This is a genomic window from Novipirellula sp., assembly GCF_041583735.1.
Classification (GTDB): Bacteria; Planctomycetota; Planctomycetia; order Pirellulales; family Pirellulaceae; genus Novipirellula.
The window spans coordinates 1-40,991 of the sequence record NZ_JBFHFD010000012.1; the positions used below are offsets into that span (position 1 = coordinate 1).

The following is a 40,991-nucleotide window of genomic DNA, read 5'->3' on the forward strand; positions in this document are numbered from 1 at the left end:
CCAGCGATGTATTGGTCGATCCGGGCTCAATTGTGCCGGGCCACCGGATCAGCATCGGAACATGATGACCACCTTCGTAAAGGTCTCGCTTCAGCCCCCGAAACGGCTTGCTCGACCAATGATCGAATTTTTGGTCACGTGCGTAAGCATATTTCTCGGGGCCGTTGTCGGCGGTGAAGATGACTAGCGTGCTGTCTGCTTGGCCCGATTCATCCAGAGCGGTCAACAACCGTCCGATGGCGTCGTCGGTTTCGTAAACAAAATCTCCGTACGGACCCGCGCCCGATTTTCCATCAAACGGATCATTGGGAATGATTGGAGCATGTGGCGATGGAAACGCAAAGTACAAAAAAAATGGCTTGTCGCTCTGCTTGCGTGATTTCAAGAAGTCGACGCCACGCTGTGTGATCGTCGGAATGTTTTGGTAAGGATCCCAATCCGAAGCCATCGGCCCTGGGCGGCATTCCCAGTTGCCCTCTTTGATCGGCTTCCACTTCGATGTGTCCATCATCGTATCGGGAGCTTTGACAACGTGATCATCCTCGATCCAACAATAAGGCGGAAAATTGATCACGGTGTCACCAAAATAAGCATCAAACCCGTGAGCCAGCGGTCCATCGGGAATCGGTTTGTCCCAATCAAAGTCCTCGGGCCCCCAAACTTTGTTGCGTCCTTGCTTCTCGCTCACCGCATTCGGTTTACGAATCGCATCCCAGTCCCAGCCCAAATGCCATTTTCCGATCGCAGCGGTGTCATAACCGACTTGCTGCAACATTTCAGCAAGGGTCAGTCGTTCGGGGGCGAAGACCGAACTACCAAACGCGTTGACAATTCCGTGAAAATCACGCCAATGGTGACGCCCCGTTAACAGGGCATAGCGGCTCGGAGTACAAATTCCCGACGAGGAATGCCCGTCGGTAAATCGCATCCCTTCGTTTGCTAATTGCGACAGATTGGGTGTGGGTATCTTGGAATCAGGGTTGTTGCAACGGAGATCTCCATATCCAAGATCATCGGCGTACAGGATCAGCACGTTCGGTTTCTCTGCCATTGCGGCACCATGCACAACGAAGATGGTCGCAAACAAAAGAGCTGCGTATCTCATGGATTCCCTTTTGGAAAAGTCAGTGGGTTGAGGGGGGAAAAGGAGAAAACGATTCGATCAATCGAGGGACCGGTTAGTGTAGTCGAAATCGGAATGAGTTTGTATTTCACAACGTGTCAACCATTGATCACGAAACAGCGGCGTGGGACAATGATGCGATGACAAACGTCCCCGCGACGTTCGCCGCTGCAGGCACGAAATGACCTGCCACGATCCCCTGACCTACACCTAACGCAAACCCGCCTCGACCTACCTATGACCAAAACACTCTTTTGCGCCGCACTTACACTTGCATTTTCGACAACGCTGTTTTCGTTACCAACCAATGCGGCCGACCTCGGTAAGCTTATCTTTTCGGATGACTTTGAACGGAATGAATCACAAGAACAAGCCGACGAAGTGGGCAACGGTTGGGGCACCAACAGCAAGTCACGCGCGGGGGGAAATAAACAAGTCGATCTTCGTGACGGTGCGATGTACATCTACATTCACAAAGATGCCGACCATGCTGTTTCAGTGACGCACCCTGTAGAATTCCAGAACGGTGCGGTGCAGATGAAATTCATGCTTGAGCACGAGAAAGACACGTTGGGGCTGAACTTTGCTGACCTGCAGTACAAGAAGGTATGGGCGGGTCATTTGTTTAAAGTCACGATCGGCGTCAAGCAAACCGAGATCACCGATCTTAAGACTGGCGTGATGGACCTCAAAACCCGCGAGGCACGACAGAACAAAACCATTTCTGCCGAGCAACAAGCGGAGCTGAAAACAAAGACCAAACGCTTCCCACACAAATTGGAAACGGGAAAATGGTACACCGTGCTTGCCAAAATCAACGGTGATACGCTAACCGTCTCGATTGATGGCAGCGAGGTAGGCTCGTTTGCATCGCCTGGGATCGCCCATCCGACCAAACGGATGCTGCGACTTTCGATCCCCCGAAACGTCGTCGTCGACGATGTGAAGATCTACAACGCACCCTAAAAAGTCGCACCCTAAAAGTCGCACCGTCTTCCAATCCGTTGGCGTGCAGCACGCGTGATCGTTGCGGCGCGAGCGTGCTTACTCTTCGTCGGCTTCCAACATTGCTTGCTCTCGTTCAAGCTCGGCCTTGGAATCGGCGATGGCTTGTTCATCGGCATTATCCATCGCGTTGGTGGGGCCTGTCTCGCCACATCCCGTCATGCAACCCCATGTAAACAAACTGACCACCCGACATAATTCACGAGTCATTCGAGTCTCCATAATCAAACAGCGGAGTTGTGAAAAATCAAGTTAGGAGAGCAAGGGAGATGAAAAAGAAGGTCCTGAAGCGAAATCACTTCAGGACCTCGTTGCTAAAATCAATCAAGCAATGATCTAAAATTCGGAATCAAACGTTTCACGCGTAGCAGGTGTGCCCAGCGATCCCCACGATTCGCAGCACGTCAGTGTTTGGAGGGGTTCGTTCTCGCTAGTAATGCATTATTGCGTGGCCGGTTATGCAGTTGCCGTCCGGAATCACCCAAACAGGCAGCATAATTGGTTCGGCCAAACGCCGGCAAACCAGTCCCAGGGTCACTTGGACAGCGTGACGTTGGCAATTCGGTAACCCACGCCGCATAGTTGATGTTGTCGTTGTTTGTAGGCACTTTGATAGTTGTGGATGCCAAGACATAACTGATTGAATTTGTCGCTGCACCGTCCGCAAAAAAACAGAATGGAGAAAGCCGTTTGTCAAAGACAAAGCCCACATTACAAGCCGGTAAGATGCCGCGTGTCGCGGTTTTGGTGGACACTTCGACCGAATGGGGGCGTGATTTGATTCGGGGGATCACGAGCTACGCTCAGCACCATGGCCCGTGGCAGCTGCAAGTCGAACCACGCGGCCGCGACAACATGTTGCAGCTACCAAGCCAATGGAAAGGGGACGGGATGATCGCTCGTGTCTCAAACCCAAAGATCGCCGCCGACTTACAATCGCGTCACGTTCCCGTCATCAACATCTCGGGAATTGAACTCGAGGGCTATTCGTTTCCTCGAGTCGCGATCGACTACGACGCCACAGCAAAGCTCGCTTCGGAACATTTCAAAGCTCGCGGTTTTCAACGATTTGCCTACGTTGGCCCTTTGCACTACTCGTACATCGAGAAACACGCCGATGCGTTTCAGGATCAGATCGGAGCGGACGTAGCGACGCTGGAACGATTCCACTACATCCACGAATCGATGGGAAGCGAAAAGTGGCGCAAGCAGCGTGCAAGAATCGAAAGTTGGTTGCAACAGCTAGAGAAGCCAATCGCGGTGTTTGCTTGGGGAACATCCGCATCTTGTCAATTATTGGACGCATGTTGGTGCATGAACATCCAGGTTCCCGATGACGTCGCCGTGTTGGCAGGCGCGGAGGACGCATTAATCGCACAAACAACCGTGCCTCCGATGTCTGCGGTGCTGAACCCGTCAAAGCAGATGGGATATCGCGCCGCCGAGCGACTTGCAAACCTCATCAGCGGCGGCAGCGATAGTGGGACGGAGGACAGAATCGCGCCGATTGAGATTGTGACGCGTCAATCCACCGACATTTTGGCAATCAAAGACCCCGAATTGTCCAAGGCGGTTCGGTTTCTTCGTGAAAATGTCTTCACGGAGCTGACAGTGGCCAAGGTCGCAGCATCGGTACCGATGAGTGTCCGCAGCTTGCAAGTCAAATTCCGAGACGCGTTCGGACACCCTCCGCTCGCCGAAATACACCGACTTCGTGTCGCCCGTGTCAAAGAACTGCTTGCTTCGACCGATTTACCCGTTGCCAGCATCGCGCAGGCGACAGGGTTCGGTACCGCCGCCTATATGGCAACAATGTTCAGACGTCAAACAGGGATGACGCCGCTGCAATTCCGATTGGAAACCCGACTGCGGTAATCCGATCGTCAATCGGCATGATTCATGCACACGGCATCTCATTGTCCTATTTTCTAATCGTCCCATTTTCTAATGGTCCCGATTGCCAGCCGCCGTTCGCGTGACGATTGCACCAGCAGCAACGCACCGAAAAAACACGAGCCTTCGAATGAACGAACCGACCGAAGCGGAATTGACTGAGTGGATGAGTGCCGTTCTAGCCAAAGGATGGGAAGGAGTCCGAGCGGGTCAGAACCCCTTCGCAGCAGCGATCTATACGCTGCAAGGCGAGCCCATCACGTGTGAATTTAACCAGGTCAAACGAACGGGGCATCCTTCACGGCACGCTGAGGTTTGTGCGATTGATCGTGCGTGCGAGCAACTTCAGCGAACGACGCTCCAGGACTGCGTGCTGATCAGCTCGGCGGAGCCATGCCCAATGTGTGCCGCGACCGCGGGAATGACACAAATACCGCAGATCGTATACGGCGCCCCCGCCGGCGTGGTTAAACAAGCCGGCTACGGTACTTTAGGACTCGGTTGCCAGTCGTTCTTCGCCGCAGCCAATCCCAGTGCAGTCATTCAGGGTGACATCTTAGCGGACCAATGTTCGCAGTTGTTGCTGCAGAATCCCAAGCCGTGATTCATCGCGGGGAGTTGCATTGGATCACGCTGTTTCCGCGATTGGTTGGTCTTCTTTGATAGGATCACATTCTTGTCCTACCCGGCATGCATCCTCGCCCAACACCGCCGCCAACGGAAACGTGAGCTGAAAGCTTGCGAAGATTTTTCGCTGTACAATCAACAGAGGCACTGCCACGAAGATTCCCGGAATGCCCCACAGGAACCCCCAAAACGCCACCGCGACCAAGACAATGACGGGGCCAACCCGCAATGTTTTCCCCAAAATGGCGGGCGTGATGAACTGACCTTCAATCGCGGTGATTGACCAGAAAGCGGCCGCGGTTAACACGGGGCGGAGCAAGGAATCGAACGTGCTCGCCGCAGCCATGAAGACAAATGCAGTCGCCGCCAATGCACCAACATACGGGATAAAGTTGAACAGTGTTGCCAAAACTCCCCATAACACCGGAGTCGGCATCCCAATCGCCGACATCACAAGCGACACGACGATACCGAGCCCTACATTGATAAAGGTGATCTGAGCGAGATACTTGCCAACGGACTCTTGAATATCGCCAATCTTGTTCAATAGTTCGTGACGGCTATGCTCGTCGGGCATTACATTGAGCACCCGATTGAGAAGATCGTCACCGGACGACAGCATAAAGAAGGTGAGCACAGCGACGGCGGCAATGAAGGCCAGGAAGCGTCCTGTTTTGTTGATCAGCACGCTACGGTCAAGAATTCGCGGCTTCTTTACCGAAACCTCCACTGTCGGCTCCTGCTTCGCAGTAGGCGCCGCTTTGTCGAGTTCCTCTTCGGCTCGATCCAACACCGTCAACGGCTCTTCGATCGCGGCAAAATTTGCCTTGATGTTACTGATACTTTCCGGCGTCGATGCGATCCACGTTTGCGCCGGCGAATACAACATACCGGCGACAATCCCCAAAGTCACGAAGATGCCTAGAATGAGCAACCCGCTGGCGACGGTCTGCGATAATCCCCAATGGCACATACGAGCGGCAATGGGTCGCAACGAAAGATAAGCTAGCGTCGCAATAACAATGGGCACAAACAAACTGCTGGCGACAAACAATGTCCCGCAGACCAAAGTCACCGCAATCAGCCCGACCAAGGCGAGCAAAAGCTTCTGATCAGAAACCGACTCTCCAAACACGCGGCCAGCCGACCGCGGTGAGGATGCGACGTGATCGACCGTGTTAGCTGGATCGGGGCGATTAACGCGACGACGCTCCGGTGCAACGGACGTGTGGCTTTTGTCGCTTCTGAGCGTATCGTCCATTGTCAATGAATCCCCAAAGTTTAATACGACCACGTGACGCTGGCGGTCGCGTTACTAGAAAAGTCGGCAGCCCATCGGTCATCGATCCACCACGGTGAACGAGATGCACCCAGCTCGGCGGGCAACACCGATGGATGCAAATGACATACCGCTGTGGCGCGCGATTTGCGTCGATTGATGTTTCGTTAACCAGAATCGCACGCACACGGGGCTTCCGTATTATGAACTTCTTGAAACAAACATTTTCCGAATTTTCAGAGGACAATTGCAGCACGCTTGCGGCGGCATTGGCGTATTACACCGCGTTTGCCCTGCCACCGCTGCTCTATTTGCTAATGACGGTGCTAACCTTTGGCATGTCCGTGATGTACGACAGCGAGCAAGCAGAGCAGAAGGCTCAAGGCTTGCTGACATCCCAGGCCGCACAGATGATGGGGAACCAAGCGGCGAGTGAACAAATATCGACAATCATCGAAAATCACGAACAGTCGCGAGGAAAGTGGTGGAAAACGCTGCTCAGTTTCGCCGGGATTGTCGTTGGTGCCACCGGCGTGGTTGCGGCACTGCAGGCCGCACTGAATCAGGTTTGGGAGGTAAAACCGGACCCCAAAAACACCGGAATCATGGACATGGTGATGAAACGTATCATGTCGTTCGGGATGATCTTGGGGCTCGGATTCATTCTGCTCGTTTCGCTTGTCGTATCGTCGGTACTTGCCGGGATCGGCGACCAACTCGGGGGCATGTTAGGCATGTCGGGAATCGTAGCTTCGGTGGTCAATTTCGCGGTTCAAGCCCTCGTGGTGTTGGTGATCTTCGCCGCCATTTTCAAATTCATGCCCGACGCGGTGGTCAAGTGGCGTGACGTGTTGGTCGGGGCAATCATCACCACGGCATTGTTTTTGCTCGGGCGTTTTGTCATGCAAATCTACTTTTCGTATAGCGAACCTGGTGCCCAGCTTGGCGCAGCCGCAGCCTCGTTGGCGGTCCTGTTGGTATGGGTCTACTACAGTGCCATGATCGTGTTGCTCGGTGCCGAAGCGACCCAGGTCTATGCAGTTCGTTACGGCGAAGGCATCCGTCCGGAACCCAAAGCGGTCCGCGTGGTCGAGAAGATTGAACGCCCTGGAACCGCAGCGAACTAGCGGCTCCTAGACTGCCGGTCGATCTTGCCAATCGCCCCTGCAGTCCGATCTTGCCGATCGAAGTCTTAGGGCGTAAGCACAAAAAACTCGCCAAGGCAGCAGAATCTATGCTTTTCGCTGCCGATCCCGCTGGGTCGCAGCGACCACCTCCGCCATCGCCGAATCGGGAATCAAGCGGTGCTCGATTGCGATTCGGGCGACATCGATACTGTCGTTTACGATGTACATCGGGACACCCGCCTCATCCGCTTCACGCAAGTAAACGCTGACTCGATCGTCATGGAAACTAGCAAGACCTGGATCGATGTCCCGGATAAAGATGGCTTTGATCCGCGATCCAAATTCCTTGGCTGCGGTTGCATAGAGCCTCGCGTCCTGTTGGCCAGAGTCTCCAAAGAGCACAAACGGCAGCGAGTCAAACTGTTGTAACAAACGTCGCGTTTTGACCAACTTGTGCTCGTGCCCTTCTTTCAAAAACTTGTTTTCATCGAACCCCAAATCCCGCAATAAAATGGGTCCTTTGGGGATTGCGTTGAGTTCAAGGAAGTCTTCAAGCAAATCGTGCAGATTCCATGGCGAGCTGGAGACGTAGAAGATGGGATTCAGCGGATCACTTTGCGTGTTTCCATCGTGCTGCAACACCTCATACAACTTTGCCACACCACATAAGGGAGCTCGCGTACGCGCGTTGCCTAGAAAGGTAAGCTTGGCCATCGTCGCGATATCGATCGCCCCGGTATGCAAAATCGTATCATCGATATCGCTGATGATGCCAAACTTTGCATGATCGGGCACATACATAACATCACACGTGGTCGTGCTTGATTGCGTCGGCGATCCCCGCTCGTCAGCAATCTGCAGCAACGCGGGGGACCAGAAAAGCTGGTCGCCGTCTCCCGTTTCACGCGACAGATCAAAATGGAAGTAGCCTTCATTGTCGCTCACGCTGCTACCCGCACTGCCGCCTGCCGTAGCCTTGATCTGCACGTTGGGCACTTCATCGCTAGCGAATCGACCAATGGCATTGGAGAAGTTATGCCACCACCTGTCACTTTCAAAGTCGGGATCGAGCGGCGGGTTGGTCAGCACGCGGCCGTGTAACCGTATCGCATCACCACTTGCATAACCAATGTAAGGCTGGATTTTCGGCACGCCACTGCGTCCCAGCCGCTTTCGCAGCCGCCGAATTCCCGAGTCCATCACGTCATCGGCAGACGAAGCGGTCTGCGTCAGCCAAGTTTTAAAAACATCTCGCCGATTCGGTGATTCATTGTCGCCGGAGTCGCCAGCCATTGTGCTTTAACCTGTTGCGGAAAGCTCGGAAGCCTTGGAAATAACAGCGTGACAAAGCAAAAGATGTTCCCCCTTCTTGCGGACAAAGTCGTCTTTGATCGATGTTTGTTCGAAAAACCGGGGGTGAAGTGCAATCACTTCCGACGCCGTGAATCGTGTTGACCGTGAATCACAGTCACCTGAACCGAAATCAATCAGACTGAGCGACTAGCGACCATTCTGGGTGAACCATCGTTGGCGGCTTGGCTGCCATTATCAAGTTCTCAGGTTGACGAGCGACCGCGATTGGTTGTCCCTGCCAATCGTGGCACGTTGATTGCGACGTCTAGAGTCGAGGACAGTGCACTAACAGAAATTCACAGCACTTCACAGTGAATGCAACCACGGGGAATGCAACCACGGGGCCTTGGGCTCATGCCTGGAAGCGATCGCGTTTTTGGGTGGCAATAACTTGGAAGTGGCATTTTCAAAACATTACCTTAAACGAGAGAGACGTTATGTCTAGCACTATGGAATCAATTCATGACCGTTACGATGATTTGCGTAATCGAGTCGACGAGTATACCGGCCGCGATCAACCCGACGGGCGCAACCCAGGCATTGGCCGCACTGAATCTGCAATCGCTTTTGTCGCAGCGATCGGTGCCACGTTCGTCGCACGCAATCTGCTCGAGGCGGCTTGGCAAACGACGTTGGACCGTGATCCCCCTAAAAACCCAACCTCACGCGAAGTGGCATGGCGAGACGCGCTGCTATGGGGGGCGGCATCCGGTGCGGTCGTTGGCCTCGCCCGAATCGCCTCGCGACGTGCCAGCAGCGGCGCGTATCGCAGTTGGAGGTCTTAACGACGGTGTCACAGCGCCCACCGGACAAGTTCGCGATTAGCAATTTCGAGTGGCTCGACCCCTTCGAGCCTCACCGCTGGTGTCGCGGCGGTTGGCTACAAACGCTTTCCATCAAATCGCTCCGTCCCGATCTGGACGTCGATCGCTACGAGGGCTGCGTCGCCTTTGATGTCCCCGGCGACCAGACGCCACCCGACGTGCTTAGCGGTTTCTATTTGCCGGTGGCCCGCGAGACGAAGAAACCGACCGTGATCGTTTTTCACGGGATGGGGGGGCATGCGCAAAGCGGGTACATGCGTTCGATGGCCGAGCGACTACTCGCCGCCGGTTATCCGGTCGTGCTGTGGAACAACCGCGGGGCCGGCAGTTCGGCGCGAAATTGTATCCGCTTTCATCACCCAGGCTACACCGACGACATTTCCCTGTTGGTCAATTACTTGCATGAACAGCGAACCGCGTGGACTCGCAACGGGCTTGCAGCGGTCGCGTTCTCATTGGGTGCAAATGTTTTGTTGCGGTATCTTGCCGAAACCGAAGGCAACTGTACCTTCCGTGCCGCTGCCGTCGTCTCGGCACCGCTGGATATGGAGACAACCTCGATCAATTTGCAATCGGGACTGAACCGCATCTTCGATCGCTATCTACTGAAAAAACAGCGTGACGAATTGCTTCGCGAATCCGCCGAATTAACGGACGATGAACGCAATGCCATCCAAAACGCATCGTCGGTTTGGGAGCTAGATGATCGGTTCACTGCAAAGCACCTCGGCTATGACGGTGCGAAGGAGTTTTATCGAGAGAATTCGGCAATCTATGTTCTCGACAAAATAAAGACTCCCACCCTGCTATTTCATGCAGCGGATGATCCGGTGGTGGATGAAACGGTCTTTACCGATCGCGACTGGAGTACCGAGGGACCGCTGTATCCGGCGTTAGCAGTCTCGGGGGGCCATACCGGATTTCTGGATCGTCAAGGGAAACGATGGCACGAGCGTGCCACGACCCGATTCTTCGATGCGATGCTCGATTGAGGAACAGCGTTTGCTTGGACAGCGTTTGCTCGGTACGTGCGGAATCCGACAGCAGAGATTCTCGCTGTCATCCAAAATCGGACATCGATCGTCTCCATCCGCTCCACTTTCCTAACCTCAAGAAAGATCCCTGTAATCATGGCAAAACAAACACAATCTAGCGGCAAAACCAATGTGGGACACGGCGGCGAGCCGCATCAAACTGTCTCGGGCGATGGTGTTCGCTTGACAACAAATCAAGGCCTCGTCATCGCCGACGACCAGAACACTTTGACCGTGGGTGAACGCGGACCGCAGCTACTCGAAGACCATATCATGCGTGAAAAGATCACGCACTTTGATCACGAGCGAATTCCGGAGCGGGTGGTCCACGCCCGCGGCTATGCTGCGCACGGCTATTTCCAAGCCTACAAATCGCACGCGAGTCTGACGAAGGCCGGTTTTCTGCAGGATCCATCGGTGCAGACGCCTGTATTCTGTCGCTTCTCGACCGTCGCCGGTCGTGCCGGTTCGTTCGATACCGCACGTGACGTGCGAGGATTCTCGGTCAAGTTCTATACCGACCAAGGCAACTATGATCTTGTTGGCAACAACATCCCCGTTTTCTTTATCCAAGACGCAATCAAGTTTCCCGATCTCGTTCATAGTGTCAAACCTGAGCCGGATCGTGATTTCCCGCAGGCTCAATCCGCTCACAACACTTTTTGGGATTTTGTCTCGCTCAATTCCGAATCGATGCACATGTTGATGTGGATCATGTCCGACCGCGCCATTCCTCGTTCCTTCCGTATGATGGAAGGATTCGGCGTTCATACCTTTCGAATGATCAACAAAAAGGGCGAATCGAAGTTCGTCAAATTTCATTGGCGTCCTAAACTCGGCACGTTCTCGTTGATTTGGGACGAGGCGGTGAAGATCGGCGGCGCGGATCCCGATTTCCACCGTCGTGATTTATGGAACGCGATTGCGGCCAACGATTTTCCTGAGTGGGAACTCTCGGTCCAAGCGTTTAGTGAAGCGCAGGCCGCCGAGTTTGACTTTGATGTGCTCGACCCCACAAAATTGATTCCCGAAGAACTGGTGCCGTTAACGCCGCTCGGAAAGATGGTGCTCAATCGCAATGTCGACAACTTTTTCGCGGAGACCGAACAGGTGGCTTTTTGTCCTTCGCATGTCGTTCCGGGGATCGATTTCAGCAACGATCCGCTGCTGCAAGGCCGCTTGTTCTCGTATCTCGACACGCAACTTTCGCGACTGGGAAGCCCCAATTTTCACCAGATCCCGGTCAACAAGCCGAAGTGTCCATTCGCTAATTTCCAACGTGACGGGCACATGCAAACCGAAGTGCCAACGGGGCGAGTTGCGAACGAGCCAAACTCACTCGACGATGGGCAACCACGCGAAGATCCCAAGAACGGATTCACTTCATTTGCAGCGGAAGAGTCAGGCAAAAAGTTGCGTATCCGTCCAGAGAGTTTCGCGGATTATTACACGCAAGCTCGATTGTTCTGGAAATCGATGACGGAACCCGAACAACGACATATCGTGGGCGGTTTTGCTTTTGAACTCGGCAAATGTGATGAAATCAAAATCCGCACGCGAATGCTGGGACATCTGAAAAACATTGACAAAAAGTTGGCGGAACAAGTGGCAACCGCACTTGGCATGAAAGGCCAGGGCGATGCAATCAAACCTCGAGGGCCCGTTGGCGATCCTGCGCCATCGAAACCGTTATCACAATCCGCTGCGGCGCCAAAATCATTGTCGGGGAAAAAGATTGGATTGCTACTCACGACGGGAGCCGATGACAACCTACTCAAAGAGATCCGCGAGACGGCTCACGCCGAAGGGGCGATGTTGTCGATTGTCGCTCCGACCGTGGGCGAGATTGAAACGAGTAAGGGTGAAAAGGTGACGCCCGAGCATTTTTTGGCCGGTGCCCCTTCGGTGCTGTTTGACTGCATCATCGTCGCGCCGGCAAAGGAGAAAGCTGATTCATTGGCTCAGCAAGCCGACGCGGTGGACTGGATCCGTAACGCGTTTGCCCATTTGAAGGTGATCGGGTACACCGAGGCAGCGACAGAGTTGTTCGCAAAGGCATCCGTTGCACTCGATGCCGACGACGGCATCGTCAACGTCAGCAATGCAAAGCTCGACAAATTTGTCGAGCAAGCAAAACAGTATCGTGTCTGGATTCGCGAGCCCAAAGTGCGTCCGATGTAATCTGAAGCGAGGCGTGGCACGGATGCCCGCGTTTCCAAATCGAGTCTTTTAGGTGTGGCGGAAGGCATCAAGACCTTGGTTCGATTGGCTCATGATCCCCCGAAACTCTTAGCGAGTTTCGCTTAAGCTACCCATACCTGCGACAATGCCAGGATACGTAGGTGTAAAATGCAGGATAGGTAAGCGAGAGGATTAGCAGTTCCGAAGAGGGACGCGGGTACTGCCACAGAATCGCGATCAACGTGAGCGTCCATAACGCCGCACCGCCCAAAATCCAAATTCGCCACCGCTGGGGTGCCAAGTTGGGATAGATCACCCAGACGGGCATCACCGTCAAAACGGTCAAGCCCCACATCGTGATCGCGGTCAACCACGGACTGTACAGCGAACTGAAAACACCAGCGTACAACGCAAACGCATTCCAGTACGATGGAAACCCACGAAAGAAACCTCGCTGTTCATCTTTGGCATGCACGTGGGCGAAACCGAGCAGACTGGCGGCCATCGCCAACATCACCGTCCATCCGGTACCGAGCGGCAACCATTCCATTCGCCAGATAAGCAGCAAGGGGATAAAGGCGAAAGTTAAATAGTCGATTAAATCGTCAATCGTCCGCCCGTCAATATTGGGGGCAAATCGCTTGACATTGTATTTCCGAGCCAATGGTCCATCGAACGCATCGATCAGCGTCGCCAATAATAACCACAGAAACACAATGCGGGGATCGCAATGGGGCGAGCCGATTTCGCGAACGGCAAGTGCGGCTGGAATGATCCCGGATGCGGTAAAAAAATGCACTCCATAAGCGGCAGCACGACGCGTCAAACCATTTTCGTGTTGCATGAAGGAAATCGATTCGTGCCTGGGCATTGTTTCTGGAGCGGACTGATCAATAACAGCAGCAATAAAAAGAGCAGCGAACTAACCCTCATGAATCGCAGTGCTGAAAACTAATTTTGTTCAACGCTGTGATCACGAAAGTCCGTCCGCTGCCCCCACCACTCTCGTTCTTCATTGCGAGGTCCGTCGCCAGATCGCTGGGTGCGTTTTGTTGTAATCGATAACCATCCGCACTTTACATGACGACGATCAAAGCGTGGATGATACCAATGATCCAGAAGCCCACGATGGTGAGCACCAAATTGAGCCAGAACTGCGTTCCCAATCCCGAGTGCATGAACACAGCGAGAGGTGGCAACAAAAAGGCAAGAATGATTTTAAGTACTTTGTTTTCGTTAACGGCGGTGGTGGCCATCGTTGTTCTCCGGGTTAAAGTAGATTCGAAAAGACGTCAAGCGTGTTGCTTCACGTGGTTACCTCATCAGGAACGCGAATCGTGTGCCACGATTAAACTTTGGACACATTAAATACGCGAAACCATCCTCGCATGATGGAGTGCACCGCGTAACACATCAGCCCAAAGCCGGTCATAGCCAACAAGACCTTGCCGTAGGACTGAGCCGCTATGACTGCCAACGCGTCGGCAAGCCCGGTCACGTCCTCGCTACTTGCTCCCTGAACGGCCGAGTTGAGCAGAAAGCCGCCAATTAGAAGGAAAGCGACACCACGCGTTGCCAACCCAACACGTCCCGAATAAAGAGCGACGGACCGCATTTTCTCACTCATCGCAGCGAGATCGTATTTTTCCATAAACTTTGCCTTATAGGCTTTATAGCCAAACGCAATTCCCGCTCCGACGACGACTGCCCCGACGACGCCTAAGATTGCCCGCCCCCAAAGTGAGCCGAGCAAAAAACTTTGATGTGCATCGGATTGGCCCGAGCTTGTCGCGATTCCGAGTGCCAACGATGCGGCGAAAAAGCCGAGCAATACATAGCTCAACCCGCTGATCACATAACCAATCCGTTTCACGATCCCTTTTGCATCCGTACCATCGCCTTCGGTGTCTTTTCCAGCTTGCACCAATCGCCATGCGGTGTAACCAAACAAACCAATCGCAATCAAGCCAAGCAGAACGCGTCCGAAGGGCTGTTGTCCAATTTCCCGAATCGCCCCTCGTGCGCCTGAGATTTGTCCCCCTGCGCCGATCGCCAATTGAAACGCAAGATAGCCGACGACAAAATAGACAACGCCTTTTGCAATGTAACCAGCACGACCAAGCAACTCGACCCAATGAGGCACGTCGGGAAGTGACGCGGTTTTGAAACCTCGCCATGTCAAAGTGTCATGCGGAGAAGCCGCCAAGGTGGAAGTGGAGGTTGCCATAACAATGGTTCCGTGATTCGGTGGATAAGTGGACTCGATTTCTGCGGCCTCCGAGATTGTCGAGGTGCCGTATTTGCTAGACGCAATCAGTGTGCCGTCGCAATAAAATCCAACAATCACAGGACCGTGACCGGCTAAGCGTTAGCGCCCGATTCGCTCGCCCGATGAATCAATTCTTCCGCCTCTTCGTGATCCTCCTGCGTATCGGCCATTGCGGGCTGTTCGTGTTTCTTCTCGGGTTCGAGTTGCAGTTGGATCAGAATCGGAAAATGGTCCGATCCCACCTCACGCAGACGCTGAATTGCTCGCACGGTAAAGTGTCGCGAGTGGAATATGTGATCCAGCGGAAAGCGGAACCAAACATGTTGAGCATGAAAAGTATTGAAGAAACCACGACCGCGGCGAGGGTCCAATAGATTGCTGATCTGCAGGAACAATCGCGTCGTTCTTGACCACGCGACATCGTTCAGATCGCCACCGACGATCACTGGCAGCGTCTCCTCACGCAACGCTTCGGCATGCAGCAACAACTCCGCATCACGTGGAACGGAATCTTGATCCCGCACCGGTTCCGGCGGTCGCGGATGAACACCCACAACCCGAATCAACTCGCCCGATTTGATTCGAATGACGGCGTCAATCGAAGGTATGTCCGACTGTACCAAATTGCGGATTTCAGAAGACTCGATCACAAAGCGGGAGGCCAGAATCATGCCATAGCAGTTCTCTTGCGGACACGCGATCACGTGCGGATAGGTTGTCGACAAGGATTCAAGTGCGTCCGCCCAGCGTTGATTTACCTCTAACGCCACAATGACATCGGGATCGACATCGCGGATTGTGCTCAACCACCCTTCGTGCTGCTGATTTTCCTGCAACAGATTCGAGACCACGATGCGGATCGAGCGATCATCGTTGATGTGCTCAGTCGACAGCGACTGGCGTGGGGCGATTCGGGTGTAAGGGAAAATGCGGATCCCATGCCAGATCATCAAAAAAACGAAGAGCGTCACCATCACAACGTCGGTGATCGTGCCAATCGGTTTCGCAAATATCGCATGGCTGATGAAATAGGCAACCGTGATGACGAAGCTAAGACCCACGATCTGAGTGCGAGGAAAATCCCAGCCGCGAACAAACCAATGAGGATGGTTACTCAAGTTCAGCAGGGAACCAGCCACGAGCGCAGCCATGACGATGATGCATAGGGTACTGATAATGGTGGTGATCATAGGAAAGGCCTCGGGATGTCGCCAAAGTCTGCTGGAGCGAATCCTGTTCCGAGCGACGGAACTTTCAAACGAGATCGCTGGAATTCACCGTCAACCATTTTTACACTGGTCGTGGACAAGGATCTGCCATAACAGCGTGCCACCAAGGATGACGGAAAGCAGCAAAAAGAGTGAAGCAAACGCCGGATATCCGAACACCATCCAACCTGTCTGCATCGACATCATCCTGGACGCTGCCAGAATCAAGGCGGCGATTACCAAGCCCGCGGTGATCCGATTCGCTATTTTTTGCATCCCCGTGATGATTTTGTCCTCATCAAGCGAATCGACTTGCACACGAAAGTCGCTTTCGGCAATACGCCGACTAATCTCGTTCATTCGCGACGGCAAATTCTGAATCAAATCAGCAGATTCGATGATCGCTTGATAAGCATCGTTTAGCGACAGTCGCTGTGACCCATGTTGGCCCACCACATGGTTTGCGTGGTCGCGAATCGCTTGAGTCGGATTGAACTTGGGGTCAAGCAGCTTGACGACTTTGTCAAGGTTCATCAACGTTTTACCGAGCATCGTGACTTCGTTCGGTAGAATAATTCCCGCGTCACAGGCCGCCCCTTGCACATCCATGATCATGCGGCCCGCGTTCAGCTCCTCGATCGCTGCGCCATGACCAACCGAAAAGACTTCCGCGATACGGCGTTGCAGTCGATCTCGATCATATCGCGTCGACTTTTCACCGATGTGATGAGCGATCTGGGCGGCGGTTTGAGCGTCGCCGTTCCCGACCGCTAAGAGTAACTTCAGCAAATCACGCTGCATCGCCGGAGCCACATGAACGACCAACCCGAAATCAAGTAACGCAATCCGGCGGTCTTGCGTCAGCCATAAATTGCCGGGGTGCGGATCGGCGTGGAAATGGCCATCCACGAGAATCTGATGCAAGTAAGCCGCGAAAATTTCGTCTGCAAGCTGGTGTCCGTCGAGCTCCAACAGCACCACAGGGCTAACGTCAGTGATTTTGACTCCCGAAACCCGCTCCATCACAAGCACGCGCTGGCGACAAAGATCCATCACAGGTTCAGGAATCGCGATCGAACGAAAGTCAGCGAGCGAGTTCTTCAATCGCATCGCATTTCCCGCTTCTCGCCGGTAATCCAGTTCGCTGAGGATCGACTTCTTGAGCGTCGCAACCAAGTTAACCAGCTGATACCTTTCACCAAACTCCGTCGATGAGTGCAGCAAAGCCGCCAATTCTTCAAGCGCCCGCAGATCATCGTCAAGATCGGGCTGCAAATCAGGTCGCTGGACTTTGACAATCACCTCTCGGCCGTCGCGAAGTGTCGCGTGATGGACTTGTCCCAGCGATGCAGTGGCTGCGGGACACTCGTCGATTTTCGCAAAAATCTTGTTTGGATCCGTTTGAAATTCACTTGCTAATAATTCACGAACGTCCCGCCACGGTACCGCCTCGTTGTCATCCTGCAGTCGCGAAAGCGCCTCGAGATAAGGCTCAGGCAAAAAGTCGCCTCGTGTCGAAAGTAGCTGGCCGAGCTTGATGAAGGCCGGACCGAGTCGTTCGAGATCACTCGCCAATTCGTCGGGCGTTGCCGTGTCGCTACGGACGAGACCATCACGGTCGTCGGCCTCCAAATTGATCCCCGTCGATTTCAGCAGGTCGCCATGGCCGTACTTGTGCAATAGCAACGCGATGTCTTTGTAGCGTCGCAGATATTTGGTTTGCAGTGGAATCATGGGAAACTCGTTTCGTTCCAGTCCAGTGTTGTTTCAATGAGGTTCGTCTTGGTTGGATCTGCAGCGGCGTCACCCTGTGCTAGAACGTTCCAGCGGCCTTCGCATGCGGTGATCGACGTCAACAAACAAGGACGTCAACAAACAAGGACGTCAACAAGTTAGGGGGAGCAGTTCTCATGCCGCCCCAAAATTTCGCGGCGCATGATTGCATGTGGGAGACTTTTTCAGCGTGAGTCTGGATCACTCCGCCGCAGCATGTCGCCGGTTTTGGCACGTCAATTGCTCGAAATTCGGCACCAGAGCAAATTCGGCATCAGTGCGAATTATGTGCGGTGACAGGTAGCCGCCGCGGGGGCGCATGCCCAATCACGATCGATGTCTCACACTGCCTTTCCAGGAACATCACCTCTTCGTAGGAGCGTCACCAACCACACCCTCTGAACGATTTCCCTCGCCCTGCTTTCATCCTGATATATTTCATCCTGATATAGTCGCGGCAGAGCACCGCTGCGATCCACTGAATCATCCACCCGCAGACGACCAAGTCGGCGACCACGGCGCACCGTGGAGTGCTGCGAACGCACGCAACTGGCCAAACGGGTCAATCGCAGCCACGTCGGCTTGGTGTCGCGGGACCAGCAACCGAATCGAAGTATCTCGCTGAGGTTGTCATACGAATTGCCACCTAGATGGACGGCGGATGCCACTTTAGAATCGAATCTCTCCTAGATGCTTCTGGACCGCAGAGGCACGAGACTGAAAAATTGAATTGTCGGATGGAAAAGCGGCATGAATGACGGTGACGATCGGTCAAATAACGCGATGGCGGACGAATCCCCTTCGCTTCCCAAAGTATTGACGGGAATCCAAGGGTTTGACGAGATTTCGGGGGGCGGTTTGCCAGCAGGGCGGCCCACGTTGGTGTGTGGTAGCGCAGGATGCGGCAAGTCGCTCTTTGGCATGGAATTCCTCGTTCGCGGCGCGACTGAGTTCGACGAGCCAGGAGTCTTTGTTTCCTTTGAGGAAACGGAGCATGAATTGACCGCGAATGTCAGCTCGCTGGGATTCAACCTGCCCGAATTGATTCAAAACAACAAGATGGCGATCGACTACGTTCGCGTCGAACGAAGTGAAATCGAAGAAAATGGTGAATATGATCTCGAGGGATTGTTCATTCGCCTGGGGTACGCCATTGACTCGATTGGCGCGAAACGCATTGTCTTGGACACCATCGAGACACTCTTTAGCGGGCTCTCGAATCTTGCCATCGTACGCTCTGAATTGCGACGTTTGTTTCGCTGGCTGAAGGAAAAGGGGGTCACGGCGGTCATCACCGGCGAACGTGGCGATGGTCAATTGACACGGCAAGGCCTCGAAGAATACGTCTCGGATTGCGTCGTCATCCTCGACCATCGGATCATCGATCAGGTATCGACACGCCAGTTAAGGATCGTCAAATATCGCGGAACGTCCCATGGAACCAACGAGTATCCGTTTTTGATCGACCAGGAGGGCATTGTAGTAATGCCGTTGTCCTCGATCAGCCTGAACCACACCGTTTCGGCAGACCGGATTTCATCGGGGATCGACGCCGTCGATGAAATGCTTGGTGGCAAAGGGTTTTATCGAGGCAGCAGCGTGTTGGTCTCGGGAACGGCGGGCTGCGGAAAATCATCGCTGGCCGCTCATCTGACACACGCAGCTTGTCGTCGCAACGAACGAGTGCTGTACATCGCGATGGAGGAGTCGCCCGACCAAATCGTGCGAAACATGCGTTCCATCGGGCTCGATTTAGCTCCCTTTATTTCCAAGCGATTGCTGCAAGTCCATTCCATTCGTGCGACATCCAGCGGGATCGAGCAGCATTTAGTCCAGTTTTACAAGATGGTCCAACGTTTCCAACCAAGCGTGGTGGTGGTTGACCCCATCAGCAGCCTTGAGCGTGGAGGAACCTACATCGACGCCACTTCGATGGTCACACGTCTGGTCGATTTTTTGAAAACCGAAGGCCCTACCGCCTTTCTAACGAGTCTGACCAGCGGGGATGCGGCGATTGAGAAAACCAGTTTGGAAATTTCTTCACTCGTCGATTCATGGTTGCTGTTGCGAGATGTCGAATCCGAAGGTGAACGCCACCGAGTGCTATACGTGTTAAAATCGCGAGGAATGGCTCATTCTCATCAACTCCGGCCGTTCCAGATCACCGACAATGGGATCGTGCTGTCGGGCGGTCAATCGAAATATCAATGATTTTGTCGTCACGGTGGTTTGCAATGTGCAATAACCAAATTCGTGATGTTCTATTCTAAACATTCTTTCTAAACCCCCTGCGTCTTTTGCCAAGCCATCGCCCTACGGGATCCCCCCTCATGGAATCGTTCGAATCACTCACGCAAAACGTTGACCCGGCGACCGCCGAAGCGGTGGAGCGATGGGAACTTCGGCTCTATGTGGCGGGTAAAACTCAGAAATCGGTGACCGCATTTAACAATCTCAAGCGGTTATGCGAAGAACACCTCAAAGGCCGTTACAGTATCGAAGTCATCGATCTGGTTGAAAGACCCCAGCTCGCTGCGGGGGATCAAATTGTCGCGGTCCCCACGGTGGTACGAAAATTGCCCGAACCCCTCTGTCGTCTGGTAGGTGATTTGCGAAATACGGAAAAAGCTTTGGTCGGGCTGCAACTGCGGCCGCTGCCAACCGTCGACAACGCCTAGCAACTTGATGGAGGGCGTGTTGCGAGCCGCGTGCTAATGATTTTCGTCGCGGAACGAACGCCCGCGTTGCAGCCAGCAAGAAGGTTCAAAGTTAAACCGGGTGCCTCGCGCCGAAGGCTGCTTGATGCGGAAGAGGTTGGTTTCCTCGTTCCTTAGGCACGGCAACCGCTTTGGTAATTGAAATTAGCATGACGCTAATTTGACATGAGAGTCGTTTGTAAAGTGAGCGAATGGACAACAGCCTGAACGATCAGCGACCACCTGTACCCGCGTGGGACGAGGGCACCGACGGTGGTTCGCCACGTTTCATCTTGCGTTTGTATGTAACGGGGATGACGCCGCGGTCGCTTCGCGCGATCGCGCAAATGACATCGATTTGTTCGGAATACTTGCCAGACCGCCACGATCTTGAGATCATCGATATCTATCAACATCCCTCCTTGGCAAGCCAAGATCAAATTATCGCTTCACCGACGTTGCTAAAGACTAGCCCGCCGCCGGAAATCCGGTTGATAGGGGAACTATCCAATCGACAAAGAGTCTTGAGCTCACTGGGCATCGCGGGATCGGAATAAGTTCAGATGGACGACGCTCTGTTGCAAGCACAGATTGATGAACTGCGCCGACGCCTGCTTGAAGCCGAAAACACGATTGAGGCGATTCGAGGAGGCGAGGTCGATGCCTTTGTGGTAACCGAGGGAGGAACCCAGCGGATCTACACGCTCCAGGGGGCTGACCGTCCCTATCGGTTGCTGGTCGAACAAATGCAACAAGGTGCGGTCACATTGACCGATCGTGGCGACATTGCCTACTGCAATCGTCGGTTTTCCGAGCTGCTGGATTTTCCCCACCACCGCTTGATCGGCACCCCGCTGGCCGACTTTGTCATCCTCGAACAACCGCATAGTTTCCCTGCGTTGTTAGAGGCTGGTCGCACCTCGTCGGCACAAACCGAAGCCGAACTGGTCGCGTCCGACGGCACCCATATCCCCGTGATCTTGACCTTCAACGCATTGGATCCCGAGAGCGGGGTAGCCATCGGCGTGTTGATCACCGATCTGACCAGCCAACATTCGCACGAGCGACTGCGTGAGACGACCGAGCAACTGCGGATCAATGAAGAGCGTTATCGCACTCTATTCCAGTCGATCGACGAAGGCTTCTGCGTCCTGGAAATGATCTATGACGACCAAGGGCGGTGTTGCGACTATCGTTTTTTGGAGGTGAATCCGGCATTCGAAAAACAATCCGGGTTGTCCAATGCGCTAGGTCGGACGATTCGGGAAATGGTCCCGGACATCGAAGAGACATGGCTACAGATTTACGGCGAAGTCGCTGAATCGGGAATTCCAAAGCGATTTGTCAACGAAGCAGAAAAATTGTCCCGCTGGTTCAACGTCTACGCGTTTCGCTTAGGGGGAACGCACAGCCGACGCGTCGCCATTCTGTTTACTGACATCACGCAACAGCGTGCAGCCGAGATTCAACTAAAATTCGCCCGTTCACGACTTGAATCGACGTTGCATGCGGCAGAGATTGGCACGTGGGAATTTGACTTGATCTCGCAGTCCGTTTCTGCCGATGCGAACCTCGCACGCATTTTCGGCTTTTCCCCTAACGATACCGACGAACGTCCCTTATCGGCCTATCTTGCCATGATTCATCCCAACGATCGTGGCACGGTGAGTGATGCGATTAGCGCAGCGATGGACAGCGGCGATCGTTTGGAAGTGAGCTATCGAATCAGCGTCGGCGGCCGCCCTGATCGGCACGTGGTTGCGCGAGGGCGGGTGGACCGTGACGACACCGGACGTGCTGTTCGTATGCCTGGCGTCGTGATCGACGTCACGGCCCAGCGTTTGGCCGAGGAATCGCTTCGCGAAAGTGAGCGAAATCTGCGTTGCATCGCCGAGAGTCTCGAAGAGGCCGATCGGCGAAAAGACCAATTCCTGGCAACATTGGCTCACGAGTTACGAAACCCGTTGGCCCCGATCAAATCGGCCGCGCAGATGATGCAGGCGGTCGACGAAGATCCCGAACAACTACGTGAACTCAGTGCATTGGTCAATCGACAAGCCGATCAAATGGTTCGTTTGATCGATGACTTGTTGGACGTTTCACGGATCAGTCGTGGCAAAATCAAACTGAGAACGGCCACGGTCGATTTGTGGGATGTCGTCGCGGTCGCACTCGAATCGGCGGCTCCCTTTATCGATGATTCCAAACAGCAGCTGCATGTGCAAAACGCCAAGGAAGCATTGTTTGTCACCGGCGATGCGGCTCGTTTGACACAAGTCATCGTCAACCTGCTCAACAACGCCGCCAAATACACCCCCGCGGCTGGCGAAATCTGGTTCCGCGTCGAAAGGGTCGAAAACGAAGCTTGGATCACCGTTCGCGACAACGGCATCGGCTTGGAAAAGTCATCTTTAAATAAAATTTTTGAGATGTTCGAACAAGTCGACGTCTCAAAAGAACGGGGACAATCAGGTTTGGGGATCGGGCTATCACTGGCCAAAACGTTGGTCGATCTTCATGGAGGCACAATCGTCGCCGAATCCCCAGGGGTCAATCAAGGGTGTCGCTTTATTGTCAAACTTCCCTTGCTGGTCGGCTACACGCCCCCAGAGGAAATTGATTCAGGGCAACCGGTTACCACCAATGGCGAGTCGCCAAAGTATCGCATCCTGGTCGTCGACGATGCCCGCGGTATCCGCTATGTGTTGTCAAGAATGTTGGTAAAGATGGGACACTCGGTGGTCGAAGCGATCGATGGCGAAGACGGCTATCGAAAAGCGATCGAATATCTACCCGATATTGTTTTTTCGGATATCTCGATGCCCAACATGAATGGGCATGAATTGGCACAGAAGATTCGCCAAACCGAGACGCTGCAAAACATTCGTCTGGTCGCTTTAACCGGTTTCGGACAAGATGCCGATCGGCAAAACGCAATCGAGTCTGGATTCGACGAACACATCGTAAAACCAGTTGACATTAAGGTCGTCGAGCGACTACTTCACTCGAATCCATGAGACACACTTGCCACCAATCGCGATCGACTAAGAGGCTGTGGTCGGCGGGGATTTGAGCGAGCGTTGGAAAGCGAATCGCTCGAGGTGCTTGGGATGGGTTGTTTTAAGTCCTTGCAGCGCCTCTTCGATTCGCGCCGGAGTGCTGGTGACGATAACCAACACCGAACCATCCGCAATCATCTTTTCGTAGTTCTTTGCGGTATGATGATGGATACCCCAGTGCCGCGTTTCTCCGAGCAATCCACCGACGGTGGCGCCACCGACCAGTGCGACAAGCGGGCCGGTCACAACGACCGGCACCATCAGCGTGGCAATCGAAAGCGGCAGTGCCACGGCGCTACTGATCACCGCACCTAAACCCATCGACGCGGCGACGTCACGTGCGATCGTGGCGCCCCGTTCCCAGTTCAAATTCTCGAGTGCCTCTTCATGCCCTCGCCAAACCAGCGAGACAGCGTCGGGGGCAAAGTCGAATTTTTCGAGAACTTCAACACCAATTTGTGCTTTCGCAAGCGAATCATAAACGGCCACTAGACATTCCGCGTTCATCGTTGTCTTCCTCGTAAAGGCACTCGCAAAAAAAATGAGCTTCTCAAGGCAAAGTTGTCGTTTCCGGACCAGACGGAGTGATTCGAATCAACGCATGAAGAAGACCGCGGCCGCCAACAGAAACAGAATCAAGATGATGAAGTAGGTTGCGGCCACGATTCCAAAGGCAAAGCTCGGCTGGCGTCGATCCATCGACATTTGCTCTTCCTTGCCTCGTTCACTCGGTGGAACCCCCGTATCATCATCATCACGAGCGTTTTTTTCGCTATTCAACATCGATTGTGTCTCGTTTACTGTCCTACTCATCTTATGCCCTTTCTTTGCTAGGCTTCTCTGGCTCGAAACCAAGACCACGAATAACACGGTTCCGAGTGATCCACACGCTGCACGGCGCGTGCCGAACGACATAGCGAGTGACATTCCCCATCAAGGCGCGGCCCAGAAAATTGCGGGGCGTTTCCCCCACAATCAACAAGTCGCTTTGATGATTTTCAACGAAGGTGACCAACCCTTCACTGACATGATCGCTTTCAATCAAGTGCGGTTTTGCTTGCGGAACTTTGACGTGCAGTTGTTTTAGTGCCGAACGGTTTGCCGCGGATGCCAGTTCTTTGACCGATTTCGGATCACGTTCGATTTGAAATGCAACTCGGCTGGCAAAGGGGATCACCGAAACCAGATCGACATCCGTCAACCGCCCCCAACCGGTCTCGACAAACTCCTCGATCGCCGCCTGGGCCGAGGCCGTTTCCTCATAACCGATCGCAATTCGCAGCGGACGATCCGCATCATCCAAGATGCGTTCCCGAACAACCAGCACGCTGCAATGCGCATGCGTCGCGACAAATTCGCTTGTGCTGCCGAGCAACAATCTGCCAACGACGGAGTGTCCACGTGCTCCCAACACCACCAAGTCGGCCCCTAGCTCCGATGCGACGTGAACGATGGCTACGCCACGATCTCCTTCGCGAATCTCGTGACGCAAATTGACGTTCGCGCCTTCAAACATCAACTGAACGTTCGCGAAACACTGTTCCGCGTAGCCACGCTCATGCTCGATCGACTTTAACATCCAATCCGACATCGGATAAGCACGATCAATCGAGGGGATCTCGATAACCGATACCACCGTTAAGTCGACTTTATCGGGGTGAGGCAAGTGCGCCAGGAAACGAGCGGCCACTTCCGCACTCTTGGAACCGTCAATTGCAAGAACAATGTTCTTCATAAGATTGCTCCCTACACCCTTGATCCTACCGCAATCACATCAAACTAGCAAAAATTTTCCCTGTTTTTACGTTCCCCACCCGCACTCGCTCGGCACGATAAAGGCATTCGGCGAAAGCCGCACTGTTGCAGCGAGTCGAAACGTCTACCCCTGCAAGGCGGCTTGTTACGGGCCACGAAAGCCGTTGATGAAGGGAGCCGCGAAAAACACGAGCCGGCAAGAAAGCGGGCAACTTGGGGGGAACGGATCTCTTGGTACCCTTACCCTAAGTTGCTAAAATAGAAGATCACTCCTTTGCCACAATTTTACCCGCGATCCAAATTGCGAGTCGGCGAGGAACCTTTGCTCTCTAACGCTGAAGCTTTCCATTCCAACTGGACACTCCGTATGCAAGATGCGTTAGATCAAGTTCTGCAGTTTGGCCAATTTGCCATGCTGGTCATCGCCGTCAGCGTGGGCATCATGCTGCTACTGTCGATCGTCGATCGACATCCACGCGACAAAAATCCTCACGACGAACGGGATCCTCGTAAATAACTTCGTTACGACTGAGGTTGTGCTTCTCGGTCGCTGGCGGCCCGATTGCTTGCGTCGCGATTGCTGGCAACCCGCTCAGTGGCCGATCCCTGTAGTGCCCCTCCCTCTTTTGCCGCCGCTGCATGCACCGCAAACGCGTCGGTGCGTGCGACCAATACCGTTTCCAAACAAAACGTCATTTTATGTTTGGGTTGAAACTCGCGCCGAATCACTTCAATCATCTCGTTGCACGCGCCGGGCGGCGCGATGACCTCGATGCGAACTTGCGGTTTTCGCAGTGCTTCACCGGACTGGATATCACTGCGGCCTGCGCCGACGCATGGTATTGTTGTGAACCCCGAGGCCCCCAATCGAACGAATTCGTTTTCGAGGATCGTTTGCAACTCGGGTGCAGCAACCACCGTCAATCGCTGAATCTTCGAAACTCGGCGGCGACGTGCGGATTGAGCATGTGCGGCGACAGGCTCGTGCGCGTCGAGCCCCGTGACATTGAACACCAAGCCTTGCTGTTCGAAATCGGCTTCCATTTCATGCAGTTTGTCCATCACGCTATGATCGACCAATTGTGTTTCGGAAAGATCGAGCTCGACATTTTTGCGTTCTAACAATCCAAGGCGTTCAATTTGACGTCGAATCGGGATCCAGTTGCTAAACACTGCCGATTTGTACGCAACCAAACGAACCGTTTGCCCATCGTCATCAAGCAATTCGATTTCCGGTTTGATCAGTGTCTTCAGTGGCACGCCGTTGGAGAGATGCATTGCGATCTTGGTCGCGATTCCAATCGCAATTCCGATCAGCAAATCGGTGGCAAGCACGGCCACAAGCGTCACTGCAAAAATGACAAGCTGCTCGCGTCCGATCCGCCACACATTCATAAATTCCTGCGGATGAGCCAAACGGAACCCGGTGTAAATCAACATTGCAGCGAGTGCGGCGACGGGAATCCGATGCAAAACCATGGGGATAAACGCGACACACACCAACAAAAACATGCCGTGCCAGAAATTGGCAAATCGCGTACGCGCTCCATTATCAATGTTCGCTTTGCTACGCACGATCTCGGAAATCATCGGCAATCCACCGACCATCGACGCACAAACGTTGCCAATGCCCACCGCGATCACGTCGCGATCCATATTCGTTTTGCGTTTCCACGGATCAAGCAAATCGACCGCTTTGGCACTCAATAACGATTCGAGACTGCCGATCACAAAAAACATGAAAACCCAGCTCCACGCTTTGGGCTGGGCCAGCGCCGTGAAATCAGGTGTGGTCAATTGATCGAACATGCCAAAGACATGCTTGGGCATCTCGACCAAATACTGTTCGCCTAGCTGGTATTCGTGATTCTGTAGCGTGTACGAGTGCTTGTGCATCAAGTCGAATCCCATCCCCATCGGAATCGCGACAAGCAGCACGATCAATGGCGACGGCAACAATTTCGTCCATGCCGTTTTTGTCCGAATCATCGGCCAAATAAACATGATCACGACGCTGGTCAATCCAATCGCCGCGATCGCGGGATTCGCCGACGCGATAAACTCGGGGATCTTACCGAGCATCTCGATCGGAGTTCCTGACGCACTCACGCCAAGTGCGACCGGAATTTGTTTCGCGATAATGATGACGCCGATGGCTGCCAACATCCCGTGAACCGCAGAGATCGGAAAAAATTCACCGAGTATCCCGGCTCGAAAAATCCCGAAAAAGATTTGCAACAACGCAGCCACCACACCGACCGCCAACGCCGCACGATAGGCCGCGACATCGTTTGCCCCCCAGCCCCCAATCGACGAACCATCGCCACCGAACGATTCGACACAGCCCAACACGATCACGATCAAACCAGCCGCAGGACCCTTGATCGTCAATTCCGAATCGCTAAACATCGTGGCAATCACCGAGCCGACGATGGCGGTAAAAATACCGGCAATCGGCGGAAAGCCACTCGCAATCGAAATCACCAAACAAAGCGGCAGGGCGATCAAAAAGACAAGCAGTCCCGATACGATGTCGTCCTTAAAGTACTTTTTGAACCCTACGACGTTTCCTCGAGGGACTTCCCGTTGAACCGGTACTTCATTGCTCATCAAAATCGTTCCTGATCCAGTGTATTGTCGTCAAAGTAAATGGTTAAAAAAAACAAAGAGAGCGTCCCATCGCCGCTAGCTCTCTGTTTCCTTCCGCAGCGACACAGGCTACGGATCAAGTTCAACGTAGACCGGCGTGATCGTGGAGTCGTGGTCGGTTGTTTTTACGCTCGCGACGCTTTCGGACGGTTCGTGCTCGGATGCTTCAGGCTCGGGATCCTCGGTCATCGGATTGCTTTGTCGTTGCCGCGTCAACTCTTTCGCCGCGTGATACCGCGACGCAACGCCTGGCTGTGGATACAATCCGCCACCAAGGATCAGCAAACTCAAGACCAGCACCGCAAACTTCTCTGCGGGCCGCGCATGCATCGGAATCAGCGTGCGATTATGACGTCCCGTGAAAATCCGAAAGTATGCGAATAAAACCGCAATGCCGTTTAGTGCCGCTGCGATCACCACCATCGATCCCACCAAGGGATAGACGTCAACCGCCCCCTCGATCAGCAGCTCCATTCCCACAAAGCCAACGGTCGCGGGAAATCCAATCGACGCTAACCCGGTTAGCAAAAAGAAACCCGACAGAATCGGCATCTGCCGATACAGTCCATGGAAATCCGCAAGCGAGATGCGTGAGATCCGAGCCTCGATACATCGCAATGTGATTCCGAACCCGGTCAACGACATGCCAACGGAAACCCATAGACACAACGCTCCGGTCAATCCGATGGGGGTGACCAATTCGAGTCCCACCAACACCAACGATGATTGACTCAATAACAAGTAGCAAAACATTCGCCGTGCTTCACGCTGAACCAGTGCCATGCCGCCGGCATACACTGCGGTAAAGAGCGACAAGATGGCGATACTTTGCATCGCCCACGAGGGTGCGATCGGTAAAATCAACCGCATCACGGCGTACGCGCCAACCAGCGGCGTTGTAAACAGAATCGCGGTTCCGAACGTTCCCTTTTCGAAAAGATCGGTCATCCATAAATGCAGCGGGAAAATCCCCGCACGCAGCAAGCATGCCGTCGTCAAAAAAGCCCCGGGAACCAAGACCGCTGACGAATGCACATCGACCATCGACATCCACGCCCAACCGGCCACCAACATGACCACAAATGCGCCCATATGGATTCGATAAATCCGAGTACAACGCCCGCGTTGGCGAAGTTCCAGATAGGGTGGGATCGTCGACACGACCAATAACAGGATCAACGTCCATGATTCGCGGCAACTAAACGTTGCCAACATCAACGATTCCGAAACCAGTGTCAGTTTCAGTGAGAATCGCGGTGCCTTGGTGCGAAGCGTCGCCAGCACCGTGACCAAAAAGATCAGTGCGACAAGCGTCAACTGATACGAACTGAGCTCGTCGACCACAAAGATGTCGCGATTGAACAACCAATCCAAGAACAACCAATGATCATGCGCCTCAAACGCGCCCAACGAGACAAAGTCAATCAGTTCGCCGACGGTCAACGCAAACGTTGCCGCGCAAATGACAACACAGTGACGAAGCGAGCGTTCTGAATTGCCAATGAAGTGAACCCACAGGGCTCCGATCATGGGTACGAGAATCGAAACTTCGATCCATGGAAAACGCAATTCTGACATCACGCAACCCTCTGTGATTCTTCAGGGTGCAAGGGGGCATCATCCGATTCGCGAGACGCTTCTTTGGAAAGCAAGTCAGTGACTTGGCGTTCCAAGGAATCGAAAATCAAAAACAATGCGAGAAATGGACGAACCACAAACTTATCTAATGCAATATCCATAAATCCGCGGTCAAAACCGAAACGATAAGCCCATCGGTGCACGCGCGGCGGCAGCATCCGTGTCCAGCCTGATTGCCGTTCGGTGATCCGAGCCCCGAGTGCATTCTCGAGCTCGTTGTAGTCGCGAAGCAACGTAGGAGCACGAAGCAATTGCATGGTACGAAGCGAAGCGTGGCCGATGATGTGGATCAAGGCCAAGTAGCGGAATCCAAGTCCGATTTCCATCACAATGATCCCTACCTGTGTCAGCGAGGCGTACGCCAACGAGACTTTAATGTCACTCTGCACTCGCGACATCAACCCGCCACACACAGCGGAAACAGCCCCGAGCGTGATGACCATCAACTGCAACGTCAACGAAGCTTCCAGTAGTGGACTCATCCGCAATAACAAATAGACTCCGAGATGCACCGACAATGCACCATAAAAAATCGCACTCGAGGGTGTGGGACCTTCCATCGCTCGTGGCAACCAGCCCGAAAACGGGAAGAGCGCCGATTTGCCGGCAGCCGCAATCAGCATCAACGTGCCAACCAACAACGCCTGACTTGAATTCACCGCAGCGGTCCCTTCGGGCCAAACGCCCGAGCTCATCAGGCCACCGAAATCGCCTTCGCCCGTCATGTGATGCATCGTGATTGCCGCGATTAAAAACGCTGCATCCGACAACCGATAGATCGACCACACGCGTTGGCCATTACGAACCGGATTCTCTCGTTCATGGAAGTAAGCCACCAATAGCGCCGAGGACAACCCGACCATTTCCCAACCAACAAATAGCGTTTCAATGGTTCCGGCCAACGACGAGGTTACCATCCCGCAATAGAACACCGCGTAGTACAAAAAGAAGCGTCCGTAACCTTGTTCGCGGTGCAAATAGCGACGCGTGAACGCTCCCACGACTCCACATAACACACACGACAGAATCAGAAACGGAATGCTCAATCGGTCAAAAACAAATTTGAGGTGAAAGTGAAAATCGAGATCCGCGTCCTCGATCGTGACCCAATCGCCTAATTCGATCGGCACATAGCGAGTCCCGACCACTAACATCAGCACCAAAATCCCGATCGCCGGTAGCAACGAAAACAACACCGCTGCCTGCGTGATACGCGAGATCGAGGTCTCGCTGAGCGGCCGGTCCACGAGCGCCGACAATCCTAAGATCGCCAGCAGGATCGCCGGGCTGGCGACGACGGCAGTCCCAAGTATTTGGAAGACCGTTTCAGTAAGGTTCATAGAATCCCTTCGCTGCTTGCGGCTTGACGGAAAATGACAGAGTTGTGAAGCAAGATGTGCAAAGCAAAGTTTGTAAAGGTTGTAAAGGTATTGGGTGGTAGAAGTAGGTCATCACGACAATCACAAATCACACAGATCACGATTTGTGCCAAGCGGCGTCCGGCGAATCAAACCGCCGACGCCGTGGAGGCTAGGGAATCGAGGCATCGGCTTGTCGTGGAGCCGCTTCCGTGATCGAGGCAAACCCGAGCAACCCTCGTTGTCCTCGGTACCAATCGATCGACGATTCGACCTCAGGCAACTGCTGTGACTCCGGCACATAGGGCTCGTATTTACCGTCGACATAGCGAGACAAAGCCAACGTTTCAGGGTCTATCAGAGCGAGTTTGATCCAGTTGCCTTTGACCAATTTGGCAATGCCTGGGCTGGAACGGATGATCTGATCCATCATTTCGGGCGTCGTTTCGATCACGAACAACATACGAATCGGCTCATGGATTTCGACCATCTGTTGTGACAACCCAGGACGCAAATCGCTGGCGGCCCCCGTCATCACCCCGATCATCGAAGCAACGTTGTGCGGCAATTTTGAACCGCAACCATATCCTTCGGTATCGACGGTCGAAAAATAGTATTCCAAATTGATGCCCGCACACACGGGGATCGCCGCCGACAGTATTCGCGTTAGGATCGACGCCTGATCGTCGTCAATGCTGGGGTCGTAAGAGGTCACAAAAGCGCGCCGGTCCAGAAACAATCCGCGACTCCATTCACGTCGACCGACAAACGTCAACGCATTGGTGGCATGGTTGTATTCGGGCCGTGCTTGCGATAGATCCTCGGCTCGCTGTTCGACATGTTCGAGTGCTTCGCGTGGTGTTAAATCCAAGGACGCCGATTCAAATTTCCGTGAACGTTCATGCGCGACTCGCGTTCGCGTATCGTTCACGCTCTGTTCAATGCGGCGAAATAGGGGACGGTGAGTCCGCGGTAACAAATCGAGATCGTAATACTCGACGTTCTCGTTGCATGTATTGTGATAAGCCCCGACAAAACGAACGTCATCGGGAATTGCGACGCCACGCGCGGCGGTCAGCTTGCGGACGCGTGGATCGTTCGCCATCATCGCGAACGCACGGGCATTGGGGCCTCCGCGACCACCGCTACAAGCCCCACAGTTGTAGGCTGATTCGTGAGGATTGTTTAAACTACTGCTGCCGTGACCAAAGAACAACATGATCGGCGGGAAACCTTGAACCACCCCGATATCTTGCAGGATCCGTACGACAATCCCGGCCATCTCTTCGAGACTGTAGCCGAGCGAATCCGCATCGGGGCCGGGTTCGTCGGTAATCCGCTCGAGGTGCAACTCCGTGGCGGGTGGACGAACAAAGGTGCCAAACGATTTGCGAATTTGGGAGGTCAGTCGAGGTGCCAAGATCCGCGCGACCATGGGAAACGTCGCGACGGCACCAAACACACCGGTCACCCAACCGCCAACCATCGTGCGGCTACTGGCGTGGACTTGATGCGTCATCCGTCCGATTTGACGGCGGCGATATGCCCGTCGCTCGCTGGAGGTGATCGTCGAAAAGGTGGGTTCTTCTAACACATAGTGCTTGGGCGTAATGATGTTTGGACACAGCGGGCGGAAATGCGCGTGGTCGGCTCCCTGGTAGTACATCGCGACCGCGAAAAAACCGGCTGCCGATGCGGTTTGACATTCCGAGTCGACTTCTTCCAAATGACGACGGAACGATTCTTCGCGATCATCGATGCAAAAAATGGCGATATAGGCTGGCGCCCGATTGGGGGATCGCTGCAGTGCGACGCGGCGGCGAGTATGAGCTGCCACCGCATCCAAGGTTGCAATTTGGTAGTGCCGTTCATACGCGAGGTGTAAAATGTGACGTCGCTCTGTTGACGAAAACAATTCAATTTCGCGGATCAAACATTTCCACTGCGGTTCGGACATGTTGATCAGTTGCTCGGGAATCCAGCCTCCGGCTTGCGCGAGTTGGAACACCGAGTAGCATCGCTGTTCCGTCGAGGGCCCCGAATCCCGTTGCCACTTTTCGCTCGCGATGCGATGAATTTCACTGATGTCCGCTGTCCCGAATCGCAATTGCCCCACAGCCGCGAGCGCGTGCCGTTCAAGCATCAACCGAATCGCCAAATATTCGTGCAACGTCCCGGATGGCGCAGGTTTGGGCAACCAAGGCGCGTTGGATTCCATCTGCCAAATCATGCCCGCCCAACCACGTAGCGACAACAACGTTAACTCGATTTTTTCGCCGAGTTGATCCGCGTGGATCCCCATCGCGTCCAACGATTCAGCGATCGACTCAATCGGGTCAAACGGTCCTTCGATGATCATCGCTAATTCGTTCTGCAGCCCCTCCATCCAAGCCGGTTTGATCGTCAATCCGCTTCGGTACAACGAGGCAAACGCCTTGGCAAAACCATGTTCCCGGTTTGGCAGCGACCAATTGGCCAGCCCTTGATCAAGGAACGCTCCACAAAACCGAATCAGCACTTCGTTGACGGTGACGTCAATGTCGTCGCCGGTGATCTCGACCAACAAGTCTCGCAGTCGAGCTGGCTCGTCTGCCACACCGGTCTGCAAATTCGCTGCTTCGACACCATTGTGGCAGACCGCCCACATCAATTTTAAAACAAACGATTCCCACTGAGCCGCCGACCATGACTGCAGATCATTCCCCTGGCAATCGCGAATCACCTGCTCGACGACTGCGGGCAGCGCGGTCGAAGCCGCTTCACACTCACTGCGTGGGGCACCGGTTTCGCGATTTCGCAGCACCCAATTTCGTGTGTGCTGGATCACTTGCTCGCGGCGCTGCGGCGACACCTCGCGACTAAAACGTCTTAGCAAATCGCTTTCGGCAAGCAACCAGCGCAATTCGGCATCGGGAGCCGAATGCAGCGTCATTTGCAGCATTGCTAAACGCAACGTGTACCGCGTTCCGAAACTGGCGATTAAGTTGTCCGCATCGTCGTCTAGCTCGTCCATTAACACGTGACGCAAATCATCGACCGAGATGCGACCTTTTTCGATCTCCTCGCGATAACGCTCTTCCGACAGGTACGGTTCACAACCGTATAGTTTCCCCCCCCGAATCACCGCCTCTTCAAACGGCAAATCCTCGAACGAATGCAGCGTGTTGTGATGCACGAAGACCGAGATCGGTCCCTGAGAGGGCAAGTAGTGCACCGCATGCTCGATCGCGGTATGGATTGCAGATGCTCGGTCAGAACTTGGCGTGACGTGCAGCTCGTGGCGAGAGTCAACGTCCGCTGACACATCTTGCATGTAACCGATCCTCGATGGCAAATTTTGGGAAAGAGCGTGCCGCCTGAGACGACATTCTCTCTCTGCGAGCACGCCGCGTGCCGCGAGCCGCCGCCAAAACGACGCTTCCACTACTAACAAGCTGTTTCTTGCACAAATTGCCGCTATATCTTTTCTTTAAAAACGGAACCTTTTCCTCACGTATCGACCCGAACGCATGTTAGATAAGCGATTAACTCGGCAACCACGGCCCCGCCGCTGCAATTTTCTGCACGGCATGTGCAGAACATTGCAGACGCCGTAACAACATCTCAAAAGAGAAAACGAAACCCGCTGCAGGCTTCGCAATACAGAAAGTCCGCAATGGAATGATGACGAAATAATCCCGCCTCTATTCCACGACACGCCAGCCTCATCGACGTAGCACTTTAATGGATCTGCCATCGGGCTTCCTCTATTGAACACGACACTAAATGATCCGCATTTTGAGATTGGGAAGGCAACTGAATCCGCGAAGTGGATTCCAGTCACGCCGCAGCACAAAGATGGTAGGTTGCACGGAATCAAACACAGAAGAGAAATCGTTTCCACAAGCCGGTTCGCAAGTGTGTAGCCACGGCTACTTTTATGCATGCCCCCCCCCTCCCGCCGATGGGGCCGCAACTAGACCCTTTTTTGGGCAGTGGTTATGATCTACACCAGTGCCGCTTTCGCCACCCTCTGCTTGTCAAAATTTATGACTCAATCTGCTGTTGCTCGAACCCAATTAACCGACGCAACGGATGCCGGCACCGATCTCGGAGAACGACTTCGCGAGTCGTTGGAAGGGCGGGAACCAGACGCTGTCATCTTGTTTGCGTCCCCGCAATACGATTACTCCCGCTTGCTCACGGCACTTCAGCAATCGTGCGAACCGAACGTGTTGGTCGGTTGTTCGTCGTCGGGCGAATTTACTTCTCAGGGCAACAGTGACGGTTCCGCGTGCGCCGTCGCGATCTGTTCCGACGAAATCGAGTTTTCTGCAAGTATGGCGTTAGGGCTCAGGCACGATTCCGAAGCGGTCGCTCGGCAATTGGCGGGATCATGGCAGGGCGAGCATCGACATCATTTTCGCTATCGAACCGCACTGGTGTTGACCGATGCGTTGGCCGGACACGTCGAAGAGTTTTTAAACCAATTGACAATCGCAACGGGAGGCGGATACCGGTTCGTCGGCGGCGGTGCTGGCGACGATGCCCGCTTCGAAGAAACCCATGTTTTCTGTGGTACCGAAGCTGCGTCGGATGCCGTGGTCGCACTCGAAATCCTGTCGAATAAACCGATCGGAATCGGAGTCGCGCATGGCTGGCGAGACGCGGGTCCCTTGTTGCGAGTTACCGAATCGCGAGCCACCGATGTCGTCAGTCTAAATTCAACCACCGCAACCGATGTGTTTGCCGAGCATGCCCTGGCAACGGACCAACATTTTGACCGCACCGCCCCGTTACCTTACTTTCTGCATAATGTTTTAGGGGTTCAAACCACCGACGGATACAAGCTCCGCGTCCCCCTACAGATTCAAAGCGACGATTCGATCTCCTTTGCCGCCGAGGTACCACGTGGCAGCACCGCCCGAATCATGTGTACCACAGCAGTCGACGCCAGTGCGGCGGCCAGCGCGGCGTGTCGATCGGCGCTAGATCAAATCAAAGGCTCGGAGCCTGCCGTGGCCCTGTTTTTTGACTGCGCCGCGACGCGGCTACGACTTGGGAAGAGTTTCGGTTTGGAATTGCAGGCGTTACAAGAGACGTTGGGAACCGACTTTGTTGGTTGCAATACGTACGGGCAAATTGCGCGAGCGGAAGGACAGTTTAGCGGGTTTCATAACTGCACCGCAGTCGTCTGCGTCTTTCCCGTTTGAGCCACGTTATGAATTTCGCCCAGACGCTAGACTGGATTGCCTCGCTAGCGGCGCCGGCAACAAGACTCGAAACCTCACAGCAGTTTGCACGTGTGCTCGGGGTAGAACATCTAATCGTGTTCGCCGAGGACACCGACGTCGGACAAATCCTGCCAATCTCTGGCTTTGCTCAAACGTTGCCCGAAGGCAAATCTTGGCAAACATTTTTGCGTGGTTGCCGTGATTTGGCTCGCCACACCGCGACGCTCGCCTACCCGGTTGCAGAGCATCGGTGTTGCGCCAACGGTATTTCGATCGGATCGTTGGTGATCGTGTTATTGGGTGATCCGCACGCCTCGGCGGTGGGGCTTGATCTGTTCGAACAGACGCGGCGTGGCTGGGAACTGTTTGCCTATGGCGTCTCCGGCGAACTGGCCTCGGCAGCCTCCGCTCGCCACGCGATGGATGCCCGTGAAGCGGCCGAACAATCCCGTCGTCTCCTGCTGAGTTTGGATTCGGCTCGTCGTGAACTTCAAGACGCCGTCGTCGCCGCAGATCAAGAAATTAACCGTCGCCGTTTTGCCGAGGCCGAAGTTTCGCGGCTGTTGTTGGCCGAGAAACAATTCTCGCGATTGCTGGCCGAGAGCGAGGCACGGCTTCGTTTGGCCGCTCGCGCCGCAGGCTTTGGTACCTACTATGGCGACGTGCAAGCGAACCAAGTCAGTCTGTCACGCGAGTTCATGCTGCTGCTCGGGTTGCCAGCAGACCACAATGACACGATTCGCTTGAAACGATTGTTGAGCTCGGTACATCAAGACGACCGCGACCGCGTCGCACGAAAAATGGACCAAAGCTTAGACTCCGCCGGGAATGGCGAATTCCAGGATGAACATCGCATTGTTCGCCCTGATGGCGAAGTGCGATGGGTGATGATGCGTGGCAGCACCATCTTTGCAGGAGATCCTCCCACACGTTATCCCTCTCATATCGCCGGAGTCGCGATCGATATCACCAAGCGTCACCAGTACGAAGATCAACTCAATGAAGCTCGTCACGCTGCCGAGGCTGCAAACGAAGCAAAAAGTCTATTCCTCGCTAATATGAGTCACGAGATTCGCACGCCGATGACTGCGATTCTTGGCTTTGCCGATCTGCTTCATTCGCGACTGCAGGACCGCAAAGACCAAGCATGTATCGAAACGATCAAAGCCAACGGAGATCACCTCTGCGAGATCCTTAACGACATACTTGACCTCGCAAAAATCGAAGCGGGAAAGGTCAACGTTCGTCGCCAACCCCACAACATCGTCGCATTGGTTGACCACGTGCATACGCTCTTAAACGGCCGCGCCACGGAAAAGGGACTGCGTTTGCACGTCCAGTACGATGGTTCGATCCCTAGCGAGCTGCATACCGATTCGAAGATGCTGCGACAAATCTTGATCAATCTGGTCGGTAACGCAATCAAGTTCACCGAGCGAGGTGAAGTGCGAATTGTTATCCGTTGCCATGCCCGCAACGAGCAGCTCGAGATCGATGTCGTCGATACCGGAATTGGCATCCCCGCCTCCGACCTAGAGACGGTATTCACCCCTTTTGAACAGCTTGATAACAGCGCCACACGAAAACATGGCGGCACGGGGTTGGGGCTTGCGATCACTCGCCGCTTGGTCGAATTGCTGGATGGCACGATCCGCGCCGAGAGCGAGGTGAACAAGGGATCTTTGTTCCGATTTACTTTGCCGACGGGACCGCTTGAGGATGCGATCTGGATCTCGCCGTCCGCGACACGGACCGACGCCCCGAAAGTGAACCGAACCAATCGGGTCCAAGATGGTACCGACAAGATGCCGGAAATATCGGGACGTATTTTGACGGTGGACGACAGTCGCGACATCCGGTTTCTGGTTCAAGCATTTATACGCGCCGCAGGGGGCGAGGTCCTGTCGGCGGTCAATGGGGCCGAGGGAATTCAGAAATGGATCGCCTGCCGTGACGGGGGGACGCCCATCGACGCCATTTTAATGGATATGCAGATGCCGGTCATGGACGGGATCACCGCAACCCAACAATTGCGTCACCGAGGTTTCCAAGGACCGATCATCGCGTTAACGGCAAACGCATTACAGCGTGATCAACAGCGGTGCCTTGCGGCTGGCTATAGCGACTTTATTACCAAACCGATCGACCGACGTGAATTGCTTACCAAACTCTCACGCTGGCTCACGCACGACGCGTCCTGATGCAACCTGCCTCCGTCGCGTTTAAGCCGTAAAACCGTGCCGCTACCCAAAGTAGATGGAATTGGGCTTGCGCCGCTCCGTTAGAAAAATCTCCACTGGGCCCCCAAAACCCTTGGGCCCCCAAAACCCTCGCTGATTAAAGCTGCATTTCGGCCTTGGCTTCGCAAAACATATCAATCGCAAACTGCAGATCCTCTTCGCGATGCGCTGCAGAGATCTGGGTACGGATCCGTGCTTTGCCTTTGGGAACGACCGGGAATGAAAAACCAACCACATAAACCCCCTTGCTGAGCATCAGATCGGCCATTTGAGACGCGACAACGGCATCGCCAAACATGATAGGGACGATCGGATGTTCACCCGGCAGAATGTCAAAACCGGCTTTCTGCATCCCTTCACGAAAGAAGCGAGTGTTGGATTCCAAACGGTCACGAAGCTCGGTCGACTCGTTCAGCAACCCGATCGCACGCAACGAGGCGGCGACAATCGGAGGAGCGACCGAGTTCGAAAACAGATAGGGTCGACTGCGTTGACGTAAGTACTCGATAATCTCGCGTCGTCCACTCGTATAACCACCGCTGGCGCCGCCCAAAGCTTTGCCGAGCGTTCCGGTGATGATGTCAATTCGGTCGATCACGTCGTGGTGTTCGTGAGTTCCCCGGCCATGTTTGCCCATGAATCCGACCGAATGCGAATCATCGACCATCACCAACGCATTGTACTTGTCGGCCAAATCGCAAATCCCCGGCAGATTGGCGATGTAACCATCCATCGAAAACACGCCGTCGGTCGCGATCATACGGAACCGAGCGGCGGACGCATCGGCCAATTTGGCCTCGAGATCGGCGAGATCGTTGTTGCGATAACGAAACCGCTGGGCTTTGCACAAGCGAACGCCATCAATGATCGAGGCATGATTCAGTTCGTCTGAAATGATGGCATCCTCACTGCCGAGCAACGTTTCGAACAACCCTCCGTTCGCATCGAAACAAGACGTATAGAGAATCGTGTCTTCGGTACCGAGAAACTCGCTGAGCGATTGCTCGAGCTGCTTGTGAACATCCTGAGTTCCACAGATGAAACGAACCGACGAAAGTCCGTATCCCCAACGATCAAGCCCTTCGTGCGCTGCCTTGACAATCTCGGGGTTGTCAGCCAACCCCAAATAATTGTTAGCACACAGGTTTAGCACCGACTGTCCCCCCCCCACTTGAATGCGAACATCTTGAGGCGAGGTAATAATTCGCTCGGATTTATAGAGTCCGTTATCACGGATCTCGCCTAGTTGCTCGGACAAATGGGTTTGGAACGCGCCGTACATAAACTTGCTTTCGTGTGAGTGAACTTGATCGGTCAAGAATCGCGGGCGATCGACTAAGTCAGTTTCGTTACGCCTGGGATTGCGAACGAGGGCTCCGGTCGATCTCCGTTCCAATCCAAGTCTTTGGGATACAGGTCTAGCGAAGATTTCTCAGTGACAAATTTCCAATCGACGAGTTGACCGGTATACGCCGCCATCCGTCCCATGACCGCCGTCAGCGAACTTTCTGCGGTTGTACGAAGTTCGACAATGGGATTGCCGCTACGAATCGAGTCCACCAGATCCTTGTGTTCTTGACGATACGCATCGGCAATGCTGCCCTTCATGCTCCAGATCTCTTTGCCACTGCGATCAAAGAACCGCGATCCGCCACTCATCGCGTCGATGTAGGCTGTGCCTTTGCTGCCGTAGATCACGTTTCCGTTATCGCCCTTGGTCCCGGGGATTTGGCGACACATGAACGAGCAAACTCGGTTGCCCGGATACGTGTAGTCGACCGACACGTTATCCCACATCTCACTGTCATCGGGACGAGTGAATCGCCCGCCTGAACCATAGGCGGTTTCGGGCGCCGATCCCATCACCCAATTGATGGCGTCGATGTTGTGAACCGCTTGCTCGGTGATTTGGTCACCCGACAACCAGATGAAGTGCATCCAATTGTTCAGTTGATACTGGGTATCACTGACGCCTTCTTTACGATTCTTGTACCAAATGCCGCCCGAGCAATAACGGGTCGTGGCGCTAACGATATCACCGATCTCGCCATCGTGGATTCGCTTGATCGCTTCCACATAATTGACTTGGCGGCGGTACTGTGTCCCCGTGACAATCGATGTTCCCTGCTTCACCGCTTCATCATGAGCTTGAATGCAAACTCGGTAACCTGCGGGGTCGACACACGACGGCTTTTCAGCGAAGACGTGCTTGCCAGCAGCAACCGCCTCGGCAATATGGTAGGGACGGAAACCGGGCGATGTGGCTAAAATCACCAAGTCGACATCGGGATCGCTGAGAACCTTTTTGTAAGCATCCAACCCGATGTGGATACGATCGTCTTTGACGTCAATTTTATCGCCATATCGCTTGCTCAAAATCGTACGAGCTCGCTCGCAATTCTCTTGCTGCAAATCGGCCATCGCCACCACGCGAATGTTGTCGTTGATTGACAACGAATCGTTGAGGGCTCCGGTTCCTCGTCCGCCGACTCCGACGATACCGATACGGATCACACGATTCGGATCATCCGACCCCGATGCTGCGTGCAGCATCTGAGGTGCAATCGCACTGCCGCCCAATGCTGCGGTGCCTAATGCCGCCGACAAAGCGGTACCACCGCGAAGCACGTCGCGACGCGTTGGCGTGCTGGGATTAAGCTCGCTCGACACTGCTGCCGGTTTGCAGC

The 40,991-nt window shown here is 54.1% G+C and carries 32 protein-coding genes; 14 read left to right on the top strand and 18 right to left on the bottom strand.

Annotated elements, in window-relative coordinates; genetic code table 11:
* The coding region (locus ABX962_RS02135) for an arylsulfatase (protein ID WP_372716228.1) at positions 1-1,051 on the bottom strand (1,051 nt) is incomplete at its 3' end.
* Positions 1,052-1,360: 309 nt separating this feature from the next.
* Between ABX962_RS02135 and ABX962_RS02140 the strand changes: the two genes are divergently transcribed.
* Positions 1,361-2,089, top strand: a complete 729-nt coding sequence (locus tag ABX962_RS02140) for a hypothetical protein (protein WP_372716175.1) — start codon at positions 1,361-1,363, stop codon at positions 2,087-2,089.
* Between the two features lie 78 nt (positions 2,090-2,167).
* On the opposite strand, the gene ABX962_RS02145 is transcribed toward ABX962_RS02140, so the two are convergent.
* Positions 2,168-2,338 (bottom strand): hypothetical protein, encoded by a 171-nt coding sequence (locus ABX962_RS02145; protein WP_372716176.1) that lies wholly within the window; start codon positions 2,336-2,338, stop codon positions 2,168-2,170.
* A 480-nt stretch (positions 2,339-2,818) separates the two neighbouring features.
* On the opposite strand from ABX962_RS02145, the gene ABX962_RS02150 reads away from it, so the two are divergent.
* Together ABX962_RS02150 and ABX962_RS02155 are read left to right on the top strand one after the other, a co-directional pair.
* On the top strand, positions 2,819-4,003 hold the full coding sequence (locus ABX962_RS02150; RefSeq protein ID WP_372716178.1) for a substrate-binding domain-containing protein: 1,185 nt from the start codon (positions 2,819-2,821) through the stop codon (positions 4,001-4,003).
* Between the two features lie 148 nt (positions 4,004-4,151).
* Entirely contained in the window at positions 4,152-4,625 is a 474-nt protein-coding gene (locus ABX962_RS02155) for a nucleoside deaminase (protein ID WP_372716180.1), read from the top strand.
* 24 nt (positions 4,626-4,649) lie between these two features.
* Here ABX962_RS02155 and ABX962_RS02160 read toward each other — a convergent pair whose 3' ends face one another.
* A complete protein-coding gene (locus tag ABX962_RS02160; RefSeq protein ID WP_372716182.1) occupies positions 4,650-5,909 on the bottom strand; it encodes an AI-2E family transporter in 1,260 nt (419 codons plus the stop codon).
* A gap of 221 nt (positions 5,910-6,130) precedes the next feature.
* On the opposite strand from ABX962_RS02160, the gene ABX962_RS02165 reads away from it, so the two are divergent.
* Positions 6,131-7,054, top strand: a complete 924-nt coding sequence (locus ABX962_RS02165; protein WP_372716184.1) for a YihY/virulence factor BrkB family protein — start codon at positions 6,131-6,133, stop codon at positions 7,052-7,054.
* 105 nt (positions 7,055-7,159) lie between these two features.
* Here ABX962_RS02165 and ABX962_RS02170 read toward each other — a convergent pair whose 3' ends face one another.
* The gene (locus tag ABX962_RS02170; RefSeq protein ID WP_372716186.1) at positions 7,160-8,347 is read right to left on the bottom strand and encodes an App1 family protein; all 1,188 of its coding nucleotides are present in this window, start codon (positions 8,345-8,347) and stop codon (positions 7,160-7,162) included.
* Between the two features lie 497 nt (positions 8,348-8,844).
* On the opposite strand from ABX962_RS02170, the gene ABX962_RS02175 reads away from it, so the two are divergent.
* The 3 genes from ABX962_RS02175 (at position 8,845) to ABX962_RS02185 (ending at position 12,446) form a co-directional block, all read left to right on the top strand.
* Entirely contained in the window at positions 8,845-9,192 is a 348-nt protein-coding gene (locus ABX962_RS02175) for a DUF4235 domain-containing protein (protein ID WP_372716188.1), read from the top strand.
* Between the two features lie 5 nt (positions 9,193-9,197).
* Positions 9,198-10,223, top strand: coding sequence for a YheT family hydrolase (locus ABX962_RS02180; protein WP_372716190.1), 1,026 nt, complete (start codon positions 9,198-9,200; stop codon positions 10,221-10,223).
* Between the two features lie 138 nt (positions 10,224-10,361).
* Positions 10,362-12,446 (top strand): catalase, encoded by a 2,085-nt coding sequence (locus ABX962_RS02185; RefSeq protein ID WP_372716192.1) that lies wholly within the window; start codon positions 10,362-10,364, stop codon positions 12,444-12,446.
* A 127-nt stretch (positions 12,447-12,573) separates the two neighbouring features.
* Here the strand turns inward: ABX962_RS02185 and ABX962_RS02190 are convergent, their stop codons facing one another.
* The 5 genes from ABX962_RS02190 to ABX962_RS02210 form a co-directional block, all read right to left on the bottom strand.
* The gene (locus ABX962_RS02190) at positions 12,574-13,290 is read right to left on the bottom strand and encodes a phosphatidylcholine/phosphatidylserine synthase (RefSeq protein WP_372716193.1); all 717 of its coding nucleotides are present in this window, start codon (positions 13,288-13,290) and stop codon (positions 12,574-12,576) included.
* A 232-nt stretch (positions 13,291-13,522) separates the two neighbouring features.
* Positions 13,523-13,702: a YqaE/Pmp3 family membrane protein gene (locus tag ABX962_RS02195; protein WP_339939855.1), complete on the bottom strand. Its 180-nt coding sequence runs from the start codon at positions 13,700-13,702 to the stop codon at positions 13,523-13,525.
* Positions 13,703-13,794: 92 nt separating this feature from the next.
* Positions 13,795-14,673 carry a DUF1206 domain-containing protein gene (locus tag ABX962_RS02200; RefSeq protein ID WP_372716195.1) on the bottom strand — a complete coding sequence of 293 codons (879 nt, stop codon included), beginning with the start codon at positions 14,671-14,673 and terminating at the stop codon, positions 13,795-13,797.
* Positions 14,674-14,807: 134 nt separating this feature from the next.
* The gene (locus ABX962_RS02205) at positions 14,808-15,905 is read right to left on the bottom strand and encodes an endonuclease/exonuclease/phosphatase family protein (protein ID WP_372716197.1); all 1,098 of its coding nucleotides are present in this window, start codon (positions 15,903-15,905) and stop codon (positions 14,808-14,810) included.
* Between the two features lie 90 nt (positions 15,906-15,995).
* On the bottom strand, positions 15,996-17,657 hold the full coding sequence (locus ABX962_RS02210; RefSeq protein ID WP_372716199.1) for an ABC1 kinase family protein: 1,662 nt from the start codon (positions 17,655-17,657) through the stop codon (positions 15,996-15,998).
* A 789-nt stretch (positions 17,658-18,446) separates the two neighbouring features.
* On the opposite strand from ABX962_RS02210, the gene kaiC reads away from it, so the two are divergent.
* The 4 genes from kaiC (at position 18,447) to ABX962_RS02230 (ending at position 23,409) form a co-directional block, all read left to right on the top strand.
* Positions 18,447-19,907 (top strand): circadian clock protein KaiC, encoded by a 1,461-nt coding sequence (gene kaiC, locus ABX962_RS02215; protein ID WP_372716201.1) that lies wholly within the window; start codon positions 18,447-18,449, stop codon positions 19,905-19,907.
* Between the two features lie 119 nt (positions 19,908-20,026).
* Positions 20,027-20,374 carry a circadian clock KaiB family protein gene (locus tag ABX962_RS02220; protein WP_372716203.1) on the top strand — a complete coding sequence of 116 codons (348 nt, stop codon included), beginning with the start codon at positions 20,027-20,029 and terminating at the stop codon, positions 20,372-20,374.
* Between the two features lie 230 nt (positions 20,375-20,604).
* On the top strand, positions 20,605-20,949 hold the full coding sequence (locus ABX962_RS02225) for a circadian clock KaiB family protein (RefSeq protein ID WP_372716204.1): 345 nt from the start codon (positions 20,605-20,607) through the stop codon (positions 20,947-20,949).
* Positions 20,950-20,955: 6 nt separating this feature from the next.
* A complete protein-coding gene (locus tag ABX962_RS02230) occupies positions 20,956-23,409 on the top strand; it encodes an ATP-binding protein (protein WP_372716206.1) in 2,454 nt (817 codons plus the stop codon).
* Positions 23,410-23,436: 27 nt separating this feature from the next.
* Here the strand turns inward: ABX962_RS02230 and ABX962_RS02235 are convergent, their stop codons facing one another.
* The 3 genes from ABX962_RS02235 to ABX962_RS02245 all read right to left on the bottom strand — a co-directional run bounded on the left by ABX962_RS02235 (position 23,437) and on the right by ABX962_RS02245 (position 25,186).
* Positions 23,437-23,958 (bottom strand): DUF1269 domain-containing protein, encoded by a 522-nt coding sequence (locus tag ABX962_RS02235; RefSeq protein WP_372716208.1) that lies wholly within the window; start codon positions 23,956-23,958, stop codon positions 23,437-23,439.
* An 87-nt stretch (positions 23,959-24,045) separates the two neighbouring features.
* Entirely contained in the window at positions 24,046-24,264 is a 219-nt protein-coding gene (locus ABX962_RS02240) for a hypothetical protein (RefSeq protein ID WP_372716210.1), read from the bottom strand.
* 1 nt (position 24,265) lies between these two features.
* Complete coding sequence (locus ABX962_RS02245) at positions 24,266-25,186, bottom strand: universal stress protein (RefSeq protein ID WP_372716212.1); 921 nt, start codon at positions 25,184-25,186, stop codon at positions 24,266-24,268.
* Positions 25,187-25,480: 294 nt separating this feature from the next.
* Between ABX962_RS02245 and ABX962_RS02250 the strand changes: the two genes are divergently transcribed.
* Positions 25,481-25,723 carry a hypothetical protein gene (locus ABX962_RS02250; protein WP_372716214.1) on the top strand — a complete coding sequence of 81 codons (243 nt, stop codon included), beginning with the start codon at positions 25,481-25,483 and terminating at the stop codon, positions 25,721-25,723.
* A gap of 5 nt (positions 25,724-25,728) precedes the next feature.
* Here ABX962_RS02250 and ABX962_RS02255 read toward each other — a convergent pair whose 3' ends face one another.
* From ABX962_RS02255 to ABX962_RS02270, 4 genes are all read right to left on the bottom strand, one after another.
* Entirely contained in the window at positions 25,729-27,816 is a 2,088-nt protein-coding gene (locus ABX962_RS02255) for a SulP family inorganic anion transporter (protein WP_372716215.1), read from the bottom strand.
* A gap of 108 nt (positions 27,817-27,924) precedes the next feature.
* Complete coding sequence (locus ABX962_RS02260) at positions 27,925-29,433, bottom strand: proton-conducting transporter membrane subunit (protein ID WP_372716217.1); 1,509 nt, start codon at positions 29,431-29,433, stop codon at positions 27,925-27,927.
* A complete protein-coding gene (locus ABX962_RS02265) occupies positions 29,433-30,833 on the bottom strand; it encodes a proton-conducting transporter membrane subunit (protein ID WP_372716219.1) in 1,401 nt (466 codons plus the stop codon). Before ABX962_RS02265 ends, ABX962_RS02260 begins: the two co-directional genes overlap by 1 nt.
* A gap of 190 nt (positions 30,834-31,023) precedes the next feature.
* A complete protein-coding gene (locus tag ABX962_RS02270) occupies positions 31,024-34,164 on the bottom strand; it encodes a DUF2309 domain-containing protein (RefSeq protein WP_372716221.1) in 3,141 nt (1,046 codons plus the stop codon).
* A 715-nt stretch (positions 34,165-34,879) separates the two neighbouring features.
* Here ABX962_RS02270 and ABX962_RS02275 point away from each other — a divergent pair.
* Together ABX962_RS02275 and ABX962_RS02280 are read left to right on the top strand one after the other, a co-directional pair.
* The gene (locus ABX962_RS02275) at positions 34,880-36,043 is read left to right on the top strand and encodes an FIST signal transduction protein (RefSeq protein WP_372716223.1); all 1,164 of its coding nucleotides are present in this window, start codon (positions 34,880-34,882) and stop codon (positions 36,041-36,043) included.
* A gap of 8 nt (positions 36,044-36,051) precedes the next feature.
* Complete coding sequence (locus tag ABX962_RS02280; RefSeq protein ID WP_372716225.1) at positions 36,052-38,265, top strand: ATP-binding protein; 2,214 nt, start codon at positions 36,052-36,054, stop codon at positions 38,263-38,265.
* A 136-nt stretch (positions 38,266-38,401) separates the two neighbouring features.
* On the opposite strand, the gene ABX962_RS02285 is transcribed toward ABX962_RS02280, so the two are convergent.
* A complete protein-coding gene (locus ABX962_RS02285; RefSeq protein ID WP_372716226.1) occupies positions 38,402-39,586 on the bottom strand; it encodes a glycine C-acetyltransferase in 1,185 nt (394 codons plus the stop codon).
* Between the two features lie 53 nt (positions 39,587-39,639).
* Complete coding sequence (locus ABX962_RS02290; protein WP_372716230.1) at positions 39,640-40,974, bottom strand: Gfo/Idh/MocA family protein; 1,335 nt, start codon at positions 40,972-40,974, stop codon at positions 39,640-39,642.
* Positions 40,975-40,991 lie beyond the last annotated feature (17 nt).

What these genes read in the sequence shown, in the direction of transcription:
- ABX962_RS02140 (WP_372716175.1), top strand. Translation starts at nt 1,361, where the DNA reads ATGACCAAAACACTCTTTTGCGCCGCACTTACACTTGCATTTTCGACA.
- ABX962_RS02145 (WP_372716176.1), bottom strand. Translation starts at nt 2,338, where the DNA reads ATGACTCGTGAATTATGTCGGGTGGTCAGTTTGTTTACATGGGGTTGC.
- ABX962_RS02155 (WP_372716180.1), top strand. Translation starts at nt 4,152, where the DNA reads ATGAACGAACCGACCGAAGCGGAATTGACTGAGTGGATGAGTGCCGTT.
- ABX962_RS02160 (WP_372716182.1), bottom strand. Translation starts at nt 5,909, where the DNA reads ATGGACGATACGCTCAGAAGCGACAAAAGCCACACGTCCGTTGCACCG.
- ABX962_RS02165 (WP_372716184.1), top strand. Translation starts at nt 6,131, where the DNA reads ATGAACTTCTTGAAACAAACATTTTCCGAATTTTCAGAGGACAATTGC.
- ABX962_RS02170 (WP_372716186.1), bottom strand. Translation starts at nt 8,347, where the DNA reads ATGGCTGGCGACTCCGGCGACAATGAATCACCGAATCGGCGAGATGTT.
- ABX962_RS02175 (WP_372716188.1), top strand. Translation starts at nt 8,845, where the DNA reads ATGTCTAGCACTATGGAATCAATTCATGACCGTTACGATGATTTGCGT.
- ABX962_RS02185 (WP_372716192.1), top strand. Translation starts at nt 10,362, where the DNA reads ATGGCAAAACAAACACAATCTAGCGGCAAAACCAATGTGGGACACGGC.
- ABX962_RS02190 (WP_372716193.1), bottom strand. Translation starts at nt 13,290, where the DNA reads ATGCAACACGAAAATGGTTTGACGCGTCGTGCTGCCGCTTATGGAGTG.
- ABX962_RS02195 (WP_339939855.1), bottom strand. Translation starts at nt 13,702, where the DNA reads ATGGCCACCACCGCCGTTAACGAAAACAAAGTACTTAAAATCATTCTT.
- ABX962_RS02200 (WP_372716195.1), bottom strand. Translation starts at nt 14,673, where the DNA reads ATGGCAACCTCCACTTCCACCTTGGCGGCTTCTCCGCATGACACTTTG.
- ABX962_RS02205 (WP_372716197.1), bottom strand. Translation starts at nt 15,905, where the DNA reads ATGATCACCACCATTATCAGTACCCTATGCATCATCGTCATGGCTGCG.
- ABX962_RS02210 (WP_372716199.1), bottom strand. Translation starts at nt 17,657, where the DNA reads ATGATTCCACTGCAAACCAAATATCTGCGACGCTACAAAGACATCGCG.
- kaiC (WP_372716201.1), top strand. Translation starts at nt 18,447, where the DNA reads ATGAATGACGGTGACGATCGGTCAAATAACGCGATGGCGGACGAATCC.
- ABX962_RS02220 (WP_372716203.1), top strand. Translation starts at nt 20,027, where the DNA reads ATGGAATCGTTCGAATCACTCACGCAAAACGTTGACCCGGCGACCGCC.
- ABX962_RS02225 (WP_372716204.1), top strand. Translation starts at nt 20,605, where the DNA reads ATGGACAACAGCCTGAACGATCAGCGACCACCTGTACCCGCGTGGGAC.
- ABX962_RS02230 (WP_372716206.1), top strand. Translation starts at nt 20,956, where the DNA reads ATGGACGACGCTCTGTTGCAAGCACAGATTGATGAACTGCGCCGACGC.
- ABX962_RS02235 (WP_372716208.1), bottom strand. Translation starts at nt 23,958, where the DNA reads ATGAACGCGGAATGTCTAGTGGCCGTTTATGATTCGCTTGCGAAAGCA.
- ABX962_RS02240 (WP_372716210.1), bottom strand. Translation starts at nt 24,264, where the DNA reads ATGAGTAGGACAGTAAACGAGACACAATCGATGTTGAATAGCGAAAAA.
- ABX962_RS02245 (WP_372716212.1), bottom strand. Translation starts at nt 25,186, where the DNA reads ATGAAGAACATTGTTCTTGCAATTGACGGTTCCAAGAGTGCGGAAGTG.
- ABX962_RS02255 (WP_372716215.1), bottom strand. Translation starts at nt 27,816, where the DNA reads ATGAGCAATGAAGTACCGGTTCAACGGGAAGTCCCTCGAGGAAACGTC.
- ABX962_RS02260 (WP_372716217.1), bottom strand. Translation starts at nt 29,433, where the DNA reads ATGTCAGAATTGCGTTTTCCATGGATCGAAGTTTCGATTCTCGTACCC.
- ABX962_RS02265 (WP_372716219.1), bottom strand. Translation starts at nt 30,833, where the DNA reads ATGAACCTTACTGAAACGGTCTTCCAAATACTTGGGACTGCCGTCGTC.
- ABX962_RS02270 (WP_372716221.1), bottom strand. Translation starts at nt 34,164, where the DNA reads ATGCAAGATGTGTCAGCGGACGTTGACTCTCGCCACGAGCTGCACGTC.
- ABX962_RS02275 (WP_372716223.1), top strand. Translation starts at nt 34,880, where the DNA reads ATGACTCAATCTGCTGTTGCTCGAACCCAATTAACCGACGCAACGGAT.
- ABX962_RS02280 (WP_372716225.1), top strand. Translation starts at nt 36,052, where the DNA reads ATGAATTTCGCCCAGACGCTAGACTGGATTGCCTCGCTAGCGGCGCCG.
- ABX962_RS02285 (WP_372716226.1), bottom strand. Translation starts at nt 39,586, where the DNA reads ATGTACGGCGCGTTCCAAACCCATTTGTCCGAGCAACTAGGCGAGATC.